This window comes from Pseudomonas caricapapayae (assembly GCF_001400735.1).
Taxonomy (GTDB): domain Bacteria; phylum Pseudomonadota; class Gammaproteobacteria; order Pseudomonadales; family Pseudomonadaceae; genus Aquipseudomonas; species Aquipseudomonas caricapapayae.
This window is the reverse complement of the sequence record NZ_LJPW01000012.1, coordinates 1-57,520: the sequence shown is the minus strand read 5'-3', so window position 1 is coordinate 57,520 and position 57,520 is coordinate 1. Positions and strand designations below refer to the sequence as shown.

The 57,520-nt window shown below is 59.4% G+C and carries 51 protein-coding genes; 30 read left to right on the top strand and 21 right to left on the bottom strand.

Annotation, left to right across the window (positions count from 1 at the left end; all coding sequences use genetic code 11):
* Positions 1-8: 8 nt before the first annotated feature.
* The 12 genes from ALO80_RS02270 to ALO80_RS02215 all read left to right on the top strand — a co-directional run bounded on the left by ALO80_RS02270 (position 9) and on the right by ALO80_RS02215 (position 10,507).
* The gene (locus tag ALO80_RS02270; RefSeq protein WP_055007779.1) at positions 9-1,148 is read left to right on the top strand and encodes a trypsin-like peptidase domain-containing protein; all 1,140 of its coding nucleotides are present in this window, start codon (positions 9-11) and stop codon (positions 1,146-1,148) included.
* 66 nt (positions 1,149-1,214) lie between these two features.
* Positions 1,215-2,348, top strand: coding sequence for a phosphoribosyltransferase domain-containing protein (locus ALO80_RS02265; RefSeq protein WP_055006425.1), 1,134 nt, complete (start codon positions 1,215-1,217; stop codon positions 2,346-2,348).
* Positions 2,341-3,099 carry an HAD family hydrolase gene (locus ALO80_RS02260; protein ID WP_055007778.1) on the top strand — a complete coding sequence of 253 codons (759 nt, stop codon included), beginning with the start codon at positions 2,341-2,343 and terminating at the stop codon, positions 3,097-3,099. Before ALO80_RS02265 ends, ALO80_RS02260 begins: the two co-directional genes overlap by 8 nt.
* Positions 3,092-4,186 carry a cysteine protease StiP family protein gene (locus tag ALO80_RS02255; protein ID WP_055007777.1) on the top strand — a complete coding sequence of 365 codons (1,095 nt, stop codon included), beginning with the start codon at positions 3,092-3,094 and terminating at the stop codon, positions 4,184-4,186. The genes ALO80_RS02260 and ALO80_RS02255 overlap by 8 nt, the downstream gene beginning before the upstream one ends.
* Positions 4,186-5,136 carry an HpcH/HpaI aldolase/citrate lyase family protein gene (locus ALO80_RS02250; RefSeq protein ID WP_055007776.1) on the top strand — a complete coding sequence of 317 codons (951 nt, stop codon included), beginning with the start codon at positions 4,186-4,188 and terminating at the stop codon, positions 5,134-5,136. The genes ALO80_RS02255 and ALO80_RS02250 overlap by 1 nt, the downstream gene beginning before the upstream one ends.
* Positions 5,137-5,883: an HAD-IB family hydrolase gene (locus ALO80_RS02245; protein WP_054985703.1), complete on the top strand. Its 747-nt coding sequence runs from the start codon at positions 5,137-5,139 to the stop codon at positions 5,881-5,883.
* A gap of 47 nt (positions 5,884-5,930) precedes the next feature.
* A complete protein-coding gene (locus ALO80_RS02240; protein WP_054985704.1) occupies positions 5,931-6,524 on the top strand; it encodes a TerD family protein in 594 nt (197 codons plus the stop codon).
* Entirely contained in the window at positions 6,521-7,726 is a 1,206-nt protein-coding gene (locus ALO80_RS02235; RefSeq protein WP_055007775.1) for a TerD family protein, read from the top strand. The genes ALO80_RS02240 and ALO80_RS02235 overlap by 4 nt, the downstream gene beginning before the upstream one ends.
* A gap of 51 nt (positions 7,727-7,777) precedes the next feature.
* Positions 7,778-8,227, top strand: coding sequence for a tellurite resistance TerB family protein (locus tag ALO80_RS02230; protein WP_054985706.1), 450 nt, complete (start codon positions 7,778-7,780; stop codon positions 8,225-8,227).
* Between the two features lie 26 nt (positions 8,228-8,253).
* A complete protein-coding gene (locus ALO80_RS02225) occupies positions 8,254-9,288 on the top strand; it encodes a TerC/Alx family metal homeostasis membrane protein (protein ID WP_055007774.1) in 1,035 nt (344 codons plus the stop codon).
* A gap of 27 nt (positions 9,289-9,315) precedes the next feature.
* The gene (locus ALO80_RS02220) at positions 9,316-9,891 is read left to right on the top strand and encodes a TerD family protein (protein ID WP_055006429.1); all 576 of its coding nucleotides are present in this window, start codon (positions 9,316-9,318) and stop codon (positions 9,889-9,891) included.
* A 37-nt stretch (positions 9,892-9,928) separates the two neighbouring features.
* Positions 9,929-10,507 (top strand): TerD family protein, encoded by a 579-nt coding sequence (locus tag ALO80_RS02215; RefSeq protein WP_054985708.1) that lies wholly within the window; start codon positions 9,929-9,931, stop codon positions 10,505-10,507.
* A 201-nt stretch (positions 10,508-10,708) separates the two neighbouring features.
* Here the strand turns inward: ALO80_RS02215 and ALO80_RS02210 are convergent, their stop codons facing one another.
* Genes ALO80_RS02210 through nadC form a run of 3 tightly spaced genes read right to left on the bottom strand, consistent with a single transcriptional unit; the run spans position 10,709 to position 13,995 of the window.
* Positions 10,709-11,950 carry a VWA domain-containing protein gene (locus ALO80_RS02210; protein ID WP_055007773.1) on the bottom strand — a complete coding sequence of 414 codons (1,242 nt, stop codon included), beginning with the start codon at positions 11,948-11,950 and terminating at the stop codon, positions 10,709-10,711.
* 60 nt (positions 11,951-12,010) lie between these two features.
* Positions 12,011-13,099 (bottom strand): TIGR00266 family protein, encoded by a 1,089-nt coding sequence (locus ALO80_RS02205; protein ID WP_055007772.1) that lies wholly within the window; start codon positions 13,097-13,099, stop codon positions 12,011-12,013.
* A gap of 47 nt (positions 13,100-13,146) precedes the next feature.
* Positions 13,147-13,995: a carboxylating nicotinate-nucleotide diphosphorylase gene (nadC, locus tag ALO80_RS02200; protein WP_055007771.1), complete on the bottom strand. Its 849-nt coding sequence runs from the start codon at positions 13,993-13,995 to the stop codon at positions 13,147-13,149.
* 351 nt (positions 13,996-14,346) lie between these two features.
* On the opposite strand from nadC, the gene ALO80_RS02195 reads away from it, so the two are divergent.
* The 3 genes from ALO80_RS02195 (at position 14,347) to ampE (ending at position 18,209) form a co-directional block, all read left to right on the top strand.
* Positions 14,347-16,602: a DUF1631 domain-containing protein gene (locus tag ALO80_RS02195; protein ID WP_055006433.1), complete on the top strand. Its 2,256-nt coding sequence runs from the start codon at positions 14,347-14,349 to the stop codon at positions 16,600-16,602.
* A gap of 206 nt (positions 16,603-16,808) precedes the next feature.
* The gene (gene ampD / locus ALO80_RS02190) at positions 16,809-17,357 is read left to right on the top strand and encodes a 1,6-anhydro-N-acetylmuramyl-L-alanine amidase AmpD (protein ID WP_055006434.1); all 549 of its coding nucleotides are present in this window, start codon (positions 16,809-16,811) and stop codon (positions 17,355-17,357) included.
* Between the two features lie 15 nt (positions 17,358-17,372).
* A complete protein-coding gene (gene ampE / locus ALO80_RS02185; RefSeq protein ID WP_055007770.1) occupies positions 17,373-18,209 on the top strand; it encodes a regulatory signaling modulator protein AmpE in 837 nt (278 codons plus the stop codon).
* 6 nt (positions 18,210-18,215) lie between these two features.
* On the opposite strand, the gene ALO80_RS02180 is transcribed toward ampE, so the two are convergent.
* Both ALO80_RS02180 and cra read right to left on the bottom strand, forming a co-directional pair.
* The gene (locus ALO80_RS02180) at positions 18,216-19,016 is read right to left on the bottom strand and encodes a TatD family hydrolase (protein WP_055007769.1); all 801 of its coding nucleotides are present in this window, start codon (positions 19,014-19,016) and stop codon (positions 18,216-18,218) included.
* Positions 19,013-20,008: a catabolite repressor/activator gene (gene cra, locus ALO80_RS02175; protein WP_054986656.1), complete on the bottom strand. Its 996-nt coding sequence runs from the start codon at positions 20,006-20,008 to the stop codon at positions 19,013-19,015. The genes ALO80_RS02180 and cra overlap by 4 nt, the downstream gene beginning before the upstream one ends.
* 353 nt (positions 20,009-20,361) lie before the next feature.
* Between cra and ptsP the strand changes: the two genes are divergently transcribed.
* The 3 genes from ptsP to ALO80_RS02160 are packed head-to-tail and all read left to right on the top strand — an operon-like array spanning position 20,362 to position 25,925.
* On the top strand, positions 20,362-23,229 hold the full coding sequence (gene ptsP, locus ALO80_RS02170; protein ID WP_055005650.1) for a phosphoenolpyruvate--protein phosphotransferase: 2,868 nt from the start codon (positions 20,362-20,364) through the stop codon (positions 23,227-23,229).
* A complete protein-coding gene (pfkB, locus tag ALO80_RS02165; protein ID WP_055007768.1) occupies positions 23,229-24,170 on the top strand; it encodes a 1-phosphofructokinase in 942 nt (313 codons plus the stop codon). Before ptsP ends, pfkB begins: the two co-directional genes overlap by 1 nt.
* 12 nt (positions 24,171-24,182) lie before the next feature.
* The gene (locus ALO80_RS02160; protein ID WP_055007767.1) at positions 24,183-25,925 is read left to right on the top strand and encodes a PTS fructose-like transporter subunit IIB; all 1,743 of its coding nucleotides are present in this window, start codon (positions 24,183-24,185) and stop codon (positions 25,923-25,925) included.
* 35 nt (positions 25,926-25,960) lie between these two features.
* On the opposite strand, the gene ALO80_RS02155 is transcribed toward ALO80_RS02160, so the two are convergent.
* From ALO80_RS02155 to dksA, 12 genes are all read right to left on the bottom strand, one after another.
* Positions 25,961-27,139 carry an acetyl-CoA C-acetyltransferase gene (locus tag ALO80_RS02155; protein WP_055007816.1) on the bottom strand — a complete coding sequence of 393 codons (1,179 nt, stop codon included), beginning with the start codon at positions 27,137-27,139 and terminating at the stop codon, positions 25,961-25,963.
* A gap of 107 nt (positions 27,140-27,246) precedes the next feature.
* A complete protein-coding gene (locus tag ALO80_RS02150; RefSeq protein WP_055007815.1) occupies positions 27,247-28,113 on the bottom strand; it encodes an oxygenase MpaB family protein in 867 nt (288 codons plus the stop codon).
* A 240-nt stretch (positions 28,114-28,353) separates the two neighbouring features.
* Positions 28,354-30,018 carry a glucose-6-phosphate isomerase gene (pgi, locus tag ALO80_RS02145; RefSeq protein WP_055007766.1) on the bottom strand — a complete coding sequence of 555 codons (1,665 nt, stop codon included), beginning with the start codon at positions 30,016-30,018 and terminating at the stop codon, positions 28,354-28,356.
* A 253-nt stretch (positions 30,019-30,271) separates the two neighbouring features.
* Positions 30,272-31,123, bottom strand: a complete 852-nt coding sequence (panC, locus tag ALO80_RS02140) for a pantoate--beta-alanine ligase (RefSeq protein WP_055007765.1) — start codon at positions 31,121-31,123, stop codon at positions 30,272-30,274.
* Positions 31,120-31,920, bottom strand: a complete 801-nt coding sequence (gene panB / locus ALO80_RS02135; RefSeq protein WP_054986788.1) for a 3-methyl-2-oxobutanoate hydroxymethyltransferase — start codon at positions 31,918-31,920, stop codon at positions 31,120-31,122. The genes panC and panB overlap by 4 nt, the downstream gene beginning before the upstream one ends.
* A gap of 228 nt (positions 31,921-32,148) precedes the next feature.
* Positions 32,149-32,655, bottom strand: coding sequence for a 2-amino-4-hydroxy-6-hydroxymethyldihydropteridine diphosphokinase (gene folK, locus ALO80_RS02130; RefSeq protein ID WP_055007764.1), 507 nt, complete (start codon positions 32,653-32,655; stop codon positions 32,149-32,151).
* Positions 32,648-34,051: a polynucleotide adenylyltransferase PcnB gene (locus ALO80_RS02125; protein WP_055007763.1), complete on the bottom strand. Its 1,404-nt coding sequence runs from the start codon at positions 34,049-34,051 to the stop codon at positions 32,648-32,650. Before ALO80_RS02125 ends, folK begins: the two co-directional genes overlap by 8 nt.
* 699 nt (positions 34,052-34,750) lie before the next feature.
* Positions 34,751-36,184, bottom strand: coding sequence for a sigma-54-dependent transcriptional regulator (locus ALO80_RS02120; RefSeq protein ID WP_055007762.1), 1,434 nt, complete (start codon positions 36,182-36,184; stop codon positions 34,751-34,753).
* A 22-nt stretch (positions 36,185-36,206) separates the two neighbouring features.
* Entirely contained in the window at positions 36,207-39,161 is a 2,955-nt protein-coding gene (locus ALO80_RS02115; protein ID WP_122301805.1) for a sensor histidine kinase, read from the bottom strand.
* Entirely contained in the window at positions 39,145-39,321 is a 177-nt protein-coding gene (locus ALO80_RS02110) for a hypothetical protein (protein ID WP_002552060.1), read from the bottom strand. Before ALO80_RS02110 ends, ALO80_RS02115 begins: the two co-directional genes overlap by 17 nt.
* Positions 39,322-39,419: 98 nt before the next feature.
* Positions 39,420-40,307, bottom strand: a complete 888-nt coding sequence (gluQRS, locus tag ALO80_RS02105) for a tRNA glutamyl-Q(34) synthetase GluQRS (protein ID WP_055007814.1) — start codon at positions 40,305-40,307, stop codon at positions 39,420-39,422.
* Between the two features lie 460 nt (positions 40,308-40,767).
* A complete protein-coding gene (gene dksA / locus ALO80_RS02100; protein WP_003406657.1) occupies positions 40,768-41,208 on the bottom strand; it encodes an RNA polymerase-binding protein DksA in 441 nt (146 codons plus the stop codon).
* A 350-nt stretch (positions 41,209-41,558) separates the two neighbouring features.
* Between dksA and ALO80_RS02095 the strand changes: the two genes are divergently transcribed.
* Both ALO80_RS02095 and sfsA read left to right on the top strand, forming a co-directional pair.
* On the top strand, positions 41,559-42,731 hold the full coding sequence (locus ALO80_RS02095) for a pyridoxal phosphate-dependent aminotransferase (protein WP_055007760.1): 1,173 nt from the start codon (positions 41,559-41,561) through the stop codon (positions 42,729-42,731).
* Entirely contained in the window at positions 42,731-43,444 is a 714-nt protein-coding gene (gene sfsA, locus ALO80_RS02090) for a DNA/RNA nuclease SfsA (RefSeq protein WP_055007759.1), read from the top strand. The genes ALO80_RS02095 and sfsA overlap by 1 nt, the downstream gene beginning before the upstream one ends.
* Before the next feature lie 15 nt (positions 43,445-43,459).
* On the opposite strand, the gene ALO80_RS02085 is transcribed toward sfsA, so the two are convergent.
* Positions 43,460-43,798, bottom strand: a complete 339-nt coding sequence (locus ALO80_RS02085; RefSeq protein ID WP_055007758.1) for a Rieske (2Fe-2S) protein — start codon at positions 43,796-43,798, stop codon at positions 43,460-43,462.
* Positions 43,799-44,013: 215 nt separating this feature from the next.
* Between ALO80_RS02085 and deoC the strand changes: the two genes are divergently transcribed.
* Positions 44,014-44,793, top strand: a complete 780-nt coding sequence (deoC, locus tag ALO80_RS02080) for a deoxyribose-phosphate aldolase (RefSeq protein WP_055007757.1) — start codon at positions 44,014-44,016, stop codon at positions 44,791-44,793.
* A gap of 354 nt (positions 44,794-45,147) precedes the next feature.
* Here deoC and ALO80_RS02075 read toward each other — a convergent pair whose 3' ends face one another.
* Entirely contained in the window at positions 45,148-45,492 is a 345-nt protein-coding gene (locus tag ALO80_RS02075) for a pentapeptide repeat-containing protein (protein ID WP_055007813.1), read from the bottom strand.
* Between the two features lie 101 nt (positions 45,493-45,593).
* Complete coding sequence (locus ALO80_RS02070; protein WP_055007756.1) at positions 45,594-47,132, bottom strand: bifunctional aminoglycoside phosphotransferase/ATP-binding protein; 1,539 nt, start codon at positions 47,130-47,132, stop codon at positions 45,594-45,596.
* Positions 47,133-47,262: 130 nt separating this feature from the next.
* On the opposite strand from ALO80_RS02070, the gene mrcB reads away from it, so the two are divergent.
* The 3 genes from mrcB to ALO80_RS02055 are packed head-to-tail and all read left to right on the top strand — an operon-like array spanning position 47,263 to position 50,674.
* Positions 47,263-49,584, top strand: a complete 2,322-nt coding sequence (gene mrcB, locus ALO80_RS02065) for a penicillin-binding protein 1B (RefSeq protein ID WP_055005661.1) — start codon at positions 47,263-47,265, stop codon at positions 49,582-49,584.
* 17 nt (positions 49,585-49,601) lie between these two features.
* The gene (locus ALO80_RS02060; RefSeq protein ID WP_162491654.1) at positions 49,602-50,345 is read left to right on the top strand and encodes a tetratricopeptide repeat protein; all 744 of its coding nucleotides are present in this window, start codon (positions 49,602-49,604) and stop codon (positions 50,343-50,345) included.
* Positions 50,345-50,674, top strand: coding sequence for a YqcC family protein (locus tag ALO80_RS02055; RefSeq protein ID WP_054986800.1), 330 nt, complete (start codon positions 50,345-50,347; stop codon positions 50,672-50,674). Before ALO80_RS02060 ends, ALO80_RS02055 begins: the two co-directional genes overlap by 1 nt.
* 9 nt (positions 50,675-50,683) lie before the next feature.
* Here ALO80_RS02055 and ALO80_RS02050 read toward each other — a convergent pair whose 3' ends face one another.
* A complete protein-coding gene (locus ALO80_RS02050) occupies positions 50,684-51,100 on the bottom strand; it encodes a DUF4124 domain-containing protein (protein ID WP_055007754.1) in 417 nt (138 codons plus the stop codon).
* Between the two features lie 397 nt (positions 51,101-51,497).
* On the opposite strand from ALO80_RS02050, the gene ALO80_RS02045 reads away from it, so the two are divergent.
* From ALO80_RS02045 to msrQ, 6 genes are all read left to right on the top strand, one after another.
* Entirely contained in the window at positions 51,498-53,222 is a 1,725-nt protein-coding gene (locus tag ALO80_RS02045; protein WP_055007812.1) for an acetolactate synthase 3 large subunit, read from the top strand.
* A gap of 2 nt (positions 53,223-53,224) precedes the next feature.
* A complete protein-coding gene (gene ilvN, locus ALO80_RS02040; protein WP_002552075.1) occupies positions 53,225-53,716 on the top strand; it encodes an acetolactate synthase small subunit in 492 nt (163 codons plus the stop codon).
* A gap of 47 nt (positions 53,717-53,763) precedes the next feature.
* Positions 53,764-54,780, top strand: coding sequence for a ketol-acid reductoisomerase (gene ilvC / locus ALO80_RS02035; RefSeq protein WP_055007753.1), 1,017 nt, complete (start codon positions 53,764-53,766; stop codon positions 54,778-54,780).
* A 169-nt stretch (positions 54,781-54,949) separates the two neighbouring features.
* Positions 54,950-55,801 carry a CDP-diacylglycerol--serine O-phosphatidyltransferase gene (gene pssA / locus ALO80_RS02030; protein WP_055007752.1) on the top strand — a complete coding sequence of 284 codons (852 nt, stop codon included), beginning with the start codon at positions 54,950-54,952 and terminating at the stop codon, positions 55,799-55,801.
* A gap of 63 nt (positions 55,802-55,864) precedes the next feature.
* On the top strand, positions 55,865-56,878 hold the full coding sequence (gene msrP / locus ALO80_RS02025) for a protein-methionine-sulfoxide reductase catalytic subunit MsrP (RefSeq protein WP_055007751.1): 1,014 nt from the start codon (positions 55,865-55,867) through the stop codon (positions 56,876-56,878).
* Positions 56,878-57,510 (top strand): protein-methionine-sulfoxide reductase heme-binding subunit MsrQ, encoded by a 633-nt coding sequence (gene msrQ / locus ALO80_RS02020; RefSeq protein WP_055007750.1) that lies wholly within the window; start codon positions 56,878-56,880, stop codon positions 57,508-57,510. The genes msrP and msrQ overlap by 1 nt, the downstream gene beginning before the upstream one ends.
* The last annotated feature ends 10 nt before the right edge of the window (positions 57,511-57,520 follow it).

The following is a 57,520-nucleotide window of genomic DNA, read 5'->3' as shown; positions in this document are numbered from 1 at the left end:
GATCGGGCATGAAGCTTCTTGCGCCAGGTGCAAATACTGCTTTAGCTGGCGCCCACTGCTCCTGGAACCTGGAGAGCGGTCAATCTTCGGTGTTCGGTGAATACGCCGCTGTCGCCTTGCTGGCGGTCAACGACAAGCGCCAGCCTATGGGCGATCCGGCGCTGCTGCATCAGGAACAGAACTGGATGGAGTGGAGCGGCGGCCCTCAGGATGTCGGCTGTACGCTCAGGCTGGACAGGCTCCCGAGCGGCAGTGATCGCGTGCTGTTGATGGTCTACGTGTATGCGGCCATGGGGCCGGTCCGTGATATCGGCAGCCTGCACCTCAAGGTGGATGGCGACATCGAGCACCGCCTGGACCTGCGCGATAACGGCGAAGCGGCGATCATCATCGGCGAGTTCTACAAGCGTAACGAACAGTGGAAATTCCGTGCGCTGAGCGAAGGTTCTGCGTATGGGCTGTCGGCGTTCGGGCGCAAGATCGGGCTGGAGGTCGACGACCGTCATCCGCGCCGCCCGTCCGGAGCGGCCGGTAGCGCGCCTCGGCATGAGTCGGCGACGGGTACGGCGTTTGTGGTAGGTCCTGCGCACGTCATGACCTGTGCGCATGTTATCGAAGACATGGGCGTGTTCTATATCACTTCACTGGAGGGTCGTTACAAGGCCGAGCCGGTGGTGATCGACCGTCGCAACGACATCGCGCTGCTGCGCGTGCAAGGCGCACCGCCGTTGTCTCCGGTTACATTCCGGGACGGGCAGGGCTGTGAGCCGGGTGATACCGTAGCGGTCTTGGGTTATCCACTGGCGTCCATTTCCGGCGGCGGGCTGCAGGTGACTCAGGGCGGTATCTCCGGTTTGTTCGGCCTGCACAATGACGCCAGCCTGTTCCAGTTCACGGCCCCGATTCAGCCGGGCTCCAGCGGTAGTCCGTTATTCGATAACGGTGGTGCGGTGATCGGCATGGTGACGTCCACCGTGCCGGACGGGCAAAACATGAACTTCGCCGTGAAGTCCGCACTGCTTATGTCCTTTCTGCAGGCTTGCCGCATCGATGCGCCGCATGCCCGTGCGGAAAGGTCGTACACCACCACCGAAATCTCGCGCACCGCCCAGTCATCGTTGTGGCTCGTCGAAGCCTCACGTCAGTGAAATCGGTGTTGCCTGCTCAATCCGCAGGCGTCTGGGGCTGCGGCCCCGTTAATCAGGAATTTATCGATGGACAGCAGCGCAGCTTTTTCCAACCCTACAAAGCTTCGTGCTGATCTGCTTCGTGGTCGCCTCGATGTCAGTGTCGATTCGTCGACCATTGCTCCGGACTCCCTGTTCGGCTTTGCCGAGCGGCGCAACCCCAAGCGTGCTTTTCTGTTCGTGTCCCGAGTGCTGGGGCGCCATATCCCTGCGCGCCCGGGCGTGATGCTGAAAAGCTTTCAGGACCTGGCGCACAAGATCCCGGCAGACCTGCCCGGTCCGGTGCTGGTCATCGGCATGGCCGAAACGGCAGTCGGCCTCGGTGCCGGGGTGCACCGTGCCTACAGCGAAACGCGCCCTGATGCCTTGTATCTGGTCAGCACGCGCCATCCGACCGGTAGCCAGCTGTTTGCCCGTTTTGAAGAAGAGCATAGCCACGCCAGCGCTCACCTTATTCATCTGCCGGTCGATCCGGCGTTACGCGAGATGATGCTTGGCGCACGCTCGCTGGTGCTGGTCGACGACGAGGCTTCGACGGGCAAGACCTTCATCAATCTGCATCAGGCGCTGGTCGAAGCCGGGTTGAGCAAGATCGAGCGGGTGGTGACCTGCGTGCTCACCGACTGGTCGGCCGGAGCGGTCAGCTCATCGATGGGGGCAGTGGCGGAGCAGGTCTCGCTGTTGCAAGGCTCGTATTCCTTCGATGAGGACGTGAGTGCGCCATTGCCGGACATGCCGGAGGTCGGCACCGTCGCAATGGGCGACTGGCCGCTGGTGACCGCCAACGACTGGGGGCGGATGGGCGTGCTGTCGGTGGCCGATACGCTGGCTCCCGGGCTCACGGTCAAAACTGGTGAACGCGTTCTGGTCGTGGGCACCAGCGAGTTCGTCTGGCGTCCGTTTCTGCTGGCCGAGCGTCTGGAAAAAGCTGGGGCCGATGTGCATTTCAGCTCTACCAGCCGTTCACCGATTGCCTTGGGGCATGCCATCGATCATGCGCTGTCTTTCTCCGACAACTATGGGCTGGGCATTCCCAATTTTCTTTACAACGTAAGGCCGGGTCAGTTCGACCGGGTGCTGATCTGCACCGAAACCCCAAGGCAGGCGGTGCCTGCCGAGCTTATCGAAGCGCTGAACGCCGAGGTCATCTGCGATGAGTAACGAGCGCCCGCTGATCTTCGTCGATCTGGACGACACGCTGTTCCAGACCGCGCGCAAAACCCCTGCTGACATTGAAAAGCATGTCGCAACCCTCGACATCGCTGGTAACGCCAACGGTTACATGACCAACGTGCAGAAGTCCTTCGCGCACTGGCTGCTGGCCCATTCGGACGTCGTGCCGGTGACGGCGCGCAGTGTCGAGGCCTACAGTCGGGTCAAACTGCCGTTCGCCGCAGGCGCGATCTGTTCGCACGGTGGTGTGATGCTCGATGTCATGGGTCGACTGGACCCTGACTGGAACGAGCAGATGAAACAGACCCTGGCCAGCTATCAGTCGCGTCTGCATGAACTGTCTGCCACCACACTGGCGATTGGTCAGGAACTGGGTTTTTCACTGCGCGGCTGGGTGGTTGAAGAGGCGCAGCTGTTTCATTACGTGGTGACCAAGCACAACAAGAGCGATGACAGCATCCTCACCAAAGTGCTGGCCGAAGTGCGGGCCCGCGGCTTGCTCGATGGCATGCATATTCACGGCAATGGCAACAACCTTGCCTTTCTGCCCGAGGGGCTGGCCAAGCGCTACGCGGTGCAGGAATGGCTGCGGCGCGACAGGGCGATCAATGGCGAACGCCCGGTGCTCGGTTTTGGCGACAGCATTACCGACCTGGGTTTCATGGACGAGTGCCACTGGTGGGCGACCCCTGCCCGCAGTCAGTTGGCGAAAATGTTTGTCGGAGCAGCACATGAGTGATCCCGTTCACGGGCTCGACACGGTTGGCAGCGGCAGTTATCTGCACGATGACGTGCATTTTCTGCTGCGCAGCATCGCGATGCAGACCACCAGCTTCGAGGAGAAGGAGCGCCTGATCCAGACGCGGCAGAAGCATTATTCGGAAATGATCAGCGAGGAGTCTGCCCCCAGCACCGCTCACAAGGCATTGTATGAGCGGGCGCTCAGCCAGAACGGCACGCGCATGGCCGGTGACGTGCAAGCCCTGGCGCAGGCGCTTGACCGGGAATGCACCGGCGCTGAAATCGTTCTGGTGTCATTTGTACGCGCCGGCTTGCCGCTGGGTGTGCTGCTGCGCCGGGCGCTGATCGATCTTGGCCGCGAAACGCATCACTACGGCATCAGTATCGTTCGTGATCGTGGTATCGATAACGTGGCACTGGAAGCCATTATCCAGGCCCATGGCGCGCAGAACATCGTGTTTGTCGACGGCTGGACCGGCAAGGGTGCTATTTCAGGTGAGATCCGTCGCAGTCTGGCGGGCGATGCACGTTTTCCCGATGAGCCACGGCTGGTCGTGCTGGCCGACCCCTGCGGCAGCGCCTGGCTGGCAGCGTCGGCGGAAGACTGGGTGATTCCCTCCGGGATCCTGGGTGCCACGGTGTCCGGTCTGGTGTCACGCTCCATCTGGCCGACCGACGGCGGGCTGCACGGTTGTGTGGTGTACGAGCAGTTGCAGAGGCACGACGTCACGCAGTCTTTTATTGAACAGATCGACAACCAGCGTCGTCAAAACACTTCTACGCTCACCTTGACACCCTGGACGCTGCGTCAGCGAACCGAACTCAAGGCTGGCGCATTGCAGGTGATCGACCGCCTGGCCGAGCGCTTCGAGATCAATAACCTCAATCGCATCAAGCCGGGCATTGCCGAAGCCACTAGAGCGGTGATGCGCCGCGTACCGGATCATGTGCTGGTACGCAATCTCGCTGACAGCGATGTGCAGTTGCTACTGCATTTGACAGAAAAAGCGGGCATTCCCGTTGAAGAAGTCGGCGATGTCCTGGGCCCTTATCGGGCAGTGACCATCATTCGGAGTCTGAGCTAATGGCCTTATTCTCGCCTTACGCGCTGGGGGCAACGCTGTACATGCCTGCTACCCGGGACGACATCGTCGATGTGGTGTTCGGTGAAAAGATTCCCGAGTTGCGTTCGTTGGTTGTGTGCCTGGAAGATGCGGTAGCGCTGATCGATGTCGACACGGCGCTGGTCAACCTTCGCCAGGTGCTGACCCGCATTCAGGACCGTGACGGCCGTCCGGCCAATGGTCCGCTGTTGTTCGTTCGCCCGAGAGACGCGGCGATGGCGCGGATTCTCAACGACTGGCCGCTGATGGCGCACGTTGACGGGTTCGTTGTCCCCAAGCTCTCGCTGAAAAGCCTGACAAGCTGGGAGCAGGCTGTGACCAACCCGGCGCTGGCGCTGATGCCTACGCTGGAAACACCGGAAGTGTTCAATCCGACGGCAATGGTCGAGCTGGGTGAGGCGTTGAAGGCCAGCCTTTACGAGCGGATAATCGCCTTGCGCATCGGTGGCAATGACCTGATGGGCTGTCTGGGGCTGCGTCGCAATCCGGCCATGACCCTGTATTCCACCCCAATGGGGTATGTCATCCCGATGCTGGCTGGCGTAATGGGCTCGCAGGGCTTTGCACTCACCGCGCCGGTGTTCGAGCAACTGGCCACTCCGGACATTCTGGAGCATGAGCTGGCGCTGGATATTACCAACGGGCTGGTCGGTAAAACGGCAATTCACCCCTCGCAGGTCAATATCATTCAGAATGCACTCCGCGTCAGTCTGGAGGACATGAACTCCGCCCGGATGATTTTGAACTCTGTGGCCCCCGCAGTGTTCAAGTACAACGATGCGATGTGTGAACCGGCTACCCATTACAAATGGGCAACCCACATCATGGAGCGCGCCAAATGGCATGGAGTGTTATCCGCACCCGCTTCGATCATGGATGCCAGCATTCGACTCGCTGAGGCAGTTAGCTAGATGATAGAACCTGACCTTGAAACCGTAGAACCTGATCTTCAACCAGCAGGGCCTGATCTTGAAATCGAAGTGGAGCAACGCCTGCTGGCGGTTTTCGATTTCGACGGGACCATTACCCGGCACGACAGCTTTGTGCCGTTTCTCAAGTTCGCTTTCGGACAACGGGCCTTCTCTGTGCGCATGGCCCGGCTGGTATTGCCGAGCATTGGTTATCTGGCCAAGCGTGTGACCCGCGACGAGCTGAAGGGCCGCCTTATCAAGGCGTTTCTCAGCGGCGTCGAGGTGCAATGGCTGCAGCAAAAGGCCGAAGCGTTCTGCCAGTCGCACTGGAGTCGCCTCATGCGCCCTGCTGCGCTGGAATCGATCGCCGCCGAAATCGAGAAGGGTGCCATTGTCACGCTTTGTTCAGCATCGCCTGCTATGGTCCTGCAACCCTTCGCTGATCGCTTGAAAGTGGAGCTGATCGGCACCAATCTGGAAGTCATCGACGGCAAATTGACCGGACTGATCGAGGGCAGCAACTGCCGTTGCGACTCCAAGGTTGCGCGTCTTGAAAGTGTTTACGGGCCGCTTACGCAGTTCCGGGTACGTGCCTGGGGCGACACGCGGGGGGATCACGAATTGCTCGCCGCTGCTCAGGATGCGCACTGGCGTCTGTTCCATCCGACGTGGCGTCGAGGCCGTTATAAAGGTCCCGTTAACGCCAAGTTACACAATCCTGATGGCAATGACGGGCCAACACGGTAAGGCTGTAACACTTTTATCCGAATTCCGACGTCCACATGGAGCGAAAAATGGCACTCACTTTGGCAAAGAACCAGACGATCTCACTCGAGAAAACCGCTGGGACCGGCCTCAAGAAAGTCAGCATGGGCCTTGGATGGGACCCTGAAAAAGCCACTGGCTTCTTCGGCAAATTGCTCGGCGGTGGCGGCGGTGACATCGATCTGGACGCGTCCTGCATCATGCTCGACGCCGACAAGAAGCCTCTTGATCTTGTCTGGTTCCGCCAATTGCAGTCACGCGACGGTGCCATTCAGCATTCGGGTGACAATCGCACCGGCGAAGGTGCGGGCGACGATGAAACCATCAGTGTCGACCTGGAGAAACTGCCAGCCACCGTCAAATACCTGGTGTTCACGGTCAACTCGTTCACCGGTCAGAATTTTGAAAAAGTCGCCAATGCCTACTGCCGTATCGTCGATCTGGGCAGCCGCAACGAACTGGGTCGCTTCGATCTGTCCGAGAAAGGTCAGCACACCGGCGTGGTGATGTCCTACCTGGCGCGTACCCCGGCAGGCTGGGATTTCACCGCGGTAGGGCAGGTTACCAACGGCCGCACTGCCGATGACCTGGTCGAACTGGCGATTGGAGCTGTGCGCGCATGACCCGACTTGTCCCGGGTGCCAACGCGCCAGTCGCTGCAGGTCCATTGACGATCGAGGTCAATTACTCGCCGCTGGCGGATGCGGATATCGACGTGTCTGCATTCCTGCTGACCGGCACTGGCAAGGTGCGTGGCGACCAGGACATGTGTTTCTATGGCCAGAAAAGCGTAAACGGCGGTGCGGTCCAGCAAACAGAAGCATCGGCCGGGCGTGCTGTGTTCAGTTTTGACCCGAGCCGTCTGGACTCCGTCATCGAGAAAGTTGCCCTGACGGCCACCCTTTACGAGAACAAGGCCAGCTTTGGCAGCGTGTCACGATTGGCATTGAGCATCACTGGCGGTATCGAAGCGGATATCCCCACCAACGGCATGAAAGAAACCGCGCTGATCCTGGGCGAGTTCTATCTGCGTCAGGGCGTGTGGAAATTCCGTTGCGTGGCCCAGGGGTTTGCAGGCGGCCTTGAGCCGTTGGCAAAAAACTTTGGCATTGAAGTGTCCGCGCCTCAGGATCAGCCTGCACCTGCACCTGCACCTGCACCTGCACCTGCACCTGCACCTGCACCTGCACCTGCACCTGCCGTCAGGTCGACCGTCAGTCTCAGCAAGATCACGCTGGACAAGACCCGTGCTTCGATCAGTCTGGAAAAATCCAGCGCCGGTTTCGGAGAAATCCGGGTCAACCTGAACTGGAACCGTCGCAGTGACAGCAAAGGCGGCGGCTTCTTCTCGATGAAGAAGAGCAATGCCATCGACCTTGATGTAGGCTGCCTCTTCGAATTGCAGGACGGCTTGAAAGGCGCTGTTCAGGCGCTGGGCAACTCGTTCGGTTCGCTCGACACCGAGCCTTTCATCAAATTGATGGGTGATGACCGCACCGGCTCGATCAGTGATGGCGAATGGCTGCACATCAATGGCGCGCACTGGAACAAGATCCGCCGCATTCTGGTCTATGCGTTCATCTATGAAGGTGCGCCGAACTGGAAAGAAACCGACGGGGTCGTCACCATTCATGCGCCGGGTCAGCCACCTATCGAGGTCCGCCTTAACGAAGAGGGCGGGCGTCAGGGCATGTGTGCAATTGCTTTGCTGGAAAACGACAATGGTGCGGTCAAGGTGACACGTCGTGTGGATTTCCATAACGGCCACAGCAACATGGACAAAGCCTATGGCTGGGGCATGCGCTGGGCTGCCGGTTCCAAGTAAACAATACCGTGGTATTTCTGGGCTGGCTGTGCCGCCTCATGGGAGATAGACATGCTGGACTGGTTGAAAACAAATGCGACCGCTGCTCGCGACAAGCTGGCTTCGGAAGTCTCGAAGTTCAAGAATCGTGAATTCATGGAGGCTGTGGTTTCCGGCTGTGCTCTGGTATCGGCCGCAGACGGCGATATCAGCTCCAGTGAAAAGCAGAAAATGGCAGGCTTCATTCAGAACTCTCAGGAGCTGAAAGTTTTTGACATGAAGGAAGTCATTCAGGGTTTTCAGGATGCCTGCTCCAAGTTCGAGTTCGATTTTGAAATTGGCCGTGCCGAAGCGTTGAAAACCATCGGCAAGATCAAAAAGAAAGAAGATGCTGCCCGTTTGCTGGTGCGCGTCTGCTGTGCTATCGGTGGCGCCGATGGCAGCTTCGATGAGAAAGAGCGGGAAGTGTGCCGCACGATCTGTCGAGAGCTTGGCCTGAACCCGTCCGATTTCGACCTGTAATTTTTTACCCTAAGGAACGCAGTTAAATGGAAAGCACCTCTCTAGGCTTCCCTCCACTCACGATGGCGGTTTTCGTCGGTCTGGCCATTACGGCTATGGCTATCGACATGTTCTCCCACCGGGGAAACAAACCAATTACCCTTGCGCAAGCCTCGGCGTGGTCGATTTTCTGGGTCGCCATTTCGCTGGCTTTTGCCGGGTTCCTGTATGTGCAGCACGGCTCTGAAGTCGCGACGCTGTTTGTTACCGGTTATGCGCTGGAAAAAGTACTGAGCGTCGACAACCTGTTCGTGTTCATGGCGCTGTTCTCCTGGTTCAAGATACCGGATGGCCTGCGCCATCGCGTTCTGTACTGGGGCATCATCGGTGCCATCGTCTTCCGCGGCATTTTCGTTGCCATTGGTACCGGCCTGCTGGCTCTGGGCCCTTGGGTCGAAGTGGTGTTCGCGGTCATCGTTGCCTGGACAGCCATCATGATGCTCAGAGCGGGTGATGATGACGACGAAGAAGTCGACTACTCGCAACACATGGCGTATCGCTTCGCCAAAAAGCTGTTCCCGGTATGGCCAAAGCTGCACGGCAGCAATTTCTTCGTCCGTCGCTCGGTTCTGGAAGAAGAAGTCAAAAAGCCAGAAAACGCCGGTATCACGCTGGCTTCCAAGGGTGCCCTGTTCGCAACTCCGTTGTTCCTGTGTCTGGTCGTGGCGGAAATATCCGACGTGCTGTTCGCGTTCGATTCCGTGCCTGCGATCATCGCTGTGAGCCGCGAGCCGCTGATCGTATTCTCGGCCATGCTCTTCGCGATTCTCGGTCTGCGTACTCTGTATTTCGTTCTTGAAGCCCTCAAGCGCTATCTGGTGCACCTGGAGAAAGCGGTCATTGCCTTGCTGTTCTTCATTGCCATCAAACTGGGTCTGAACGCAACCAACCACCTGTTCCATCACGGTTACGAGATCAGCGCCAATACCAGCCTGCTGGTTGTGGTCGTCGTGTTGATCATCGGTATCGTTGCAAGCCTGCTCTTCCCGGGTAAAGAAGAACCCGCCGAAGAAAAAGCGTAAACACTGGATAGAGGAGATAAACGAATCATGGCTTTGACTCTGCAAAAAGGTGGCAACCTTTCGCTGTCGAAAACCGACCCGACCCTGACCAATGTATTGATCGGTCTGGGCTGGGACCCGCGAGCCACTGACGGCCAGGAATTCGACCTGGACGCCAGCGCATTCCTGCTGGGCGCCAATGACAAGGTCCGCAGTGAAGCTGACTTCATTTTCTACAACCAGCTCAAGAGCGCCGATGGTTCTGTCGAACACACCGGTGACAACCGTACCGGTGCTGGCGACGGCGATGACGAAGTGCTCAAGGTCGACCTGACCCGCGTTCCAGCCGATGTGAACAAGGTCGTCTTTGTGGTGACCATTCATGAGGCTGAAGGTCGCAAGCAGAATTTCGGTCAGGTAGGCGGCTCGTTCATTCGCGTATTGAATGAAAAGTCAGGTTCTGAGGTTGTTCGCTACGACCTGGCGGAAGACGCGTCGACTGAAACCGCAATGATCTTCGCCGAGCTGTATCGCAATGGCCAGGAATGGAAATTTCGTGCGGTTGGCCAGGGTTACGCCGGTGGCCTGAAGGCTGTCGCCAACCATTTCGGCATGAGTTTCTGACTCGCGCCTAACCAATTTTCCAGAAAGGATTACGAACATGGCAGTAAGTCTGAGTAAAGGCGGTAACGTTTCCCTGTCGAAAGAGGCTCCTGGCCTGACAGAAATTACCGTTGGTCTGGGCTGGGATCCACGCGTTACCGATGGCACCGAATTCGACCTGGACGCCTCGGTATTTATCGTGGGTGAAAATGGCAAGGTGCTGGACGACAACAGCTTCATTTTCTACAACAACAAAAAATCGGCTGACGGTTCGGTCGAGCACTTGGGCGACAACCGTTCCGGTGCAGGCGATGGCGACGATGAGTCGGTGAACGTCAAGCTCACCGGTCTGGCCGCTGCGGTCAAAAAGCTGGTTTTTGCGGTCACTATCCACTCGGCTGAAGAGCGCAAGCAAAGCTTTGGTCAGGTATCCAACGCTTACATCCGCGTTGTGAACAAGGCGGACGGCAAAGAAGTCGCTCGTTACGACCTGTCGGAAGATGCATCGACCGAAACTGCGATGATCTTCGGCGAGCTGTACCGCAATGGCGAAGAGTTCAAGTTCAAGGCCATTGGTCAAGGCTTTGCAGGCGGCCTGAAGCCGTTGGCAGAGGCGCACGGCGTGGCAATCGGCTAACCCCGGGCAACGCACAATAAAACCCCTGCCAGCGATGGCAGGGGTTTTTTGTTATGTCGAAAAGAGGATGCGGAGCGTCCAGAACGGCATGGCGACGCAGAGCGTCGCACGATAGTAAAGGTGATCGTTAGTAGAGGTTGTCGTTGGGAGCGCTCCAGCATGCAAGTGCCTTTCGCACGCCAGTTGAGCACGCTCGATGTTTTACAAAATCCCCGCCGCCTTGGCCGCTTTCAGCCAGTCCGGGAACTCTTCCATCAGCAGGTCATAAAGTTTCTCTTCCGGGACCTCATCCAGCCGGTCCAGGGCAAAGAAGTTACAGTTGTCGACAACGCGGCCGCCCATGTCATCGAGTTTTTCCAGAATCCCGTAACCACGTCCACCAAGGCCTACGAGCTGCCAGAAGATCGGCAGCTTTGCCGCTTCGGTCATTAAGCGGGTAATTTCGCGGTCCTGATGCACGCCGCCGTCGCTGATGAACAGGATGTAGACCGGCGTCTTGTCACCGGACTTTCTGTAATAGTCGATGACCATGCGCATTGCCTTGGGCTCATCGTTGATGCGCGCGCCCAGTTCCCAGTCTTTCCAGCCGCCATGATCGGTCTTGATGAAGTGCTGAAAGTTGCTCAGCGTCACCGCGCTCAGTTGCTGCGGCTTGGCGCCGAACGCCCAGCAGTCCAGTGCGCCGTCGTCATCGAAATGCACGGCAAGCGGGATCAGGCGATCCACCACCTCCTGAACATGACCGCGGGTATATTGCGGATTCATCGAGCCGGATGCATCCAGTACCAGACCGACCCGGGCTTTGGTATCGGTCAGTCTGGCTTTTTCAAGACTGACCTGAGCCTTCTTGGCCAGGCTTATCAATTGCGGTGCGGCGTCAGCGATTTTCTTTTCCAGCGAAATACGCGCAGGTGCCGCCGGCGCGGGTGCCGGCGCATCAGCCACTTCGCCGCCGAAGTGGACCACCAGTGCATCCAGCCCGGCGTTGTAACCTTGCAGGTTGGACGCTATGCGCCATTCCCCGCCCTTGCGATAGATATCGGCAACCATGATGGCTTTTTCGGCGGCAAAAGTTGCGCCGGAGAACTCGCCACGGGCCACGTCGCGGCCCTCATGCCGGATGCTGAAATGGCTCGCCTGAATCTCGCTCATGGTGCCAGCACCATCAATGGACGCCGTAAATACCAACCGGTCTATCGAGGCAGGCAAACTCGCGAGCGATAGCTGGAAATCGCCGCCGTTCAGCTGTTTGACACTGTGGCAGGGGCTGCTCGGCTGATTGAAGAAAATCATGTAACGATCGTCCGACAGCTTGCCGTTGGCATCGATGCCGAAGCAGACGTAATCAATGACCTGCGCAGACTGGATGGCAATCGACAGTGTGAGGTCAGTGCCCTGAATCAGGCTGGACAGGGGAATGCGTTGACCTTGAGTAATCTGCATGTCTCTTCCTTGGCAATGGGGGCGCTGCATGGCCCCCGATCGAATGACGAAATGCTGACGTTAACGTTCGCTTCTGCCCACTCCGGCTGGCCCTGCTGCCAGCATGCGTCCGGCCAGTCGTGAGAAGGGCAGGCTTTGCAGCCATACCGTGCCAGGCCCTGTCAGCCTGGCGAAAAACACACCTTCGCCGCCGAACAACATCGACTTGATACCGCCACCGACCATGCGGATATCGTAATCTACCGTCTGCGTCATGGCCGCCAGACACCCGGTATCGACGTCCAGTGCTTCGCCTGCAGCCAGTTCTATCTTGCGCACTGTGCCGCCCATGTGCACGAACACCCAGCCGTCGCCCTCCAGCTTTTGCAGGACAAAACCTTCGCCTCCGAACAAACCGGTGAGGATTTTTTTCTGAAACTGGATGCCGATGGAGACGCCTTTGGCACCGGCCAGAAAGCTGTCTTTCTGGCAGATAAGCTTGCCGCCGAAATCACCCAGGTTCAGTGGCAGGATGGTGCCGGGGTAGGGCGCTGCAAATGCCACGCGTCCCTTGCCCGATCCCTGTTGCGAAAACACTGTGGTGAACAGGCTTTCGCCCGTCAGCATGCGTTTGCCGGCACCGAACAGCGACCCCAGCAGCCCTGATGACTGGTTGCTGCCGTCGCCGAAGATGGTTTCCATCTGCACGTCGCAGGTCTTGTACATCATCGCCCCGGCTTCGGCGACGGCACTTTCGCCAGGATCAAGCTCCAGTTCGACGAACTGTGTTTCCGCACCGTACAGCTTGAAGTCCACCCCGGCGGTCGCTTGCGACAAACCATAGCCACCCGATGCGTTCGGGTCTGGCGTAAATGAAGGACGTTTTGCAGGTGCAGGTGCAGGTGCAGGTGCAGGTGCAGGTGTCGGGGCGGATTGTGCAGGCAGCCCGGAGGGTTTCGGCTGGATCATGTCCGGTGTCGGGGCCGGAAAGGGCGTCACGCCATCCTTCTTCATCGCACGAACCTGCGGCACCTGATAGATCGGCTGCCAGTCCGGCATGCCTTGTTTCCAGCACCATGCACCGGGTGATTCACGTGCAATCAGCCGTGCGGCGTCCGCATCCATCGGGCCAAGCTGCTTGCCCGCATTCATGACAAACCATTGTTCCAAAGCGTCCACTCCCGAGCGAATCGTGACAGTCGTCTGTGTGTGATGGGTCAGAGGCTCAGGCGCATGGACAGGTCCACAGCCTTTACGTCCTTGGTCATGGCACCGATGGAAATGTAATCCACACCCGTTTCGGCAATCACCCGCAGCGTGTCGTCATTGATGCCACCGCTGGCTTCCAGGCGGGCGCGGCCTGCGGTCAGGCGCACGGCCTCGCGCATATCATCAAGGCTCAACTCATCGAGCATGATGATGTCGGCACCCGCGTCCAGGGCCTGCTTGAGCTCACTCAGGCTTTCTACCTCGACTTCCACGGGCTTGCCCGGTGCAATCCGGTGCGCCGCTTCTACCGCCTGAGCAATGCCGCCACAGGCTGCAATATGGTTTTCCTTGATCAGAAATGCGTCGTACAGACCGATCCGGTGGTTGTGGCAGCCGCCGCAGGTAACTGCGTATTTCTGCGCCATGCGCAGGCCCGGCAGCGTCTTGCGGGTATCCAGCAGCTTGACCTGGGTGCCGGCAACCATGTCAGCGAAATATTGCGCACGCGTGGCCACGCCCGAGAGCATCTGCAAAAAGTTGAGCGCGCTGCGCTCGCCGGTCAACAGCGAACGAGCCGGGCCTTCCAGATGGAACAGCGCCTGATTCGGGCTGACCCGGTCGCCGTCGCTCACCTGCCAGTGCACTGCCACCCGAGGGTCCAGTTGCCGGAAGACGGTATCGACCCACGCGGTTCCTGCGATCACCGCTGCATCGCGGGAAATGATAGTGGCCTTGGCCAGCCGTTCTGCCGGAATCAATTGGGCGGTGATATCGCCGCTGCCGACATCCTCAAGCAATGCACGACGCACATTGGCTTCGATCTCGGCGGTCAGGTCGGCAATTCGTAAATTCGGCATAGCGGGCTCCAGTAGCAAAGTCGTCCGAGTATAAGGCACCGCACACCGCGAACCCACCTGCGGCAATGCTCAGGTGCGGCACTGGGAACATGCAGTTGGTCGGTTTGGCAAATTCGTTTGCGATGGAAAGCGAATATCGCGGTCTATCGCAGCATATGAGTGCCTTGTCACATTTCTCACCAGAGTGAAAGAAGTCTCACTGGCGTTCACGACAAGTTTTGAAAGATAATCCGACTTGTAATTGACGTCATGACTTTGACGTTGTGCAAGGCCAAGCGGGTCGCTTCACAGTGCGAGGATAGCAAGCCACGTTTGTGATGGGGTTCAGGTTGTTTCCTGTCAGGGGGTGTAATGCCGAACGACGAAAAAGTAGTGCCGTTGAGCAAATCGCTCCCCGCGCAAGGGGCCGGTACTCCTTTGGCCCGATTACCCGTTGTGTTGCTGCAGGTCCGCGACAAGGCCGCCCAGCAGCTCAAGGATGCATTGCAGGCGCTGTTCGACAACGCCGACGACACGCTGTTCGAAATGGCTGATCGTGCTCGCAGCAACACTGACCAGAACATTTTCTTTGAAGCCATGCGTGACTTGCGCCTCAAGCGCAAAAGCATAGAACGTGGCTTTCTCGACAAATTCTATGAGTCTTTTCTGGCTTTGGGCCAGTATCAGATTCATGAGCCCGTGCTTCCCTCCTCGGTGTCCTTCGACAAACTGGCGCTGGTGCATAACGACGACCTGGAAAAGACGGTGGCCGTGGATGCGATGGTCAGCAAGGTCATGAGCCGTGACAGCCTGGCGCTGGGCCAGCTTACTGCGCGGCTGAATGTTCTGATTCCTCAGACCATCACCGAGGACGCCAACCCGCTGGGGCCGGCCATGTTGTGCAGGTTTTTCCTGGAGGCCGGACGTAGCCTTGGTGTCGAGATCAAGGTCAAATTGATCATTCTCAAGCTGTTCGAGAAATATGTTCTGGCCAACACTGACCACCTGTACAGCGAAGCCAACCAGCTGTTGATTGCGACGGGTGTGTTGCCGGACATGAAGGCATTGCCGACCCGCCGATCATCAGACCGGGCCGCTCCGCGAAACCGCGGTTCCGAAATGTCCGATCCTGCCCTGAACGAAGCCGCCGACAAGCTCGACAAGGGCGTGCAGGAAGTTTTTTCTGCTCTGCAGGAGCTGTTGCTGCAGGTTCGTGGCAACCTCGCTCCGCGCCATGAGCCCAATGCCGAAGTGCGTCCGATTTCCAGCAAGGATCTGCTGCGTCTGCTTTCTCACCTGCAGCAATACGTTCCCTCTCAGGACACCGCAGACGATTTTGACCTGCGTGATCAGCTGGAGCAGTTGCTGACCCGGGTCAACGTCAAGACTGGCAAGTCCAGAATTGTCGGCGTTGGCGATGAAGATGTGATCAACCTGATTGCCATGCTGTTCGAGTTTATTCTCGATGATCGCAACCTGACGCCGTCATTGCGCGCGCTGATCGGACGCCTGCAGATTCCGATGCTCAAGGTAGCGGTGCTCGACAAGAGCTTTTTCAGTCGTGGCAGCCATCCGGCCCGTCGCCTGCTCAACGAAATTGCCACTGCCGCGTTGGGCTGGGGCGGCCGCGACGATTATCAGCGCGACTCGCTCTACCAGCGGGTCGAACAGATCGTGCAGCGTCTGCTCAACGATTTTGTTGATGACCCGGCAATCTTTTCCGAGTTGCTGGCAGATTTTCTGGCGTTCACCAGCGACGAGCGCCGTCGCAGCGAGTTGCTTGAGCAGCGCACCCGTGACGCCGAAGAAGGGCGCGCGCGCGCCGAACTGGCTCGGCAACAGGTGCAGCATGAGTTGAATCAGCGCCTGCTGGGCAGAACTTTGCCTGAAGTGGTTGTGCGCCTGTTGCAGGAGGCCTGGAGCAAGGTGCTTCTGCTGACCTGTCTCAAGCATGGCGAAGAGTCCAGCGAGTGGCAGGCCGGGCTGGCAACCATGGACGAGCTGATCTGGAGCGTCGAGCAACATGACGATCCGCAGGCACTCCAGCGTCTGCTTGACCTGGTGCCGGGGTTGCTCAAGTCTCTGCGTGATGGCCTGACCAGCGCAGCATTCGATCCGTTTGCCACCAGCGAATTCTTCAGCCAGCTTGAATCGCTGCACGTTCAGGCGTTTCAGCATTTCTCGCGGTTGCAGGAAGGCAGTGAGGACGATGCGCAGGACGATACGCCGCCGACCGGCTTGTACCCTGCCGAAGGCCCGCCGATGATGGCTGTTGTTGAAGAGATCGTTCTGATCGCACCTGAAGAGCGAATGCTCAACGAGCCCACCGTGCAACTGCCTGACGACGACGCCGGTCTGCAGATGGTCGACAAGCTGCGCGTCGGTTGCTGGGTCGAGATTCAGGAAGATGAGGAGCACAAGCTGCGCTGCAAGCTGACCGCGATTGTCGAGCCGACGGGGCGCTATGTGTTCGTCAACCGGACCGGCATGAAGGTCCTGGAAAAGACCCGCGTCGGCCTTGCCATCGAATTTCGTCGCGGTGCGGTGCGGATTCTTGACGACGCGTTGCTGTTTGATCGCGCACTGGAGTCGGTCATCAGCAACCTGCGCAAGCTCAAGGGCGCGTGATCGCCTGCCTTGAAGCCCTTGTCTTCCTGTCGTTTCCTTATTTGTGCCGGCGCTCCGCGTCGGCATGCAGCTGCTGATGCTTCGCGTCACACCGCTCGGTGGTGAATAGCGTATCCCCCGCACCGCAAATCTGTACCCGACCCCACACGGGCTCTTGTCACGGGCATAATCAGCGCGACTTACTCATCCCCGATCAAGGAGCGTTCATGCAACTGGACTCCGCAAGCGGCTGGTGCGACGGCGTACAGCATTGCCCTTCGCCCAACTTCAATGCGCGACCCGACGGCGAGATCTCGCTGCTGGTGATCCATAACATCAGCTTGCCGCCCGCACAATTCAAGACTGGCAAGGTGCAGGCCTTCTTTCAGAACCAGCTCGACACCACCGAGCATCCCTACTTTGTGGGGATTGCCGATCTGCGCGTTTCAGCGCATTTTCTGATCGAGCGTGATGGCGACGTCATTCAGTTCGTCTCTTGTCTTGATCGCGCCTGGCACGCTGGTGTTTCCAGTTTTCAGGGCCGTGAGGGCTGTAACGATTTTTCGGTCGGCATCGAGCTGGAAGGAACTGACGAGCAGCCGTTCACCGATGCGCAATACGACGCACTGATCGACCTGACGCGTCAGTTGCGTCAGGCTTTTGTGGCAATCACCCCCGAGCGTATCTGTGGTCACAGTGACATCGCGCCGGGACGCAAGACTGATCCTGGCCCCTGTTTTGACTGGGCCAGGTTTCGAGCGGCTTTGCTGGATTGATGTGAGGGACGAACAATGAGTTTTCTGGTGCTACTGCTGGCCGTTCTTATCGAAAAATTTTCTGCTCTGCGTCAGCGTGTTCAACGCGACGGGCCATGGCTGAAAGAGCTGGCAAAACTCGAGGCCAGTCCGCGAACGGCGACGCGTCCATGGGTCATGCTGGCGCTGCTGGTTCTTGTGCCAGTCCTGATCCTGCAACTGGCATTGACCATCATCGGCTCGGTGGCCTACGGCTGGCTGGTCCTGCCCATTCATCTGCTGGTGCTGATCTACAGCCTGGGCCGGGTTGACCTGATTGCAGTTCTCGGGCCATTCCGCGACGCCTGCAGGCGTGGCGATGCGCAGGCGGCGGTGCATGTTGCCGAGCGCGACATGAGCGTACAGGCGGACAATGGCGAGCAACTGCTGCAGGGTGTTCAGGGTTACGTGCTCTGGCAGGCGTTTCAGAGTTTCTTTGCCGTGATTTTCTGGTACTTCGTGCTAGGGCCCGTGGCCGCGCTCGCCTACAGGCTGTTGGCGCTTGCCGCCGAGCATGGCAGGACACCCGCGCTGGTCGAGCGGGCAGGGCAGTTGCGCCACGCCTTTGACTGGGTGCCGGTCAGGTTGCTTGCCGCGAGCTTTGCGCTGGTCGGCAATTTTGTTGCGGTCAGCCGGGTCATGCTGCACGAGCTGCTCAACTGGAATATCAGCGCCGCGCAGTTAATTACACGTGTGGGTTGCGCCGCCAGCGAGGTCCCGCCTCCGGTGATCGGCCCGCAAGGTGTAACCGGTCTCGACATGCTCTGGGAGCTGCTGGTTCGTGCTGCGATCGTCTGGTACGCAGGGTTTGCGCTGTGGACCCTGTTGTTCTGATCCTGCTCAGCAAGCGTTCTCTCTGGGCCAGCCAAACAGCTCGAAGGCATTGTCGGTGCTCGCTTCAGCCAGGCGCTGCGGGGTAGTTTTCATCAGGCCCGCGAGTGCTTGGCAAATGTCCGGCAGATGCTGCGGGCTGTTGCGCGTATCGGGGTGCATGGCGGGGGCCATGTCCGGAGAATCGGTTTCCAGCACAACACTCTCAAGCGGCAGTTCGGCGATAACACGGTGCATGCGCAGCGCCTGTGGCCAGGTCGCGGCACCGCCAAGGCCAAGTTTGAAGCCCAGCTTCATGTATTCGCGTGCTTCCTCACGGCTGCCGGCAAAGGCGTGAACGATGCCGGCGCGCTTGAGCTTGTGGCGCTTCAGGGTCGCTATCACGTCCGCGTGACTGCGGCGCACATGCAGCAAGGCGGGCAGGTTGAAATCTGACGCCAATTGCAGTTGTGCTTCAAAAAATGCCTGCTGACGCGGCTTGTCTGGATGTTCGACGTAGTAATCCAGACCGATCTCGCCCACGGCGCACAGTTGCGGATGGCCTTGCAGGCGCGTCAGCCAGTCCCCCAGCCCGGTCAGGTGTTCGGTACGGTGCTCATCGATGTACACCGGATGCAGGCCGAACGCTGCGTGCACGGCAGGGTTGGCCTTTGTGAGATCCCACAGTCGCTGCCAGTTACGCTGATATACCCCAAGCACCACAACGCGCTGCACGCCGAGCGCCAGGCAGCTATCCAGGACTTGATCGCGGTCGGCATCGAAGTCCGGAAAGTCCAGGTGGGTGTGGGTGTCGATCAGCGTCATGCTCACGCCTCGTGAATGCGTTGCTTGAAGGCCCGTGCAATGGCGTGCACGCCAGGTTGATAATCATCCTTCTCAATGGCGGCCAGAGCCAGTTGCAGGGCCTTGTCGGCGATCAACTGGTGTTGCTGGGCCATCGCGTTGACGGGCAGCGGAAGGAAATCCAGCAGTTGCGTATCACCGAATGTCCCCAGGTGCAGTTGGGTCGATTGCAGCGCCTGACTTTGCAGCACGTCGAACACGCCTTGCAGCAGCACGTAGGACGTGGTGATGAGCGCATCAGGAAAATGCCCCTGTCGCTGTAGCATTTCGGTCATCAAACGCTGGCCACACTGGCGGCTGAACGCTTCGCCGTGTTCGATGATGGTTGCCCCGGCAAAACCATCCAGTGCGTGTTCGAAGCCTGCGGCCCGAGCACGGCTGATGCTCAGTTCGGGGCGTGCTCCGATCAGGGCGATGTGTCGCGGCCTGGTCTGCAGCAGGCTGCGGGTCAGTTGCAGACTTGCATCGTGGTCGTCGCTGACCACCGAGCAGAAAAACCCTGGATTCATTTCCCGGTCGATGGCGATGATCGGCGTGCCCTTGAGCTGCAGGTCCCGATAGCTCTCGTCGCCGGGCGGCAGGCAACTGGCGACCAGCAACGCATCGCAGCGGCGCGCACGGAACAGCTGTAAAAGCTGGAGTTCGCTGGCAGGGTCGTCATCGGAACTGGCAATCAGCAGCTGATAGCCGAGCTTGCGGGCGCCCTGTTCAAGCAGTTTGGCGATGCGTGCGTAGCTGGGGTTTTCCAGATCCGGCAGGATGAAGCCCAGCGTTTTGCTATGACGGCTGCGCAGGCCCGCCGCCTGTGGGTTAGGCCGAAAGTCATGCTGCTCGACCACGGCCTTGACGCGCTCCACCGTTGCCGGACTGATGCGCTGTTGTTCGGCCTTGCCATTGATCACGTAACTGGCCGTTGTGACAGAAACACCCGCCAGACGTGCAATATCGCTCAGTTTCACCCCGGAATTTCCTTTAGTCAGGTAAGTGGCTCAGGACAGTCGAATTATTTTTGCTATGACGATGATCTTTACACCAGACCGTAGGAAATTCCCATGTGCTTCAAGTATTTTGGGAAGTGTCCCACAGTGATCAGACCGACTGGGCTTCAATGACGCCCCAGAATCGAGTAACGTGCCGGGCAATTGTAGATTAAACGATTCAGCATGCCTGTTGTCTGCTGCAATCGAGATGAAAGTGATGTCCGATACGATGTCCGGCAAAGCATCACTTGCATCCCCCAAGCTGTCGATCACGTGATCGTCATTAAAACAAGAATCAGGTGGCGCCCTGGCGCTGCACAGGAGTCAAGGCAATGCTCGAACTCACTCTGGAGCAAATATCCATGGCCCGTTCGGCTGTGGATAAAACTGCCGCACTTAAGCTGATTGCCGACCACCTGGTCGCTGATGGTCTGGTGGCCGAGGGCTACCTCACCGGGCTGATGAACCGTGAGCAGCAAGGCTCGACCTTTCTCGGTCAGGGCATCGCCATCCCGCATGGCACACCCGAAACCCGCGACCTGGTGGTGACCACCGGTGTGCGTCTGATGCAGTTCCCTGAAGGGGTGGACTGGGGTGACGGGCAGATTGTCTACCTGGCGATTGGTATTGCGGCCAAGTCCGACGAGCATTTGCGCCTGCTGCAACTGCTGACGCGCGCACTGGGCGAAGAAGATCTGGGTCAGGCGCTGCGCGAGGCGAATACACCAGAAGACCTGCTCAAACTGTTACAGGGCGCGCCTCAGGAGCTGGCCCTCGATGCGCAGATGATCAGCCTCGGCGTATCAGCCGACGATTTTGAAGAGCTGGTCTGGCGTGGTGCACGTCTGCTGCGCAAGGCCGACTGCGTGAGCAATGGCTTTGCTGCGGTGCTCCAGCAGGTCGAAGCGTTGTCGCTGGGTGATGGCCTGTGGTGGCTGCACAGCGAACAAACCGTCAAGCGCCCCGGTCTGGCGTTCGTTACACCTGACAAACCGATCCGCTACCTGGGCCAGCCGCTGACCGGCCTGTTCTGTCTCGCCAGTCTGGGTGAGGCACATCAAGCCCTGCTGGAGCGCCTTTGCCTTTTGCTGATCGAAGGTCGTGGCCATGAGTTGGGCCACGCCACCAATAGCCGTGTGGTACTGGAAGCGCTAGGCGGCGAAGTGCCTGCCGAGTGGCCGACCCAGCGTGTCCAGCTGGCCAACGCGCACGGCCTGCACGCCCGTCCGGCGAAGATACTGGCGCAGCTGGCCAAGGAGTTTGACGGCGAAATTCGCATGCGTGTCCTGGAAACCGGCGAATCGGCAGTGTCGGCCAAAAGCCTGAGCAAGCTGCTCAGCCTCGGCGCACGCCGTGGTCAGACGCTGGAGTTCATTGCCGAGCCGACCATCGCCAACGATGCGTTACCCGCCCTGATCGCCGCAGTCGAGCAGGGCCTGGGTGAAGAAGTCGAACCGTTGCCCGTTGCCGCAGAGGTGCAGGCTGCCCCTACCCCTGTTGCTGTCGCCAGACCGCTCAATGCTCCGGCTGCCGGCAGTGTGTTGCAGGCTGTGTCTGCTTCGCCGGGCATTGCCATCGGCCCGGCGCACGTTCAGGTGCTGCAAAGCTTCGATTATCCGCAGCAGGGCGAATCGGTGGCTGCCGAACGCGAGCGCCTGCACAAGGCGGTTGGTGAAGTCCGCAGTGATATCGAAAACCTCATTCAGCGCAGCAAGTCCAAGGCCATCCGGGAAATCTTCATCACCCACCAGGAGATGCTCGAAGACCCGGAACTGACCAGCGAAGTCGAGTCGCGTCTGAATAACAACGAAAGCGCGGCCGCGGCTTGGGCTACGGTCATCGAAACGGCTGCCGTTCAGCAGGAACAATTGCAAGATGCGCTGCTGGCCGAACGCGCCGCCGACCTGCGCGATGTAGGGCGCCGTGTGCTGGCACAGATTTGTGGTGTTGAAACCATCGCCGCCCCGGACGAACCCTACATTCTGGTGATGGATGAAGTAGGGCCGTCCGACGTTGCCCGTCTGGACCCGGCGCAGGTCGCTGGCATCCTGACCGCGCGTGGTGGCGCGACTGCACACAGCGCGATTGTGGCGCGTGCGTTGGGTATCCCCGCGCTGGTCGGTGCCGGTGATGAAGTGCTGCTGCTCAAGCCGGGCACTGTGCTGCTGCTCGACAGCCAGCGCGGGCGGCTGACCGTTGCGCCTGATGAGGCTACCCTGCAGCGCGCAGTGCAAGACCGTGATGCCCGCGAAGAGCGTCTCAAGGCTGCGGCGGCAGCGCGTATGGAGCCGGCCGTAACACGTGATGGACATGCCGTTGAAGTCTTCGCCAATATCGGCGACAGCACGGGGACGCCGGCTGCCGTGGAGCAGGGCGCGGAAGGTGTTGGCCTGCTGCGTACCGAGCTGCTGTTTATGGCGCATTCGCAGGCACCCGACGAAGCCACGCAGGAAGCTGAATACCGCCGCGTGCTGACCGATCTGGGAGGGCGTCCGCTGGTGGTCCGCACGCTGGATGTGGGGGGCGACAAGCCGCTGCCCTACTGGCCGATCGCCAAGGAAGAAAACCCGTTCCTCGGTGTCCGTGGTATCCGGCTGACCCTGCAGCGTCCGGACGTCATGGAAAGCCAGCTTCGCGCTCTGTTGCGTGCCGCAGACAGCGGCCCGCTGCGTATCATGTTCCCGATGATAGGCACCCTTGAAGAGTGGCGTCAGGCGCGGGAAATGACTGAGCGGCTGCGCGAGGAAATTCCGGTCAGCGACCTGCAGTTGGGGATCATGATCGAAGTGCCGTCGGCGGCTCTGATTGCCCCGGTTCTGGCGAAGGAAGTGGATTTTTTCAGTATCGGCACCAATGACCTGACGCAGTACACGATGGCCATCGACCGTGGTCACCCGACCCTGTCGGCTCAGGCTGACGGGCTGCATCCCTCGGTGCTGCAACTGATCGACATGACCGTGCGCGCTGCCCATGCCAATGGCAAATGGGTGGGCGTGTGCGGCGAACTGGCCGCAGACCCGCTGGCGGTGCCGGTTCTGGTCGGCCTGGGTGTGGATGAATTGAGCGTGTCGGCGCGCAGCATTGGCGAGGTCAAGGCGTGTGTCCGTGAACTGACCCTGAGCAGCGCTCGGCAACTGGCGCAAAATGCGCTGACGGCGGGCAGCGCCGCCGAAGTTCGTGCGCTTGTGGAGGCTGTGTAATGGCGAAGATTCTTACCCTGACGATGAACCCGGCACTGGACCTGACTGTGCAGTTGGGCCAGTTGGAACTGGGCCAGGTCAACCGCAGCACGGCAATGCTCACCCACGCGGCGGGCAAGGGTCTGAATGTGGCGCAGGTGCTGGCTGACCTGGGGCACGACCTGACCGTCGCCGGTTTTCTTGGCGTCGACAACCAGCAAGCGTTCGAGGCGTTGTTCGAGCGTCGCAACTTTGTTGACGAGTTTGTCCGTGTACCGGGAGAAACCCGCAGCAATATCAAACTGGCCGAAGGCAGTGGCCGCATCACCGACCTGAACGGCCCCGGACCGCAGGTCAGTGAGGAGGCGCAGCAAGCGCTGTTCACCCGTGTGCAACAGATTGCATCAGGTTTCGACGTGGTCGTCGTTGCCGGCAGCCTGCCGCGCGGTGTCACGCCAGAGTGGCTGCACAAACTGTTGGTGATGCTCAAGGACCTCGGTCTGAAAGTGGCGCTCGACAGCAGTGGTCTGGCCTTGCGTGCCGGTCTGACGGCCGGGCCGTGGCTGATCAAGCCCAACACCGAAGAGCTGGCCGACGCGCTTGATGCACCGATCATTTCCATCGCTGCACAAGCCGAGGTAGCTGCACGTCTGCACACGCAGGGCATCGAGCATGTGGTGATCTCTCAAGGGTCCGAAGGTGTGCACTGGTTCAGCCCGAATGTGGCGCTGCACTCTCTGCCGCCCAAGGTCACGGTGGCCAGCACGGTAGGTGCTGGCGACTCGCTTCTGGCCGGCATGGTGCACGGTCTGATCAGCGGTCATGAACCTCAGAAGACCTTGCGCACCGCTACGGCGATTGCCGTCATGGCGGTGACCCAGATCGGTTTCGGCATCACCGATGCCGCGCAACTCAAACGGCTTGAAGGCGGCGTTACTGTACGCAGCCTTTCAGAACAATAAGAGAGGATCGTCATGAAGTTAGCCATAGTTACGGCCTGCCCGAACGGCAAGGTCAGCAGCGTACTCAGCGCACGATTGCTCGAAGCGGCGGCATTGCGCCTGGGCTGGGAAACCAGTGTCGAAATCATCGATCCCAACAAGTCGGACCAGCAGTTGTCCGCTCAGGACATTGAGGCTGCCGATCTTGTTCTGGTGGTCAATACCGGTCCGGTGGACTTGAACCGCTTTGTCGGCAAGCGCCTGTTTCAGGATTCGCCTGCCCATGCGTTGCAGGACGTCGACGGTTTTCTGCAGCGCGCCGAGCGAGACGCGCAGGTGCATGCGGCGTCCGTGACAACCGCGCCGCAAGCGACAGGGGGCGCTGGCGCGCAGCCGCGCATCGTTGCGATCACGGCCTGCCCCACCGGGGTTGCGCACACGTTCATGGCCGCAGAAGCGATCCAGCAAGCGGCCAAGCGTCTGGATTACGACTTGCAAGTCGAGACCCAAGGCTCGGTCGGTGCGCGCAACCCGCTTAGCGCCAAGGCTATTGCCGAGGCCGATGTGGTGCTGCTGGCGGCGGATATCGAAGTCAATACTGACCGCTTTGCCGGCAAGAAGATCTATCGTTGCGGCACCGGGATCGCGCTCAAGCAGTCCGAGGCGACCCTGAAAAAAGCCTTGGCGGAAGGGCAGGTAGAATCCGATGAGGCCACCGCCAAGTCACCAGCCAGACAAGAGAAAACGGGCGTCTACAAACACCTGCTGACCGGCGTGTCGTTCATGCTGCCGATGGTCGTGGCAGGCGGACTGTTGATCGCCCTTTCCTTCGTGTTCGGTATCACCGCGTTCAAGGAGCCGGGTACGCTGGCTGCGGCACTGATGCAGATCGGTGGGGAAGCGGCGTTCAAGCTGATGGTGCCTTTGCTGGCCGGTTACATTGCGTATTCGATTGCGGATCGTCCGGGGCTGGCACCCGGCATGATCGGCGGTCTGCTGGCGAGCACTCTGGGGGCCGGATTCATCGGCGGTATCGTTGCCGGTTTTCTGGCCGGGTACAGTGCCGCGGCGATTAACCGCTACGCCCGCCTGCCGGCCAGCGTCGAAGCGCTCAAGCCGATTCTGATTATCCCGTTGCTGTCGAGCCTGTTTACCGGGCTGGTGATGATCTACGTGGTCGGCAAGCCGGTTGCCGGGATGCTGGAAGCGTTGACCCATTTCCTCGACAGTATGGGCACCACCAACGCCATCCTGCTGGGCGTGGTGCTGGGCGCAATGATGTGCGTCGACCTCGGCGGGCCGATCAACAAGGCGTCCTATGCGTTCTCTGTCGGTCTGCTGGCGTCCCAGAGCTATGCGCCGATGGCGACAGCGATGGCCGCCGGTATGGTACCGCCCATCGGGATGGGCATCGCCACGCTGCTGGCGCGCCGCAAGTTCGCCCAGAGCGAGCGTGAGGCAGGCAAGGCTGCGTTCGTACTGGGGCTTTGCTTTATTTCGGAAGGTGCCATTCCGTTCGCTGCCAAGGACCCGCTGCGGGTGATTCCGGCCAGTGTCGTGGGTGGCGCGCTGACCGGCGCATTGTCGATGTACTTCGGCTGCAAGCTGATGGCACCCCACGGCGGCCTGTTCGTGATGTTGATCCCCAACGCCATCAACCACGCGCTGCTTTATCTGGTGGCGATCATAGCGGGTAGCGTTCTGACCGGCGTAGTCTACGCGCTGATCAAGCGCCCGGAGCCTGCCGACATGGAAGTGGCCCCGGCCGCCGCCTGATCAAGGCGCGGCCTGTTCCGCGCCTCATGCCCGCCCTAGCGCGCCAGTGCCAGGGCAATCCCCTGGCCACCGCCGATGCACAGCGTGGCCAGACCCTTCTTCGCATCGCGCCTGATCATTTCGTGCAGCAGGGTCACCAGCACGCGGCATCCCGAGGCGCCAATCGGATGACCGAGGGCGATAGCGCCGCCATTGACGTTCAGCTTTTGCGGATCCAGCCCCAGTTCCTTGCCGACCGACAATGATTGTGCGGCAAAGGCTTCGTTGGCTTCGATCAGGTCCAGTTCGTCCAGCGACCAGCCAGCCTTGTCGAGGCAGCGACGGGTTGCGCTGACCGGGCCAATGCCCATGATCGCCGGGTCGACGCCTGCGTTGGCATACGCGGCTATGCGTGCCAGTACCGGCAAGCCCAGCTGTTCTGCTTTGCCAGCGCTCATCAGCATCACGGCAGCGGCGCCGTCGTTGAGCGAAGAGGCGTTACCGGCGGTGACCGTGCCGTCCTTTTTGAACGCAGGCTTGAGTTTGCCCAGCGTCTGGGCGGTGGTGTCGGCACGAGGCTGTTCGTCTGTGGCGAAGGACAGCGGATCACCTTTGCGCCGGGGGATCAGAATCGGCGTGATCTCATCGACAAAGCGCCCGGCTTCAATGGCGGCGATCGCTTTTTGCTGAGACAGGGCGGCGAACTCATCCTGGGCTTCACGGCTGATGCCGTACTGCTGCGCCAGGTTTTCGGCGGTGATGCCCATGTGGTAATCGTTGAACGCATCCCACAGGCCATCAGTGATCATCGTGTCGACCATGCTGGCGTGGCCCATGCGCAAACCGGTTCGCGCGCCTGGCAGCACATAGTTGGACAGGCTCATGTTTTCCTGGCCACCGGCAATGATGATCTCTGCATCACCGCAACGAATCGCCTGGGTCGCGAGGTGCAGGGCTTTGAGGCCAGAGCCACAGACCTTGTTGAGGGTCATCGCCGGTACCGAGAAGGGCAGGCCGGCCTTGATGCCTGCCTGCCGCGCCGGGTTCTGGCCCGCCCCCGCAGTCAGCACCTGGCCCATGATGACTTCATCGACTTGCGCGCCGTCCACACCGGTCTGAACCAGCAGTTGACGGATGACGGCAGCGCCCAGGTCTACAGCAGCTACAGCAGCCAGAGAGCCCTGGAAACTGCCTACGGCGGTACGGGTGGCGGCGACGATAACGACGTCCTGCATGGTGCTGATCCTCATTGTTATTGAGGGCTCATGGTGGCACACATAGGCAGGCAGGTTCCAACCGCGAACCGCTCGGTCACGTTATGCCGAAGACCTCCCTGCCACGTTCAGAGGTCCATGCGGCGTCTGGCGCGTTGCGCTGATCCGTCCCGCACTGCCCAGCGCAGAATGGGCGCGGTGCCGTTCACGCCCAGCCTGATCAGGCGGCGTTTCAAAGGACGTTGGGTGACGTCGAGCATTTCGCTGGCCCAATCCGGCAGCAAATCGATACCGGCGCGCATAATCAGTACGCCAAACGGCTTGGCCAGCCAGTTCGGCGCAGGCGCGTCGAGCAGCAGACGCAGCACCTCGCGACTGCGGTCGTCACAAATCAGTTGCCCGCGAATGCCTGCCAGATAGTCAGCAATGGCCTGGCGAGAGCGCGGAACATTGCATGCGCCAAGCCGTTCGGCAATCAGCGCTGTTTCGGCGTAATACGCGTCCTGATCGGCCAGCGACATTTCCGGATTGAGGTAGCGCAGGTGTGCGGCGAGAAAGCTGCTGACTTCAGCCACATGCACCCAGGTCAGCAAATCCGGATCGCTGGCAGCGTAAGGCCGACCGTCGGGGGCCGTGCCGATAATGTTCAGGTGAATCTTGCGCACCTTGTCGATCAGCCAGTTGGCATCCCGGGTTGCACCGTAGGTGGTGCCGGACAGAAACTGCCCGGTACGTCGCAGGCGGCCAAGCATGTCCTGCCGAAAGTTGGAATGGTCCCAGATGCCTGCCAATGCCAGTGGGTGTAGAGCCTGCAGCATCAGTGCGCTTATGCCGCCGACCAGCATGCTCGTGAAGTCGCCGTGCACCCTCCAGCACACCGCCTGTGGGCCGAACAGGCCGGGATCGCCTTTGGGGTTCTCCAGATCCAGTTGACCGAGGGCCAGACCGGTAAGGCTGATGACCTGGGTTTCGATGCGGGTGCGGATGAATTCCATGTCGTGCTCGTGCATCGGGAGAGGTAAACCCCGTTACGCACTCATGGTTAGACACACGCCCTGAGGCCCCGAGCTTCTGCCCGCAGGGCGTGGGAACGAACGTGTTCGCGAAAGGACCGCTACATTCGCCAAGAATATATCGTCTGAAATACCGTATTCGCGAACAAGTTCGCTCCCACGGCCTTCGGCCAGAATCAAGAGCGAGCTTGTGTGTAGCAAGGAGCCTGGGGGCGATTGCGTTTAGCCGCGGTGACGGCCGCGGAAGTAATTGATCAGGCCTTGGGTCGATGCATCGTCAGCCGGTTCTTCAGTGCCGCCGGTCAGACGCTGGTACACGGCCTTGCCCATTTCCTTGCCCAGCTCCACACCCCATTGGTCGAAGGCATTGGTGCCCCAGATCACGCTCTGCACGAACACTTTGTGCTCATACATTGCCACCAGAGCGCCAAGCCGGCGCGGGCTGATGCGCTCGACCACAAGGGTATTGCTCGGACGGTTGCCGGGGATGACCTTGTGCGGTGCCAGTTTCTGCACCTCTTCCTCAGCCATGCCCTTTTCGCGCAGTTCGGCCTCGGCTTCGGCGCGGGTCTTGCCCATCATCAACGCCTGGCTCTGCGACAGGCAATTGGCGTACAGCCACTGGTGATGGTCGGCAACCGGGTTGAAGCTGACGATCGGCACAATGAAGTCGGCCGGAATCATCTGTGTACCTTGATGCAGCAACTGGTGGTAAGCGTGCTGACCGTTGGCCCCGACGCCGCCCCAGATGACCGGGCCGGTGTCGGTGGACGTCGGCGTACCGTCCTGGCGGACACTCTTGCCGTTGGATTCCATATCGAGTTGTTGCAGGTGTTTGGTGATGTTGCGCAGGTAATGGTCATACGGCAGGATCGCGTGGCTTTGTGCGCCCCAGAAATTGCCGTACCAGACGCCCAGCAATGCCAGTAATACGGGCATGTTCTGTTCGAAAGGCGCGCTCTGGAAATGCTGGTCCATGGTGTAGGCACCGGACAGCAGTTCCTTGAAGTTGGACATGCCGATGGCCAGCGCGATAGGCAGGCCGATGGCCGACCACAGCGAATAGCGACCGCCCACCCAGTCCCACATCGGGAAGATGTTTTCTTCACGGATACCGAATGCTACGGCCGCCGCATTGTTGCTCGACACGGCGATGAAGTGGCGATGCAGTTCGACCTCGGAGCCGCCCTGCGCCAGGTACCAGGCGCGTGCCGCCTGAGCGTTTTTAAGGGTTTCCAGCGTATTGAAGGACTTCGACGAGAAGATAAACAGCGTGGTCTCGGCGCGAATTTTCATCGACAGCTCATGGAACTCGCTGCCGTCGATGTTTGCCAGGTAATGGCAGCGAACACCCTTGTGCGCGTAGGCCACCAGCGCTTCGGAGACCAGCTCCGGGCCGAGGAACGAGCCGCCGATGCCGATGTTTACCACGTCGGTGATCGGCTTTTCGGTGTAACCGCGCCACAGGCCGTCGTGGATGCGGCCGACCAGCTCGGTCATCTGGTTCAGCACGCGGTGCACATCGGGCATCACGTCGTTGCCGTTGACTTTCAGCTTGTCGCCTACCGGACGGCGCAGGGCGGTGTGCAACGCCGGACGACCCTCGGATGAGTTGACCAGTTCGCCATCGTACTGAGCCTTGATCGCGTCCTTGAGGCCCACTTCGCCCGCCAGGCTGACCAGCAGATCACGGGTTTCGGTGGTGATCAGGTTTTTGGAGTAGTCGAGAAACAGACCGGCGCTGCTGAGGGTGAATTGGCTGAAGCGCTGCGGGTCAGTATTGAACGCTTCGCGCATGCTGAAATTCTGCATGGCCTGGCGGTGTTTGCTCAACGCTTGCCAGGCGGGCAGAGCGGTCACATCGGAAGGAGTGCGGTAGTACGCCATCGCTGCGGGTTTCCTTTAACTGGATCTGTCTTTGGATATTCTTGGAGCGAGGTCGCAAGCTTTCTCACGGGCTATACATAGCAGACTACCCTTCGCATACCCTTTTGTCTGCGCCTCGCCTTGCATGACCCCGGTACTTTTTCGCACACAAGGAACCGGGGCTTCCACTCAAATGCTGTCGGTTGCGGTTCAGGCGACCTGTACCGGTATGGCATTACCGGTGTGGCTTAGTTCATTGCCTCGGCGCATCGTTTCAGCTTCCGGTCAGGTGCAGATTGTCGATCAGGCGGGTTTTGCCCAGGAAGGCAGCTGCGAGGATCACCAGATCGCGATCCTCATCAGTCGCCGGACGCAGGCTGGTGGCGTCGCGTATTTCCAGATAATCGATGCGAAAGCCTGCGGCCTCCAGTTGCTGCCGCTTGCCGGTCAGCAGTGCATCGAAATCCCGCTCGCCTGCGTTGATCGCGTCGGCTGTCTGGCGGATGGCCTGATACAGCGCAGGTGCCGCAGCACGTTGATCGTCGTTCAGATAACCGTTACGTGAGGACAGCGCCAGGCCGTCGTGGGCGCGCACGGTCGGTTCGCCGATGATCTGGATCGGCATGTTCAGATCCCGGACCATGGCGCGAATCACCGCCAGTTGCTGGAAGTCTTTCTCGCCGAAAATCGCCAGGTCAGGCTGCACCATATTGAACAGCTTGCTGACGACCGTAGCGACACCTTCGAAATGACCGGGGCGGCTCGCGCCACACAGGCCTTGCGACAGATGCGGCACGCTGACCAGTGTCTGGTCGGCCATGCCATGCGGATACATCTCCTCGACGCTAGGGGTAAACAGCAGGTTGCAACCGGCCTGCAGGAGTTTCTCCTGGTCGGCGGCCAGCGTGCGAGGGTAGGTGGCCAGGTCTTCGTTAGGGCCGAACTGCAGCGGATTGACGAAGATGGTAGCGACCACGAAGTCGGCACGCTGGGCCGCTTTGGCGACCAGGGCTGCGTGCCCGCTGTGCAGATTGCCCATGGTCGGGGTCAGTGCGATCCGCTTGCCTTCGCTGCGTGCCCGGGCGACGGCTGCACGCAGTTCCTGTACGGTTTTTACTGTATTCATGCCGAGAATCCGTGTTCGGTTGCCGGAAAGCTGACGTTTTTGACTGCGGCCACATAGGCCCGGATTGCCGACTGAATGTCAGGCTGACCGGTCATGAAGTTCTTTACGAATTTGGGCACGCGTCCGCTGATAGACAGGCCCAGCATGTCGTGCAGCACCAGCACCTGGCCATCGGTCGCGCTGCCTGCGCCAATGCCGATGACAGGAATCTTTACCGCGTGGGTGATCTCTTCGGCGAGTTCGCCGGGCACGCATTCCAGCAGGATCATCGCGGCACCGGCCTGTTCCAGCGCGATGGCATCGGCACGCATCTGCCGGGCCTGGGTCTCCAGCCTTCCCTGAACCTTGTAACCGCCCAGCACGTTGACCGCCTGCGGCGTCAGGCCCATGTGTGCGCACACCGGAATACCGCGCTCTGCCAGCAAGCGGATCGACTCGCTCAGCCATGCTGCGCCTTCGACCTTGACCATGTGCGCACCCGCCTGCATCAACGTGGCGCTATTGATGAAGGTCTGTTCCAGCGTAGCGTTGGCCATGAACGGCAGGTCAGCGAGAATCATGGCACCTCGATTGCCGCGTTTCACACACGCAACGTGGTATGCCGTTTCGGCTGTGGTTACAGGCAGGGTACTGTCGTGACCTTGCAGGACCATGCCCAGCGAGTCGCCTATCAGCAGCACTTCGACACCTGCCTCGCAGGCAGTGTGAGCGAAGGTCGCGTCGTAGCAGGTCAGCATGGTGATTTTCTCACCTTTCTGTTTCATGGCCTGCAGCGACGTAACGGTTATGTTCGGCATGTAAAGTCCTCCATCAGGCGCTGTGAAGACCGGTGATCAGCGCGTGAGAGTCATCCTGGAAAAGCAGGCACACCGTCGTGTCGCGGTGTTTTGCAAAGGCCTGTTTCGCGCCCGTTCGCCTGTGGTGTGGCGGCGGGAGGCCTATCTTCGTGAGGAGGGGGCGTGAAGTCAATTGAAGGTGTTACCTGTGTGTCGCACCGGTTACACATGTGCGGTGACAGGCGGGCGTCATGCCTCGGCAGGCAGGCGCTCCAGGCCGCTAAACGGGCACTCGCCCAGCAGGCTATTCAGCTCGCGCCCGTCGGCCAGCGTCAACCCGGGTGCCAGCTCAGCCAGCGGGTACAGCACGAATGCTCGGGCCTGCATGTGGTAATGCGGCACCTTGAGGCGCGGCTCATCGATCATTCGGTCGCCGAACAGCAGGATATCGAGGTCCAGAGTGCGTGGCCCCCAGCGTTCGAGGCGTTCGCGGCCCTGATCCAGCTCGATGGCCTGTAGCGCGTCAAGCAGGATGAGTGGCGTCAGAGAGGTGTCGAGCGCCGCCACAGCGTTGGTAAAGCGCGGCTGGCCGGGCAGCAGCGAGTCGCTGACATAGAACGATGAAACGCCAATCAGCTCACATCCGGGTAACTGCGCCATTGCCTTGAGAGCGCTGCGCAGTTGCTCGGCAGGGTCGGCAAGGTTGCTGCCCAGGCCGATGTAAACGCGTTCAGAGGTCAGCAGCGGTTCATTCACCGCTTTGCGCCTCGCCGGTGGTGCGCTTGCGTTTGGCCCCGCTGTTACGGCGGCGCTTGCGCGGCGCTGTGCCTGCTGTTTCGGGCTTGCTGCTCAGGTCGCGAATCATGTCGCGGCGTTCGTTGTCGTTGCAGTCCTGATAATCGGTCCACCACTGGCCCAGACCATCGGTCTGCTCGCCCGCCGTTTCACGCAACAGGAGGAAGTCGTAGCCAGCACGGAACCTTGAGTTGTCCAGCAGCATGTCCGCGCGTTTGCCCGAACGACGCGGCAGACGTTCCTGCATGTCCCAGATCTCGCGGATCGGCAGGGTGAAGCGCTTGGGAATCGCGATACGCTGGCATTGCTCGATGATCAGCTCGTGAGCGGCCTCCTGCATGGCTGCGATCGGCGGCATGCCGCGTTCCTGAGCGCGCAGCACCTTGGCCGGCAGCGCAGGCCAGAGGAGGGCGGCAAACAGGAATGCCGGCGTGACCGGCTTGTTCTGCTTGATGCGCAGGTCGGTGTTGATCAGGGCGTTGCTGATCAGCGTATGAGTGTAGGTCGGGTTGTATTCCAGCGCCTTGGAACTGGCCGGGAACAGCGGTTCGAACAGTTCCAGGTCCACCAGCATTTCGAAGGTGGGGGCAGCGTGCCCGGAGAGGAACAGCTTGAGCACTTCTTCGAACAGGCGTGCCGACGGAATGTCACGCAGCATCGGTGCCAGCGAGCGAATAGGTTGCGCGCTGTGCTTTTCGATGCCGAAGTCCAGCTTGGCAGCGAAACGTACGGCACGCAGCATGCGCACCGGGTCTTCCTTGTAACGCTGTTCCGGGTCGCCGATCAGGCGGATCAGACGGTTGCGGATGTCGTGTACGCCATTGGCGTAATCCAGAACACGTTCACTGACCGGATCGTAATACAGCGCGTTGATCGTGAAGTCGCGACGTTGCGCGTCTTCTTCAAGCGTGCCGTACACATTGTCACGCAGGATGCGACCGCTCTCGTTGCGCGAGGACTGGTTGCTGTCCTCTTCTTCGTCATCCTGGGGATGATTGGCGCGGAAGGTCGCCACTTCGATGATTTCACGACCGAAATGGATGTGCACCAGTTTGAACCGGCGGCCGATGATCCGCGCATTGCGGAATTCGGCACGCACTTGTTCTGGCGTGGCGCTGGTGGCGACGTCGAAATCCTTGGGCGTGATATTGAGCATCATGTCGCGTACGCAACCACCGACCAGGTAGGCCTGGTAGCCAGCGTTCTGAAGGCGCTCGACGATATTGACGGCATAGCGGCTGAACTGACTGCGTTGCAGCGAATGTTGGCTGCTGTTGAGCACTTCAGGCGTGGTGCGCGTATGTTGCTGCGGTTTGCGCAGTGGGGAACGAAATGACTGGAACAACTTCTTCAGCATGGGATGCACTGTTTGAAGGAATATTCGGCCAAAAACGTGGAATGACCGCATGATGGGCGGGGATTCTAGCATTTAGTCGAGGGATGGTGTAGGAAGCTGTCGCGCAAGGACAAACGATGGCGTGGATCAAGGCGGGAGAAGCTACTGGGGGAGCCGAAGCTCCCCCAAAGTGTGTGCTCTTTATTATTGTTTTCTGTACGGGCTTCTTGTTTTTGTTGAGTGCCCATTCACAAGACTTTCGCCTGTGAAACCTCCCAATCGGGAGTCAAGAGCAAACGGATTGCTTTGGTCGCTGCGTTGCAATGATCATTCGATCCAACCAGTTCAGGCTCTACCTAAGGGTAGTTTTTGTTGTTCTCGGCCTGGTTGCGGGGCAAGCCCCAAATACAACTCCTCTCCAAAAGAATCAGTTAGCTGCGCCTCCGCCGTGTTGTTCTTGTTATGCGTGAGTCGATTCGTATTGTTTTTATTATGGGTGTCGTACTGCTTGTTGTTTTTCTTGTACCAAGCATATAGCAGAAGCTGTGCCAACTTTTGCCAGGCCCCGTAAACCGGGCGTTTTCAGGCGCAAGCAGGTTATTGCGCACACAAAAAAACCGGGCCTGCGTTACCGTAAGACCCGGCTTTTGTTACGTGAAGTGCTTGAGGTAACAGTTTGTACCCGCGCTGCGCACCGCGTGCCAGAGCCTTGCAATGCGTTTATGTCTCGTTGGCGACGCCTTTGCGACGCGGGATGCCCAGACGCTGGCGGCGTTCCCACAGACATTTGCGGCTGACGCCCAGTTTGCGGGCCAGCTCGGTTTCGGTCATGTGGTCCTGATGCTCCAGAACGAAGTGCTGGAAGTAGTCTTCGAGCGAGAGGTCTTCAGCGGGCTCGTTGCCGGTCGAACCGGAAGAACCCGGCAAAGGTGCCATGCCCATGTATTCGTCATCGTCCAGGCCGTCGAGCTCGATGTCGATGCCCAGCAGGTCCGCGGTGATTTCCGGGTTTTCACACAGGATCACCGAGCGCTCTACTGCGTTTTCCAGTTCGCGTACGTTGCCCGGCCAGCTGTAGTGGCGAATTGCTTGCTCGGCGTCGGGCGCAAATTTCAGGTCGTCGCGCCCGATCTTGGCGCTCTGGCGTATCAGAAACGCACGGGCGATTTCCAGAATATCGCCGCCACGCTCGCGCAGGGCAGGGAGCTTCAGGGCGATGACGTGCAGACGGTAGAACAGGTCTTCACGAAACTCGCCATTTTTAGCCAGTGTCTTGAGGTCACGATGGGTCGCAGCGATCAGGCGTACATCGACTTTTTGCGACTGCACCGAGCCGACGCGACGAATCTCGCCCTCTTGCAACACCCGCAGCAGGCGAGCCTGCGCCTCCAGAGGCAGCTCGCCGATTTCATCGAGGAACAGCGTGCCGCCATCAGCGGCCTCGACCAGACCTGCACGACCCGCACTGGCACCGGTAAACGCGCCCTTCTCGTGGCCGAACAACTCGGACTCGATCAGCGATTCGGGGATGGCCGCACAGTTGACCGAGATCATCGGTGCCTTGGCGCGGCGTGACAGGTTGTGCAGGGCGCGGGCCACCAGTTCCTTGCCGGTACCCGACTCGCCCTGAACCAGGACGTTGGAATCAGTCGGGGCCACTTTGCGGATCTTGCTATAGAGATCCAGCATGGGCGGGCATGACCCGATGATGCCAATTTCGCCATTATGGTTGTGCGCCGGGCCTTTTTCAGCGCCGCTCGCTTTGGCGATGGCATTGCGCTCGTCCTGGAGCCCCTTGACCGTCTGGCGATCGCGCAGGATTCGCGAGACCGCCTGCAGCATTTCGTCGTGGTCGAAGGGTTTGGCGATGTAATCCACGGCACCCATCTTCATCGAGTCGACGGCGGAGCGCAGGCTGGCGTAACTGGTCATGATCAGCACCGGTTTGCCTTCACCCAGCTTGATCAGTTCGGTGCCGGGTGCGCCTGGCAGACGCAGGTCGCTGACGATCAGATCGAAAGACGGAATGCTGAAGCGTTCCTGAGCTTCCTGCACGGAGCCGGCCTCACTGACTTCGTACTGATTGCGTTCAAGCAGGCGACGCAGGGCTGAGCGGATAATCGTTTCGTCTTCGACGATCAAAATATGCGGCATTGATTCAGTTCTCTCGACGGTCTCAGTTCGCGGTGGACGTCGCGTCGACATGGCGTGGCAAGGTCACCCGAATACGGGTTCCACGCTGCTGCTCGGGATCGGCCGGGCTGTCGATAGTGATTTGTCCATAATGCTCTTCAACGATGGAATAGACCAGCGCAAGGCCGAGTCCGGTTCCTTCGCCAGGCTCCTTGGTGGTGAAAAACGGCTCGAACAATCGGTCCATGATTGCCTTTGAAATCCCACTGCCTTCGTCTTCGACGATCAAGTCCACAGTGTGCTCGGACACTTCGCTTCTGACCCTGACCGCACTGCCTGCCGGGGAAGCGTCGCGGGCGTTGGAGAGCAGATTGATCAGCACTTGTGCCAATCGCTGCGGATCGCCAACGGCCCAATGCTCGGGGTTGCACAGGTTATAGAAGTGTACTTCGAAATTGCGCCGGTTCAGCGCCAGCAGACCAATAGCATCCTGAGCCACCACCGCCAGACAAACGGCTTCGTCGCTGTGCTGATGAGCGCCCGCATGGGCGAAGCTCATCAATGACTGGACGATGCGCGAGACACGTTTGGTCTGTTCGAGTATCTGGCTGCTGATTTCCTTCAGTTCGCCGTCTTCTTCGCGTTCTTCACGCAGGTTCTGCGCGAGACAGGCAATGCCGGTGATCGGATTGCCTATCTCGTGGGCCACGCCTGCTGCCAGCCGGCCGATACTGGCCAGGCGTTCGGAGTGCACCAGCTTGTCTTCGAGCATCTGGGTGTCGGTCAGGTCCTCGACCAGCACCACCAGGCCACTGTTGCCCGGCGCGAGCGGCTCGTTGATGGCCGCCTTGTGCAGGTTGAGCCAGCGTGTCTGGCCGTCCAGACCAAGCTTCTGCTTGTGCAAATGCTCATCTGGGAGGCTGGTAAATCCGGTCAGCAGGCTTTTCCAGGGCTCGGCAATGGTTTCCAGTCGCGAACCGACCACGCGTTGGGCGACGATCCCGGTCAGTTCCTCCATTGCCCTGTTCCACATCAGGATTTCCTGATCCTCGGCCAGCGAGCACACGCCCATCGGCAGTTCCTGCAGGGTCTGACGGTGATAGCGGCGCAGGGCGTCGAGTTCGGCGGCAAGACCCGTCAGGCGCGAGTGGTAGTCCTCAAGCCGGCTTTCAATGAAATGTATGTCTTCGGTGACATATTTTTCGCTGCCCGATTTGTACGGCAGGAAGGTTTCCACCATATCCTGCGCGACGCTGGGACCCATCAGCCCGGAGAGATTGGCCTCGATCCGGTCGCGCAGGCGGCGCAGTGCATAAGGACGGCGTTCGTCGAACGGCAGGTACAGATCGCGCAGCGCTTGTTCGACTTCTTTTTGTGCCGCTTTGGCACCCAGCGGCTTGGCCAGTTGAGTGGCGAACTCCTGAGGCGACACGGCATGCAGTTCGCGGCGTTGCGGGCGGCGCACGTTATCGACCGCGCAGGCCTCGGCGGCACCGACCTCTTCGGGGCTGACATTGGTGAACAGGGATATCAGGGTGAACAGCAACACGTTCGCCGCAAGCGACGCGATAGCTGCCATGTGCCAGCTGGTGTCGTCCAGCACATAGATCATGTTCAGCCAGGGAATATAGAAGCCCTGCAGATTGCCGATCAGCGGCAACAGCATGCTGACCGCCCAGACCGCAATGCCGGCCAGCAGGCCTGCGATGAAACCGCGTCGGTTGGCGGTCGGCCAATACAGCACCGACAGCACACCCGGCAGAAATTGCAGTGTCGCAACGAAAGCGACAATGCCCAGATTGGCCAGATCCTGCTGCGCGCCCAGCAGCAGGTAGAAGCCGTAACCCAGAGCGATGATCGCGACAATCAGCCCGCGCCGCGTCCACTTCAGCCAGCGATAGATATTACCCTCAGCTGGCGGCTGATAAAGCGGTAGCACCAGGTGATTGAGGGCCATGCCGGACAGCGCCAGCGTAGTGACAATGATCAGCCCGCTGGCTGCCGACAGCCCTCCGATGTAAGCGAGCAGGGCCAGCGATTTGCTGTTGGCCGCGATACCGATCCCGAGCGTGAAGTATTCCGGGCTGGTCGTGGCACCCAGCTTGAGACCCGCCCAGAGGATCAGCGGCACGGCGAGGCTGATCAACAGCAGAAACAGCGGCAGCCCCCAGCTGGCGCTGACCAGCGAGCGCGGGTTGAGGTTTTCCGTGAAGGTCATGTGGTACATGTGCGGCATGACGATGGCTGAGGCGAAGAACACCAGCAGCAGCGTGCGCCAGGGGCCTTCCTGCAACGGGGTATGCAGCGAGGCGAGGGCAGTCTGGTTTTGCAGCAGCCACAGCTCCAGCTGTTGCGGGCCGTCGAACACGCCATACAAGGCGTACAGTCCGACTCCGCCCAGCGCGATCAGCTTGATCAGTGATTCGAAGGCAATGGCGAACACCAGGCCTTCATGTTTTTCGCGGGTTGCAATATGCCGCGAGCCAAAGAAAATCGTGAACAGGGTGATCAGCGCGCAGAACGCCACGGCCACCCGGTCCTGCACCGGTTCGCGGGTCAGAATGCCGATGGAGTCGGCAACCGCCTGAATCTGCAAGGCCAGCAACGGCAATACACCGATCAGCATGAAGACGGTGGTCAGCGCACCAGCCCACGTGCTGCGAAAGCGGAAGGCAAACAGATCGGCCAGCGATGACAACTGGTAGGTACGGGTAATTCTGAGAATCGGATACAGCAGCACCGGTGCCAACAGGAATGCCCCGGAAACGCCCAGGTAACTGGACAGAAAGCCATAGCCATACTGATAGGCCAGGCCGACGGTGCCATAGAACGCCCAGGCGCTGGCATATACGCCTAGCGACAGGGTGTAGGTCAGCGGATGGCGGATGATCCAGCGCGGAATCAGGCCGTGCTCGCTGATCCAGGCGACACCGAACAGCACCAGCAGATAGGCGGCGCTGACCATCAGCATCTGCGTCAGACTAAAGCTCATCGGCATCTCGCTGGCTCTGCAGGATGAACGTCACCACGATCAGGATCAGCCACAGCATATAGGGGCGATACCAGGCACCAGTGGCATCGATCCACCAGTCCATGATGGCCGGAGAGAACAGATAGATGCCTACCACCAGAAGCAAAACCAATCGGTATATGTACATCTGGTCTCCCTGCGCTGGTAGATGAGGAGCGGCATGTTAACGGATGGCGGATAACCTGCAAGTATCCTTGCGTCGTAGTTTTCCGCGACCGCTCTGGATCAGTCTATCCGGGCTTCTTCAATCGTGCGCAGTTTGGGAATCAGGTCTGCGTTCCAGTGCTGGATGCCCCAGGCCAGCACTTCCTGCGCCGTGCCATCGGCCATGTGTGCGTCGACCGGCTGACCGAGCGCGCGCAGGGCGCGCAGCAACAGCGGGGTCGCCTGATCGGCTTCCAGGGGCGGGGAGCGGTAGGATTTGCCCAGTTTATGGCCGTCAGGCTGGGTGATCAGCGGTACATGCAGGTAGCGTGGCTGAGGCAGGCTCAGCAGTTCCTGCAGATAGAGGTGCCGGGGTGTCGAGTCCAGAAGGTCGGCACCACGCACGATATCGGTGATGCCTTGCCAGGCATCATCGATAACCACCGCGAGCTGATAGGCGTAAAGCCCGTCGCGCCTGCGAATCACAAAGTCGCCGCTTTCGCGCCCCAAGTGCATTTTGAAGAGGCCCTGAACCCGGTCTTCAAACCGATATTCCAGCTCCGGGACGCGAATGCGGATTGCGGCGTTTTCCGGCGAATGCCCTGCATTACGGCAGAAACCCGGATAGATACCCTGGAAGTCTTCAAGCTGTTTGCGCGAGCAGGTGCAGGCGTAGGCCAGGCCATGATTGAACCAGCGCTGGAGGATCTCGGCGTAGGCGTCATGGCGTTCGCTTTGCCGCACCATCTGGCCGTCCCATTCAAAACCGTAGCGCTCAAGCGTCTCGATAATCCCCGCCTGCGCGCCGGCCACTTCGCGCGGCGGGTCGAGATCCTCCATGCGCAATAGCCACTGACCTCCTGCCGCTCGTGCATCAAGATAGGAAGCGAGTGCTGCGACCAGCGAGCCAAAATGCAGGTAGCCACTGGGGGTCGGCGCAAAGCGCCCGATATAGGCGGGTTTTTTCATGGGCGGGATGTTACGGGTGGCGAGCTTGGGCGGGCAAGTGGAACGCAGAGGACGGTTGTGCTCGGTTGCCATTTGAAGTGCTTTTCGGTCGCGATGGCAAAGCGGTTCTGCGATGTCAGAGGGGCGGGGTTCGACTCAGATCACCTTTTCGCCTCTCGGCGAGTTGCTTTTATGAGGCCAAAGTCACCAAAGCCTTTCGCTTCTGTTTCCGGCCCGACTTCGTCGTGTTCATTCGCCCTGGCACTAGCGTCGCGCTCTGCGTCGCTAGTGCCCTCGCGATCAAAGAGCGTTTGTGTGGCAGTCGCTATAGCCAGGACATGATGTCGCGTCGCGTGGGGGCCAGTTGGACTTGTGGACAGCGATGAGCAAGCAATGCGGGAACAGGACTCGCCGTTATCGTGCCTTCCACAGGCACAAAAAAAGACGCCGAAGCGTCTTTTCAGTCAAAGGCGGCCCCAGGTCACTTACCGACCTGTTTTTCCTTGATTTCTGCAAGGGTCTTGCAGTCGACGCACTGGTCCGCGGTCGGGCGTGCTTCAAGACGGCGGATGCCGATCTCTACGCCGCAGGATTCGCACCAGCCGTACTCTTCGTCCTTGATCAGTTGCAGCGTCTTGTCGATCTTCTTGATCAGCTTGCGTTCGCGATCACGGGCGCGAAGTTCCAGGCTGAACTCTTCTTCCTGGCTGGCACGGTCGGCCGGGTCGGGGAAGTTGGCAGCCTCATCCTTCATATGGTCTACCGTTCGGTCGACCTCTTGCATCAAGTCCTGCTTCCACTTGTTCAGGATCTTGGTGAAGTGAGCGCGCATGGGCTCACCCATATACTCCTCACCCTTCGTTGGTACGTAGGGTTCAAAGCCGCTGATTAGATGGTTCTGTTGCTTTTCTGGGGTGGGCATGTCTGGACCGCCTCTCACTCTTCTAATCTATTGCGCAGGATTGTTCCATCACCGACACCCGTCGGCCCTGCAGCTGCAAGCGGGCGAACTTACCAGATCAAATCGGAGTGCGCTACTCCCGGTTGTCGAGCATGACGACGCCGTCTGCTTACAGAGATGGCCATTTCGCATCTGTCTTCCACTTAAATGAACTCCAGTCGCTGAACACCGTCGTAGCTTTCTTTTATTCAGCGTTCGGCGACCGGGTTTTTCAGCCTGTAAACCCACCACTGGGCGGTCGGTTCGGTAGAATCATGCCGCGTCGTCATGACAATCATGTTTTTAATGCGCGCACCTATAAAGGAATACCCATGACCCAGCTCTACAGTGCGCGCAGTCGCGCCATCGAACCTTTTCATGTCATGGCGCTGTTGGCGCGTGCCAACGAATTGCAGGCTGCGGGTCATGATGTCATTCACCTGGAAATCGGCGAACCCGATTTTACCACCGCAGATCCCATCATCAAGGCTGGCCAGGCGGCCCTGGCAGACGGCAAGACCCGCTACACTGCCGCGCGTGGTCTGCCGCAATTGCGCGAAGCCATTTCCGGGTTTTACGCCCAGCGCTACGGGGTTGATATCGATCCCCATCGCATTCTGATCACACCGGGCGGTTCTGGGGCCTTGTTGCTTGCCAGCAGTCTGCTGGTCGATCCAGGCAAGCACTGGTTGCTGGCGGACCCTGGTTACCCGTGCAATCGGCATTTCTTGCGTTTGATCGAGGGCGAGGCGCAACTGGTGCCGGTCGGTCCGCAAGAGCGTTATCAGCTGACCCCTGAGCTGGTGGCGACGCACTGGAATCACAACAGTGTCGGCGCTCTGGTGGCATCACCGGCCAATCCGACCGGCACCCTGTTGAGCCGCGACGAACTGGCAGCCTTGTCTCAGGCATTGAAAGCCCGCAGTGGGCACTTGGTGGTGGACGAGATCTATCACGGCCTGACCTACGGTGTGGACGCCAGCAGTGTGCTGGAAGTTGATAACGACGCTTTCGTTCTCAATAGTTTTTCAAAGTATTTCGGCATGACCGGATGGCGTCTTGGCTGGCTGGTCGCGCCACAGGATGCCGTGGCCGATCTGGAAAAACTGGCCCAGAACCTCTACATCAGCGCGCCAAGCATGGCGCAACATGCCGCGCTCGCCTGCTTCGAGCCGCAGACACTGGCCATACTCGAGCAGCGGCGCGCCGAGTTCGGCCGCCGCCGTGACTTTCTGCTGCCAGCGCTGCGCGAACTGGGCTTCGGTATTGCCGTCGAGCCGGAAGGTGCTTTTTACCTGTACGCTGATATCTCTGCATTTGGCGGCGATGCCTTCGCGTTTTGCAGGTATTTTCTGGAAACCGAGCATGTCGCCTTCACACCAGGTCTGGACTTTGGCCGTTTTAAGGCCGGGCACCACGTGCGCTTTGCCTATACGCAAAGCCTGCCGCGCCTTGAACAGGCGGTCGAGCGAATCGCGCGCGGTTTGCGTAGCTGGGGCGTCTGATGCGCTTTTCTCCGCAGCTTGAACAGGGTCGTCTGCTGGTGCGTTACAAGCGTTTTCTGGCTGATATCGAAACCGATAGCGGTGAATTGTTGACCATTCACTGCCCCAACACGGGCTCAATGCTCAACTGCATGATGCCCGGCGGGCGCGTGTGGTTCAGTCGTTCGAGTGATCCGAAGCGCAAGCTGCCGGGCACTTGGGAGATCAGCGAGACCCCACAGGGCAGGCTGGCCTGTATCAATACCGGACGAGCCAATACGCTGGTTGAAGAGGCCTTGCGCGCAGGGATCATTAGTGAACTTGCGGGGTTCACGGCACTCAGGCGCGAAGTGGCCTATGGGCAGGAAAAGAGCCGTGTGGACTTTCGCCTGGAGTACCCGGATGGCTATCTGTATCTGGAAGTGAAAAGCGTCACTCTGGGTTTCGATGATTCCAGCGTGGCAGCGTTTCCCGACGCCGTCACCCAACGAGGCGCGCGGCATTTGCGCGAGCTGGCGACGCTGGCACGCGAGGGCGTGCGCGCCGTGTTGCTGTATTGCGTCAACCTTACCAACGTCGATGCTGTGCGGCCGGCAAAGGAGATCGACCCGGCTTACGCATCAGCGTTGCGCGAAGCCATCGATGCCGGCGTGCAAATTCTTGCCTACGGTGTGCAGTTGACGCCGGAAGAGATTCTTATCGACCGAAGGCTGCAGGTTCACTGGCTGGACTGAACCGCACTGAAAGGGTCAGCATTCTTCATCGCCCATGGGCAGACATACCCAGATCCCCTCGGCATCTTCCCGGCTTTCAATCGCACTCAATGACTGGCCGGCGCAAGGCCCCGCAACGCATTCGCCGCTCTCGATCAGGAACAATGCTCCATGCGTGGCGCACTGAATAAGACTGGCGCTGCTGTCCAGGAACTGGTCCGGTTGCCATTCCAGAGCGATACCGCGGTGCGGACAGCGGTTTTTGTAGACGAACACATGCCCCTGACGACGTACGGCGAATAGGCTATGTTCGCCCAGCTCAAAGCCTCTGCTTTGGGCTTCGGGCAGATGACGTGAAGTGCAAAGGAATTTCAAGAAGCCTCCACAGGCCTGTTTTTCGAGTCGGCGCCTGGCCTGGGCAGTCTGACAGAGTTATCTCCACGAGTGCGTTGTCGTACAGTGCGCCTTTTACACTCTGCGTCGGTTTTTTCCTGTCTTCCTGTAGTTTTTTTCTCTAAGCAATTCGCTCGCGCCTGCTCGCCCTCGTGTCCGTATATCGTCCTGCTTATGTTTTGCAGAGTGGAAACGCCATGAAAGAGATGACAGCAGATGATGAGCGGCTGGCGCGTCAGGTCATAGGGCTGCTTGAGCTGTTTGCCCTTAACACGGACGACACCGAGCAGCGTATTGTCGGTATCTGTCAGCGCGCATTGACGCCTGTAGGGCCGGTGGCTGCGGTCTGCGTCCAGCCGCGTTTTGTATGTCTGGCGCGAACCACTCTGGACCGCATGCTGGCGCGTGGCGTCAAGGTCGTCGGCGTCGTCAATTTCCCGCATGGCAGTAGCAATATCCCGGCAGTGACCACTGAAGTGCGTGATGCGCTGATGTCTGGCGCGGACGAGATCGATGTCGTCTACCCCTTTCGCGCGCTGCTCGGCGGAGATCGGCTGGCCGGCCTTGAGATGATATCGGCTTGTGCCGCCGTGTGTGCAGGGCAGGCCAGACTCACTGCGACACTCGAAACCTGTGATCTGCGCGATTCGCAAATGATCCTCGACGCCTGCCGCGATGCGATAGCGTCAGGTGCCGACTTCCTCAAGACCTGCACGGGCAAGGCCGCCAGTCACGTCACTCCTCAGGCTGTACGTGTGATGCTTGAGTCCATTTCGGATGTGGGCGGTCAGGTTGGGTTGAAGGTCGCAGGCGGTATACGCACGTTCGACGAGGCATGTATCTACATGACGCTGGCCCACGCCCGTTTCGGTCGGCAATGGATGAATGCCGGGCGCTTACGGTTGGGCGGCTCCAGCTTGCTGGACGATTTACTGGTCAGGCTTGGCCTGCTTGAATCGCACGGCAATGGTTTTTGAGGGCGGGGCAGCTTTTCTGGCGGGCAAAAAAAGACCCGGCAAAGAGCCGGGTCAAAAACCGTGATTAGCCTGATGAGGAGATAATCTGAAAGTCCGAACCAAGGTCTTTCAGTTACCGTCCAGTCTCGCGACCGGATGTGATAATCATAACGATTCTCATTTGTAAGTCAACATTTCTTTTGCCCGCACAAACGCCTGTCCGCAGGCCTTTGTTCACAGGCCAAAAGATGCCTGACAGAACACGGCAATGGGGCGCGTACGGTTGTGATATGAAGAGAGGAGAGGCAGCAGCGCAGCGACACAGCGCCAGCCCGACATGCATTGCGCATGCAGGCTGCAACGTTGTTTTCAGTTCTAGCGGGTGCGATAGCGCAGGCGCGTGCCGAAATTGACCGACATCAGAATCTCGTCAGCCGAGAGTTCTGCAGGGAAGAACACACCCGAAATCTGTGCATGAGCGATGCTCGCGCCCTCCATTGGTGTGTGGCGCAAGTCCAGCCCGCGAAGGTCGGCGGACCGGAAGTAGGCGTCGGTGAAGTCGATCCTGGCAGTGTCCAGAGCACGCAGGTCCAGCCCCCGGAAGTCGCCCCCGACCATATCAATCGTGCCGGTTCGCGGTTTCTCTTGATTGAAACCTTCGACATCATCTCTGCGCAGCAGCATGTAAAGCGGTGAGTCGATCTGTTTGGGCTGGCTCATGATGGCCTCGGACATGTGGTTGCGTTGGAATTATGACGCCATTATATCGCCATCATTGTGAGGCCGTGAAGCATTACCCGCTCAACGGCCGTGCATCATTTTTACAGGCCTGGCAGGCGTTGGCGCAGGTTGTCGATCAGGTTGTCCAGATCGCTGCTGACATTGGTTGCAACCTTCTTGCTACGCTGTAGCTCTTCTGCACTGAGCGGCTCGCGACTGGCCTGCTGAGCCTCGATGACGTCCAGAGTTGCGTCGGAAGGATCAGTGTTCTCAGCCTGGCGCTGCGCAAGCCAGCCCGCGATCACTGCATGTGGCGCTTCGCAATCCAGGATCAGATACGGAACGCCAGTGCCTTCAGCGATTTTCGCTGTGGCATCACGCTGCTCGCGCTTGAGGTAGGTGGCATCGATCACTACCGAGAAGCCCGCTCGCAGGGTTGCGCTGGCAAGCTCATGCAGGCGTTTATAGGTTGCGCTGCTGGCTTGCGTGTCATAAAGATCCTGATTCTGGCTGGCAAAAAGGCGCTTGCGCTCTACGTCCGATCGCAGACGGATGGCACCCAGCGATTCCACCAGGCGCATCGCTACATGACTTTTGCCGACGGCTGATACGCCGTGGGTGATAGTCAGAAAAGGCGAGGGAATGGCGCTGTAGCTTTCGGCCAGATTGGCATAATTGCGATATTGACGAAGCGTCGCCGCGCGTTGCACACCGTCGGCATTGGCCGGCTGGCTGAACAGCGCTACCTTGGCGCGGACCATCGCACGGTAGGCCTTGTAGAAATTCAGCAGTTCCAGCCCCGCGTAGTCGCCGGTGATTTCCAGGTACTGACTGATCAAACGCCGGGACAGCGATTTCAGTCCACGGTCTTCAAGGTCCATTGCCAGGAAGCCGATGTCGGCATAGACGTCAGTCTTGCGGAACGGCTCGTTGAACTCGATGCAGTCGAACAGCACGACCTTGCCGTCGATCACCGTTGCATTGCCCAGATGGATGTCGCCATGGCATTCGCGAATGAATCCGTCGGCTTTGCGTTGAGCCAGCAGCGGTTTGAGTCGTGCAAAGCTCGATTCTGCCCATGCTTGTAGAGCATCAAGCTGCGCCAGATCGGTTTTTTCGCTGATCAGTGGGCGAATTTGCTCAAAGTTCTGTGTCACGGGGGCCATGACGCTGTCAGGCGAGCCCAGTTCGCTTTCCGGTCCGACCCGCGGCGAAGCGAGGTGAAAACCTGCGATCTGGCGCGCCAGTTCGTCGATATGCGCGGTCGTTACCTCGCCATTGGCTTGCAGGGTGCTGAGCAGCCCATTCTGTGAGAACTGCTTCATCTTCAGCGCGTATTCGATGACTTCGCCGTCGCCGCCCAGTTGCGGCGCGTCTTCTGTGCCGGTGATCGGCAGAACGTCGATGTAGAGGTCATCGGTCAGACGCTGATTCAGGCGCAGCTCTTCGCGGCAGAAGTGCTCACGGAGGGCCAGGGTAGTGAAATCCAGAAAACCGAAGTTCATTGGCTTTTTGAATTTGTAGGCATACGGGCCAGTCAGCAGAACCCACGAAATGTGCGTTTCGATGACCTGGAAATGCTCCACTGGATGTGGGAAAAGGGCAGGGTTCTGCAGGGCAGCAATCAAAGACTGGCTCACGGGCGATCCTTCAGGAATGTGTTCAAAATGTAAGTACGCAATGCCGCCATTATGGCCGCTTGGCGCAAGGCTGCAAACCGCTGACTCGGGCGTCTGTCGATCCTCGGTAAAGTGCGTATAATCCGCGCCCATGACTCGATCCCGCACCTCCCGTTCTCCTAAAAAGCAACCTCCCCGCAGCCTGAACAAGTGGCTGGGCTGGGCGTTGAAGCTCGGTATTGTCGCCCTGGTTCTGCTGGGCGGCCTGGCCATTTATCTCGATGCAATCGTCCAGGAGAAATTCTCCGGCAAGCGCTGGACCATCCCGGCCAAGGTCTATGCACGGCCGCTGGAGCTTTTCGTCGGACAGAAGCTGAGCCGCGACGATTTTCTCATCGAACTCGACGCGTTGGGCTATCGCCGCGAAAGCGTTGCGAATGGTCCCGGTGCTGCGGCGGTGAACGGCAATACTGTCGATCTCAACACACGTGGCTTCCAGTTCTATGAAGGCACTGATGCGGCGCAGCAGGTTCGCGTTCGCTTTTCCGGGGATTATGTGGCTGACCTGTCTTCAGGCAATGGTGCCAAGCTTGCGGTCGCACGGCTTGAGCCTTTGCTGATCGGCGGGCTGTACCCGAAGAACCTCGAAGACCGGATCCTCATCAAGCTGGATCAGGCCCCCCCGTATCTGCTCGACGGGCTGGTAGCGGTCGAGGACCGTGATTTCTATCACCACTTCGGCGTGTCGCCCAAGTCAATTGCCCGGGCCATCTGGGTCAATACTTCGCAGGGGCAGATGCGTCAGGGCGGCAGTACGCTGACCCAGCAGTTGGTCAAGAACTTCTACCTGACCAATGAACGCAGCCTGACCCGCAAGCTGACCGAGGCCATGATGGCCGTTCTGCTGGAGATTCATTACAGCAAGCAGGAAATCCTCGAGGCCTATCTCAATGAAGTGTTTGTAGGTCAGGACGGCCAGCGCGCAGTCCATGGATTTGGCCTGGCCAGTCAGTACTTCTTCAGTCAGCCACTTTCCGAGCTGAAGATTCATCAGGTGGCGATGCTGGTCGGGCTGGTCAAAGGGCCGTCCTTCTACAATCCGCGTCGCAATCCGGAGCGTGCTCTGGAGCGTCGCAATCTGGTGCTCGATCTGTTCGAGCAGCAGGGCGTAGCCACGCCGGAAGTGGTTGCCGCAGCAAAGAAAATGCCATTGGGTGTGACCAAAACCGGCACGCTCGCCGACAGCTCGTTCCCGGCGTTTCTGGATCTGGTCAAGCGTCAGTTGCGCGAGGATTACCGCGATGAAGACTTGACCGAAGAAGGGTTGCGGATCTTTACCAGCTTCGATCCGATCCTGCAGATGAAGTCCCAGGCTGCCATGGACGACACGTTCAAAAAACTGGCAGGGCGCAAGGGCTCGGACGAAGTGGAGTCGGCAATGGTCGTCACCAACCCGGAAACAGGTGAAGTGCAGGCGCTGATCGGCGGGCGTGAGGCCGGGTTCTCGGGTTTCAACCGGGCGATCGATGCTGTGCGTCCGATCGGCTCGCTGGTCAAGCCTGCCATCTACCTGACGGCGCTGGAGCGGCCAAGCCAATACACGCTGACCAGCTGGATCGCCGACGAACTGTTCCAGGTCAAAGGTGCTGATGGCCAGATATGGAAGCCACAGAACTACGATCACAAGTCCCACGGTAATATCTTCCTGTATCAGGGGCTGGCGCATTCGTACAACCTGTCGACCGCCAAGCTGGGCCTTGAAGTGGGCATTCCAAGCGTGTTCAAGACGCTCGCCAAGCTGGGTGTGACGCGGGAATGGCCTGCCTATCCGTCGATGTTGCTGGGGGCGGGCGGCCTTAGTCCGATAGAAGTCGCGACGATGTACCAGACCATCGCCAGCGGCGGGTTCAATACGCCCATGCGCGGCATTCGCAGTGTGCTCACGGCGGAAGGCGAACCGCTCAAGCGCTACCCGTTCCAGATCGAACAGCGCTTCGATCCGGGTGCCATTTATCTGGTGCAGAATGCGATGCAGCGGGTCATGCGCGAAGGTACAGGCAAATCTGTTTACAACGTGTTGCCAGGCTCATTGAATCTGGCGGGCAAGACCGGCACCAGTAACGACTCTCGTGACAGCTGGTTTGCAGGCTTCAGTCAGGATCTGCTGGCCGTGGTGTGGATGGGGCGTGACGACAACGGTAAAACACCGTTTACCGGTGCCACCGGTGCCTTGCAGGTCTGGACCAGCTTCATGCGCAAGGCCGGCCCGCTGCCGCTGGACATGGCGATGCCGGATAACGTCGTTCAGGCGTGGGTCGACGCGCAGACAGGACAGGGTTCCGACGCGAGCTGCCCGAATGCAGTGCAGATGCCGTATATTCGCGGCAGTGAGCCCCAGCCCGGCGCGACATGCGGCGGCGCTCCGGCACCTGCCACTGAGGTGATGGACTGGGTCAAGGGTTGGTTGAACTAGGCAATCGAGGGTTTGAAGTGAATAAATGGTGGATTCCAGCTTTAACGGCACTGGCCTTGCTGAACGGCTGCGCCAGTGTGGAACGCGGCTCGATTCCGGTCGTGGATTCAAGCTCCAAGGTGTCCAACGGCGAGCGTGTGACCGCTTCGCGCAATGGTGCTTACCGAACCGGCACCGCTCCGGTTCAGCAGCAGCCGCAAGCAGTGCCGCAGGATTCGGGTGTCGTGGTAATGGTGCCGGGTGCGGGTGGCGCTGATGCAGGGCAGAGCTTCTCTGCACCGACCAGTCAGACACCGTTCAGTGTCGACACACCGCCTGTCGAAGCTGCTCCGGTCAATCAGGCACCGGTCAGTCCGGCTCCGGCAAACAACAGTTACAGCATGCCCGCTGCATCTGCGCCGACCGGGATCCCGTCCAGTGGCGGCGGTCTGTCGGAAGACGAACAGCTTGACGGCCCGGTCCTGGCACTGCTGACCACGGCACAGCAACAGCAGACCAGTGGCGACCTCAACGGCGCGTCCTCCAGCCTTGAGCGTGCTCAGCGTGTTGCACCGCGCGAGCCTCAGGTGCTTTATCGTCTGGCCCAGGTGCGTCTGGCTCAGGGTGATGCGGCCCAGGCCGAACAACTGGCACGTCGCGGCCTGACTTACGCCAATGGGCGTACCAGTCTTCAGGCCAGTCTGTGGGGATTGATCGCTCAGTCTCGTGAGAAGCAGGGTGATGCGGCCGGTGCAGCGCTGGCTCGCCAAAAGGCTCGCTGATGGACGTGCGTTTGCCTGAGGTTGCCGAACAGTTGCTGTTGATAGAGCGCGAGTTGCGTGCGCTGGGCTGGTGGGACGCTACGCCACCCAGCGATCAGGCGCTTGCCAGTCAGGAGCCGTTCAGCGTCGATACCCTTGAGTTCGCACAGTGGCTGCAATGGATCTTCCTGCCGCGCATGAAGATCATCCTTGAGCGCGATCTGCCGCTGCCCAATGCCTCCGGCATTCTGGAAATGGCCGAAATGGTCTACGCCGGTCGGTTGAGCGAAACCCGCCTGCTGCAGCAGCATCTGGCGCGGTTTGACCAGCTGATCACGGCGGCTCGTTGAGGAATCTGTCTAGCGACACAATTCGTTGATGGCCTTCTCGGTTTCCTCGATACGCGTCTTGCGGTTTTCATCCGTAAGACGCCTCGACTCTCCTCCAACCTGCTCGCGCACTCGCGGATTGTTCTGCAACTGCGCAAGGTTGGTGCGCAGGTTCTCGCAATTTTCAGCGCGTTTTGCTTCCTGGGCCTTCACCTGACTTTTGACTTTCTGGTCAATGGCGCGTTGCTGCGCAGCGCCGTCGTCAGCCGGTGTGCCTGGTGCTGCGGCAGGCGGCGGTGTCTGCACATTGATTTCCTGTACCTGCTGGCCAGTGGGAGGCTGGGCGTCAAAGTGCGTCACGCCCTGAGCGTCGACCCACTTGTAGATCGAGGCGGCCTGGCTGGTTGCGCTGATTGCCAGTGTGGCGGCGAGAATCATCCAATGCATGTCGTGTCCTTGAGAGTCTGTGCATGCAGAAAACTACCATAACGGTGCATTTCAGTCCGAAACGGTGCGATTTCACCCCTCTGCTGTCAAGAAAGCGCACGGATGACTTGACTTGAAGGGGGGGAATCACAACAATCCAAAGTTCGCTGTAGAAGGACTGCCAGAAGCAGACCCTCTCGGTAGATCATGAGGCGCACACCCGCGCCGACCTGTAACACCCGCAACGCGTTACCTCGCGCTGGGTGGGAATGTTCCGCAACACTCAGGGACCTCCCAATACTTGCTCAGTCAGTGCTGACGTAGTCGGCGACCACCGTCGCTCATGCTCTGCTGGCAGTAAACCTATTAAGACCCGTCCCGGAGTGGGCGGTATTCTGGCGTTTTAGAGGTGAACAACGTGGAGCTTTTATCTGGCGCTGAAATGGTCGTCCGCTTTTTGCGTGACGAAGGCGTTGAGCATATCTACGGGTACCCGGGTGGTGCCCTTCTGCATGTCTACGATGCCCTGTTCAAAGAACCGGCGGTAAGCCATATTCTTGTTCGCCACGAGCAGGCTGCCACGCATATGGCCGACGGCTATGCGCGTGCTACCGGCAAGGCGGGCGTGGTGCTGGTGACCTCGGGTCCGGGTGCGACCAATGCCATTACCGGTATTGCCACTGCTTATATGGACTCGATTCCGATGGTGGTCCTGTCCGGTCAGGTAGCGAGCACGCTGGTGGGCACCGATGCGTTCCAGGAGACCGACATGATCGGTATCTCCCGGCCGATCGTGAAGCACAGCTTCATGATCAAGCACCCGTCGGAAATCCCGGAAGTCCTGAAAAAGGCTTTCTACCTGGCGCAGTCCGGCCGTCCGGGCCCGGTGGTCGTCGACATTCCCAAAGACATGACCAACCCGGCCGAAAAATTCGAATACGTCTTCCCGAAAAAAGCCAAGCTGCGCTCCTACAGCCCGGCGGTTCGTGGCCATTCCGGCCAGATCCGCAAGGCCGTTGAAATGCTGCTGGCTGCCAAGCGTCCGATTATCTATGCGGGCGGTGGCGTGGTCATGGGCAATGCTTCGGCGCAATTGACCGAACTGGCTCAACTGCTCAATGCTCCGGTCACCAACACCCTGATGGGGCTTGGTTGCTATCCGGGCACTGACCGCCAGTTCGTCGGCATGCTCGGGATGCATGGCAGCTACACTGCCAACCTCGCGATGCACCACACCGACGTCATTCTGGCCGTTGGCGCACGTTTCGATGACCGGGTCATCAACGGCGCAAGCAAGTTCTGCCCGAACGCCAAAATCATTCACATCGATATCGATCCGGCTTCGATTTCCAAGACCATCAAGGCCGACGTGCCTATTGTAGGTCCTGTCGAAAGCGTACTGACCGAAATGGTCGCCACCTTGAAAGAAATCGGCGAGACGCCCGACAAGGCGTCCGTTGCCGCATGGTGGAAGCAGATCGACGAGTGGCGCGGTACGGGCGATCTGTTCCCGTACAACCGTGGCGATGGCACCGTCATCAAGCCGCAGGCCGTCATCGAAACGCTGTGCGAAGTCACCAAGGGCGACGCTTATGTCACCTCTGACGTAGGCCAGCATCAGATGTTCGCTGCGCAGTACTACCGTTTCAACAAGCCGAACCGCTGGATCAACTCGGGCGGTCTGGGCACGATGGGCTTTGGTTTCCCGGCTGCGATGGGCGTCAAACTGAGCTTTCCGGATGCGCACGTTGCCTGCGTGACCGGTGAGGGCAGTATTCAGATGAACATTCAGGAGCTGTCGACCTGCCTGCAGTACGGCTTGCCGGTGAAGATCATCCTGCTCAACAACGGTGTTCTGGGTATGGTCCGTCAGTGGCAGGACATGAGCTACGGCTCCCGTCACTCGCATTCCTACATGGAATCGCTGCCTGATTTCGTCAAGCTGGTCGAAGCCTATGGCCACGTGGGCATGCGTATCACCGATCTCAAGGATCTGAAGCCGAAGATGGAAGAAGCCTTTGCCATGACTGACCGTCTGGTGTTCCTGGATATTCAGGTCGATGTGACAGAGCACGTCTATCCGATGCAGATCAAGGACGGCTCCATGCGCGATATGTGGTTGAGCAAGACGGAGCGGACATAATCATGCGCCATATCATTTCCCTGCTGCTGGAAAACGAACCGGGTGCCTTGTCTCGCGTCGTCGGTCTGTTCTCCCAGCGCAACTACAACATCGAAAGCCTGACGGTTGCGCCGACCGAAGACCCGACCCTGTCGCGTCTGACGCTCACCACGGTAGGCCATGACGAGGTGATCGAGCAGATCACCAAGAACCTCAACAAGCTCATCGAAGTGGTCAAACTCGTCGATCTGTCGGAGAGCGCTCATATCGAGCGTGAACTGATGCTGGTCAAGGTCAAGGCCACTGGCGCGCAGCGTGCCGAGATCAAGCGCACCACGGATATCTTCCGCGGGCAGATCGTCGACGTGACCGCCAGCGTTTATACCGTGCAGCTAAGTGGCACGAGCGACAAACTGGACAGCTTCATTCAGGCCATCGGCACCGCCGCTATCCTGGAAACAGTACGCAGTGGCGTAACGGGCATTGCCCGTGGCGACAAAGTGCTGAGCATTTAAATCAATTAAGCAAATGGCCTGAACGGCCAAGATAACAGGGGATTTCCATGAAAGTTTTCTACGACAAAGACTGTGACCTTTCGATCATCCAGGGCAAGAAAGTCGCCATCATCGGTTACGGTTCGCAAGGCCACGCTCAGGCGTGCAACCTGAAAGACTCCGGCGTTGATGTCACTGTTGGCCTGCGTAAAGGTTCGGCTACTGTCGCCAAGGCCGAGGCTCATGGCCTGAAAGCGACTGACGTCGCTTCTGCCGTTGCTGCTGCCGACCTGGTCATGATCCTGACCCCGGACGAGTTCCAGTCCCAGCTGTACAAGAACGAAGTCGAGCCGAACCTGAAAAAGGGCGCAACACTGGCGTTCTCCCACGGCTTCGCGATTCACTACAACCAGGTTGTACCGCGCGCTGACCTCGACGTGATCATGATCGCGCCGAAGGCACCAGGTCACACCGTGCGTACCGAGTTCGTCAAGGGCGGCGGTATCCCTGACCTGATCGCGGTTTATCAGGATGCTTCCGGTAACGCCAAGAATGTCGCCCTGTCCTACGCTTCGGGCGTTGGCGGCGGCCGCACCGGCATCATCGAAACCACCTTCAAGGACGAAACTGAAACTGACCTGTTCGGCGAGCAGGCCGTTCTGTGCGGCGGTACTGTCGAACTGGTCAAAGCTGGTTTCGAAACGCTGGTTGAAGCCGGCTATGCGCCGGAAATGGCTTACTTCGAGTGCCTGCACGAACTGAAGCTGATCGTTGACCTCATGTATGAAGGCGGTATCGCCAACATGAACTACTCGATCTCCAACAACGCCGAATACGGCGAGTACGTCACCGGTCCTGAGGTCATCAACGCCGAATCCCGTCAGGCCATGCGCAACGCTCTGAAGCGCATCCAGGACGGTGAATACGCGAAGATGTTCATCAGCGAAGGTGCCACCGGCTACCCGTCGATGACTGCCAAGCGTCGCAATAACGCTGCGCACGGTATCGAAATCATCGGTGAAAAACTGCGCTCGATGATGCCTTGGATCGCGGCGAACAAAATCGTCGACAAAGAAAAGAACTAACTTTTCCGGTTCATAGCCGGTTTACAGCCGGTTTACGAAAAAAAGCGCGACCAGTCGGTCGCGTTTTTTCGTTCTGGGTCAGGCTCTGGTATAAAGCTGCATCGTTTGCCGGCGAACCCTCGTCGCAGACCTGTGTCGAACCTTTTCATACCGCTGCAAGGTAATCTCCATGAGCGAACGTCCTGAAGAGCCCGTCAAGGCCTCTGACGCTGAAAGTCTGCTACCTATCGATGAACACGTGGAAGAAGGGCATGACGCCGAGGGCCGTCAGGTCCGGCATCGCGGCATCTATCTGCTTCCCAATCTGTTTACCACGGCGAATCTGTTCGCCGGTTTCTACTCCATCATCAGCTCCATGAGTGCCCAGAGTGCCATGAGCGCTGGTGATTTTTCCGGGGCAAGCAAGTATTTCGCATTCGCTGCCATTGCGATCTTCGTGGCGATGGTCCTCGACGGGCTGGACGGTCGCGTTGCACGCATGACTAACACACAGAGTGCGTTTGGCGCCGAGTACGACTCGCTGTCCGACATGGTTGCCTTCGGTGTGGCTCCGGCGCTGCTGGCATTCGGCTGGGCCCTGGGTGACATGGGCAAGGTGGGCTGGATGGTCGCCTTCATCTATGTGGCTGGCGCGGCATTGCGTCTGGCGCGCTTCAATACTCAGGTCGGCAAGGCTGACAAACGCTACTTCATTGGTCTGGCCAGCCCGGCGGCGGCAGGTGTCGTGGCAGGCACTGTCTGGGCATTCAGTGATTTCGGAATTCAGGGTTCCAAGCTGTCGTTTCTGGTGGCCTTGCTGGTAGCAGCAGCAGGCATGCTGATGGTCAGCAACATCAAGTACAACAGCTTCAAGGAGCTGGACCTGAAAGGGCGTGTGCCTTTCGTTGCGATTCTGGCGGTGGTCTTGGTGTTTGCTGTCGTATTCAGCGACCCGCCGCGCATTTTGCTGCTGATATTCCTCGCCTATGCCCTCTCCGGACCGATTCAGTATCTATTGCGTCGCCATAAAGCCTCCCAATGATCTAATTTCCACCATACTCCGTAGTCTATTGGTGCATCAGTTCCCCTAGGCTGCGGAGTCATCATGCTAATCAAGCTACGTTCTGCGTCCGACTCCAAAGAGTCGGACGTCACGCCTGAATCCATTTATCTCTCGCGACGCACATTGCTCGCCAGCTCGCTTGCGGGGCTGGCTGTCACGGCAATGCCGCGCTGGGCCACTGCCGCAGACGCCTCACGCTATGCCGATGTTGAGCCCGGGAAGGCGCCAGGCTGGTTCGCCGACAAGCTTCCTTCTACGCAGTGGCAGGCGGTCAACGTCAAGGACGAGGCTATAACCCCGTTCAAGGATGCGACCCACTACAACAATTTCTATGAGTTCGGGACCGACAAGGGCGATCCTGCCAAATATGCCGGCTCTCTACAGACCGAGCCGTGGAGTGTCGTGATCGATGGTGAAGTCGGCAAGCCTGGCCGCTACGCGCTCGAAGACTTCATGAAGCCTTATCAACTTGAAGAGCGGATCTACCGATTGCGTTGTGTCGAAGCCTGGTCGATGGTCATCCCATGGATCGGCTTTCCGATCTCTGCGTTGCTCAAGCAGGTAGAGCCGACTTCCAAGGCCAAATACATCCGTTTCGAAACGCTGGAGGACTCCAGGTCCATGCCGGGTCAGCGCTCGGACTTCGCCCTGATCGACTGGCCTTATGTAGAGGGGCTGCGTCTGGACGAGGCGATGAACCCTCTGGCGATTCTGGCGGTGGGCATGTATGGGCGCGAACTGCCCAATCAGAATGGCGCACCGCTGCGCCTGGTCGTGCCGTGGAAGTATGGTTTCAAGAGTGTGAAGTCCATCGTGCGTATCAGTCTGGTCAGTGAGCAACCGAAGACCACCTGGCAAAGCATTGCGGCAAACGAATATGGCTTCTATGCCAACGTCAACCCGACTGTCGATCACCCGCGCTGGACTCAGGCCCGTGAGCGTCGGTTGCCAAGCGGCTTGTTCAGTCCGAATCTGCGCGACACGAAAATGTTCAATGGGTATGAGGAGGAGGTTGGCTCCCTGTATGCCGGTATGGATTTGCGGAAGGACTATTGATGCGATACCCGTTCTGGCGTCTGGCTGTATTTCTAGCTGCTTGCGTTGCACCCGTCTGGTGGCTGTGCCAGGCATGGATTTTTGCGCTAGGGCCTGACCCCGGCAAAGTGCTTGTGGAAAATTTCGGGTTGGCAACCCTGATCATGCTGCTCATTACATTGTCGATGATGCCGTTGCAGCGTTTGAGCGGATGGCCGGGGTGGATTGTGGTGCGCCGCCAGCTCGGACTATGGTGCTTTGCCTATGTGCTGCTGCACATGGCTATGTATGCACTGTTCATCCTTGGGCTGGATTGGGGGCAGTTGGGCGTCGAGCTGGTGAAGCGTCCTTATATCATTGTAGGTGCATTGGCCTTTCTGGGACTGCTCGCATTGGCGGTGACGTCCAATCGCTATAGTCAGCGTCGCTTGGGGGCCCGCTGGAAAAAGCTGCACCGGCTTATCTATGTGATTCTGGGGCTGGGCTTGCTGCACATGTTCTGGATTGTCAGGGCTGACCTTAAAGAGTGGGCATTGTATGCGGGGCTTGGCGTTGTGCTGTTGGCGTTGCGAATCCCTGCGATCGCCCGGCGAATCCCGCGTCTCGGCGGTTCCGTTGGTGCTGTATCGAAGAAAGTTCAAAATAACGGTTGACGCCCTCTGT

Coding starts and splice junctions, on each gene's coding strand:
- ALO80_RS02270 (WP_055007779.1), top strand. CDS start 9: ATGAAGCTTCTTGCGCCAGGTGCAAATACTGCTTTAGCTGGCGCCCAC.
- ALO80_RS02265 (WP_055006425.1), top strand. CDS start 1,215: ATGGACAGCAGCGCAGCTTTTTCCAACCCTACAAAGCTTCGTGCTGAT.
- ALO80_RS02260 (WP_055007778.1), top strand. CDS start 2,341: ATGAGTAACGAGCGCCCGCTGATCTTCGTCGATCTGGACGACACGCTG.
- ALO80_RS02255 (WP_055007777.1), top strand. CDS start 3,092: ATGAGTGATCCCGTTCACGGGCTCGACACGGTTGGCAGCGGCAGTTAT.
- ALO80_RS02250 (WP_055007776.1), top strand. CDS start 4,186: ATGGCCTTATTCTCGCCTTACGCGCTGGGGGCAACGCTGTACATGCCT.
- ALO80_RS02245 (WP_054985703.1), top strand. CDS start 5,137: ATGATAGAACCTGACCTTGAAACCGTAGAACCTGATCTTCAACCAGCA.
- ALO80_RS02240 (WP_054985704.1), top strand. CDS start 5,931: ATGGCACTCACTTTGGCAAAGAACCAGACGATCTCACTCGAGAAAACC.
- ALO80_RS02235 (WP_055007775.1), top strand. CDS start 6,521: ATGACCCGACTTGTCCCGGGTGCCAACGCGCCAGTCGCTGCAGGTCCA.
- ALO80_RS02230 (WP_054985706.1), top strand. CDS start 7,778: ATGCTGGACTGGTTGAAAACAAATGCGACCGCTGCTCGCGACAAGCTG.
- ALO80_RS02225 (WP_055007774.1), top strand. CDS start 8,254: ATGGAAAGCACCTCTCTAGGCTTCCCTCCACTCACGATGGCGGTTTTC.
- ALO80_RS02220 (WP_055006429.1), top strand. CDS start 9,316: ATGGCTTTGACTCTGCAAAAAGGTGGCAACCTTTCGCTGTCGAAAACC.
- ALO80_RS02215 (WP_054985708.1), top strand. CDS start 9,929: ATGGCAGTAAGTCTGAGTAAAGGCGGTAACGTTTCCCTGTCGAAAGAG.
- ALO80_RS02210 (WP_055007773.1), bottom strand. CDS start 11,950: ATGCAGATTACTCAAGGTCAACGCATTCCCCTGTCCAGCCTGATTCAG.
- nadC (WP_055007771.1), bottom strand. CDS start 13,995: ATGCCGAATTTACGAATTGCCGACCTGACCGCCGAGATCGAAGCCAAT.
- ALO80_RS02195 (WP_055006433.1), top strand. CDS start 14,347: ATGCCGAACGACGAAAAAGTAGTGCCGTTGAGCAAATCGCTCCCCGCG.
- ampD (WP_055006434.1), top strand. CDS start 16,809: ATGCAACTGGACTCCGCAAGCGGCTGGTGCGACGGCGTACAGCATTGC.
- ampE (WP_055007770.1), top strand. CDS start 17,373: ATGAGTTTTCTGGTGCTACTGCTGGCCGTTCTTATCGAAAAATTTTCT.
- ptsP (WP_055005650.1), top strand. CDS start 20,362: ATGCTCGAACTCACTCTGGAGCAAATATCCATGGCCCGTTCGGCTGTG.
- pfkB (WP_055007768.1), top strand. CDS start 23,229: ATGGCGAAGATTCTTACCCTGACGATGAACCCGGCACTGGACCTGACT.
- ALO80_RS02160 (WP_055007767.1), top strand. CDS start 24,183: ATGAAGTTAGCCATAGTTACGGCCTGCCCGAACGGCAAGGTCAGCAGC.
- ALO80_RS02155 (WP_055007816.1), bottom strand. CDS start 27,139: ATGCAGGACGTCGTTATCGTCGCCGCCACCCGTACCGCCGTAGGCAGT.
- ALO80_RS02150 (WP_055007815.1), bottom strand. CDS start 28,113: ATGGAATTCATCCGCACCCGCATCGAAACCCAGGTCATCAGCCTTACC.
- pgi (WP_055007766.1), bottom strand. CDS start 30,018: ATGGCGTACTACCGCACTCCTTCCGATGTGACCGCTCTGCCCGCCTGG.
- panC (WP_055007765.1), bottom strand. CDS start 31,123: ATGAATACAGTAAAAACCGTACAGGAACTGCGTGCAGCCGTCGCCCGG.
- panB (WP_054986788.1), bottom strand. CDS start 31,920: ATGCCGAACATAACCGTTACGTCGCTGCAGGCCATGAAACAGAAAGGT.
- ALO80_RS02125 (WP_055007763.1), bottom strand. CDS start 34,051: ATGCTGAAGAAGTTGTTCCAGTCATTTCGTTCCCCACTGCGCAAACCG.
- ALO80_RS02120 (WP_055007762.1), bottom strand. CDS start 36,184: ATGCCGCATATTTTGATCGTCGAAGACGAAACGATTATCCGCTCAGCC.
- ALO80_RS02115 (WP_122301805.1), bottom strand. CDS start 39,161: ATGCCGATGAGCTTTAGTCTGACGCAGATGCTGATGGTCAGCGCCGCC.
- ALO80_RS02110 (WP_002552060.1), bottom strand. CDS start 39,321: ATGTACATATACCGATTGGTTTTGCTTCTGGTGGTAGGCATCTATCTG.
- gluQRS (WP_055007814.1), bottom strand. CDS start 40,307: ATGAAAAAACCCGCCTATATCGGGCGCTTTGCGCCGACCCCCAGTGGC.
- dksA (WP_003406657.1), bottom strand. CDS start 41,208: ATGCCCACCCCAGAAAAGCAACAGAACCATCTAATCAGCGGCTTTGAA.
- ALO80_RS02095 (WP_055007760.1), top strand. CDS start 41,559: ATGACCCAGCTCTACAGTGCGCGCAGTCGCGCCATCGAACCTTTTCAT.
- sfsA (WP_055007759.1), top strand. CDS start 42,731: ATGCGCTTTTCTCCGCAGCTTGAACAGGGTCGTCTGCTGGTGCGTTAC.
- deoC (WP_055007757.1), top strand. CDS start 44,014: ATGAAAGAGATGACAGCAGATGATGAGCGGCTGGCGCGTCAGGTCATA.
- ALO80_RS02075 (WP_055007813.1), bottom strand. CDS start 45,492: ATGAGCCAGCCCAAACAGATCGACTCACCGCTTTACATGCTGCTGCGC.
- mrcB (WP_055005661.1), top strand. CDS start 47,263: ATGACTCGATCCCGCACCTCCCGTTCTCCTAAAAAGCAACCTCCCCGC.
- ALO80_RS02055 (WP_054986800.1), top strand. CDS start 50,345: ATGGACGTGCGTTTGCCTGAGGTTGCCGAACAGTTGCTGTTGATAGAG.
- ALO80_RS02050 (WP_055007754.1), bottom strand. CDS start 51,100: ATGCATTGGATGATTCTCGCCGCCACACTGGCAATCAGCGCAACCAGC.
- ilvN (WP_002552075.1), top strand. CDS start 53,225: ATGCGCCATATCATTTCCCTGCTGCTGGAAAACGAACCGGGTGCCTTG.
- ilvC (WP_055007753.1), top strand. CDS start 53,764: ATGAAAGTTTTCTACGACAAAGACTGTGACCTTTCGATCATCCAGGGC.
- pssA (WP_055007752.1), top strand. CDS start 54,950: ATGAGCGAACGTCCTGAAGAGCCCGTCAAGGCCTCTGACGCTGAAAGT.
- msrP (WP_055007751.1), top strand. CDS start 55,865: ATGCTAATCAAGCTACGTTCTGCGTCCGACTCCAAAGAGTCGGACGTC.
- msrQ (WP_055007750.1), top strand. CDS start 56,878: ATGCGATACCCGTTCTGGCGTCTGGCTGTATTTCTAGCTGCTTGCGTT.